Source organism: Microvirga soli (assembly GCF_016734765.1).
Lineage (GTDB): Bacteria > Pseudomonadota > Alphaproteobacteria > Rhizobiales > Beijerinckiaceae > Microvirga > Microvirga soli.
Genome location: NZ_JAERQE010000013.1, coordinates 57672 through 113734, shown reverse-complemented (window position 1 = coordinate 113734; position 56063 = coordinate 57672). Strand labels below are relative to the sequence as shown.

The following is a 56063-nucleotide window of genomic DNA, read 5'->3' as shown; positions in this document are numbered from 1 at the left end:
CATCGACCTTGCGCGTCACCTTCAGGTCCTCGCGCTTCTCCAGCGCGAAGGCATGGGTGCAGCCCGAGTCGAACCACACGTCGAGGATGTCGTTCACCTTGTCGAAATCGCTCAGCTCATAACCGAAGGGCTTGAGGAAGCGTGAACCGTCACCCGCATACCATGCATCCGCACCTTCCTTCTCGAAGGCCTCGGCAATGGCGTTGTTCACGCGCTCGTCCTTGAGGATCTCGTTGCTGTTCTTCTTCACGAACACGGCAATCGGCACGCCCCAGGCGCGCTGGCGCGACACCACCCAGTCAGGACGGTTCTCGATCATGCCGTTGATGCGGTTCGCGCCGGATTCCGGCACCCACTCGACGGTCTTGATGGCGTTGAGCGCGCGGGTGCGGAGCGTATCGCGGGCGGGCTCCTCCGGCTGAAGGACCAGAGGCGCAGCCTGGTGAACGCCGCCCTCGCCGCTGAGCGGCTTGTCCATGGAGATGAACCATTGCGGCGTGTTACGGAAGATCAGCGGACCCTTCGAGCGCCAGGAATGGGGATACTGGTGCTTGAGGCGCCCGCGCGCGATCAGCGCGCCGACCTCGACGAGCTTCTTGATCACCGCCTCATTGGCGCCCGCATCCTTGCCCTTGTCGTCGTAGATGCGCTCGCCCGCGAAGAACGGCACGTCGGGGAAGTAGGACGAATCCGGCGAGACCGTATGCGGCACCTCTTTCGTGCCGCAGGCGGCGAACACGTCGCGATGCTTTACGTAAGTATTGTAGTCATCCGCGCCGTGGCCGGGAGCCGTGTGCACGAAGCCCGTGCCCGCATCGTCGGTGACGTAATCGGCCGGCAGCACCGGCACGCCGAAATCCCAGTAGCCGTTCGCGCCTTCAAGACCACGGAACGGGTGCGCGCAGCGCTCGAGCATCACCGGCAGCACGTCCTTCACGCGCTCATATCCGGCAACACGCGCGGCGGCGAACACGTCGGCCGCGAGCTTGTCGGCGATGACGAGGCGGTCGCCCACCTTCGCCCAGTTGTCGTCCGCTGCTTCCGTGACCTCGTAGAGGCCGTAGGCGATGTTCTCGCCATAGGCGATGGCGCGGTTGGCCGGGATCGTCCAGGGCGTGGTCGTCCAGATCACCACGGACGCGCCGTCGAGATCGCCGTCGAGCGTGTTGGTGATCTTGAACTTCACCCAGATCGTCGTGGAGGTCTTCTCGTGATACTCGACCTCGGCCTCGGCCAGCGCCGTCTTCTCGACCGCGGACCACATCACCGGCTTCGAGCCGCGATAGAGCTGATCGCTCACCGCGAACTTGATGATCTCGCGGGCGATCTGCGCTTCCGCGTCGAAGCTCATGGTCTGGTACGGGTTCGTCCAGTCGCCCTCGACACCGAGGCGCTTGAACTCCTCGCGCTGCACGTCGATCCACTTCTCGGCGAAGGCGCGGCACTCGCGGCGGAATTCGACGATGTCCACATCGTCCTTGTTCTTGCCCTTGGCCCGGTACTCCTCCTCGATCTTCCACTCGATCGGCAGGCCGTGGCAGTCCCAGCCGGGCACGTAGTTGGAGTCGAAGCCCAGCATGCCCTGCGAGCGGACCACGAGATCCTTCAGGATCTTGTTGAGCGCGTGGCCGATATGGATGTTGCCGTTGGCATAGGGAGGGCCGTCATGCAGCACAAAGCGCGGACGGCCCTTCTGGACCTCGCGCAGACGCTCATAGAGCCGGTTCTCGTTCCAGCGCTGCAGGAGCAGCGGCTCCCGCTGCGGCAGACCGGCCCGCATGGGAAACTCGGTCTGGGGCAGGAACAGGGTTTCGGAATAGTCGCGGGCAGCGCGGTCTAGCTTATCGGTCATGACGATCAATCAGGTCTCGTGTGGCCCGGGTCAAGGCGGGCGCATCAGGCTTCTCTTTGAGGGCGAACGGCTAGGATCCCGGACCTTCGCAGGTCATGCGAAAGCCGGGCCGATAATTCGCGCCGCGCCTATCCGGGCCGCCGGCAGAACCTGAGAAACCATGGGCATGGGGAGCCTTTTAGCAGCGCCGGGGCGGATAATAAAGCGCGGACGCATGGGATTCCTGCAAGGGTTCCTTGATCCCGGCAGGCAGGAACCAATGCCACGGTTCCGACTTGCTCCCATCGGGCCGGACGGCCCTCTTCCCAAGGACGGAGCCCTCCCTTGCCGCGATCCAGCCTGACGCCCCCGCAGTCGCCCGTGCGCTACAGCCCTTCCGTCGAGACGCCCCATCCGGACGAGGCGGAGGTCGGAGCGAGCATTCTGGAATCGATGCAGAAGATCCGGGAGAAGACCCTGGAGGATTACGGCCGTCCCGTCCGCAGTGTGCACGCCAAGAGCCACGGCGTCCTCAAGGGCGAGCTGCATGTGCTCCCCGACCTGCCGCCGGTTCTTGCCCAAGGCCTGTTCGCCAAGGCCAGCACCTACCCGGTTGCCTTAAGGCTCTCGACCACCCCTGGGGACATTCTCGACGACAGCGTCTCCACCCCGCGCGGTCTTGCGATCAAGGTGGCTGAGGTCGAGGGTGAGCGACTGCCGGGATCGGAGGGCGGCACGACCCAGGATTTCGTTCTGGTGAATGGGCCGACCTTTCAGGCAAAGCCAAAACCGTTCGCCCAGAATCTCAAGCTTCTCGAAAAGACCACCGACCGGCTCGACCGCACCAAGAAGGTGGTGTCGGCGGTCTCGCGGGGCCTGGAAACCCTGATCGAGGCGTTCGGCGGCCAGAGCGTCGCGCTGAAGTCCCTCGGCGGGCATCCGGAGACGCATATCCTGGGCGAGACCTTCTTCTCGCAGGCGCCGATCCGCTACGGCGACTACATAGCCAAGGTCTCGGTTGCGCCGGTGAGCGCTGAGCTGACGGCGCTCAAGGACGCCCCGGTCGATCTCAACGGCAAGCCGGATGGCCTGCGCGAAGCCGTGGTGGATTTCTTCCGTCAGTATGGCGGCGAGTGGGAGATCCGGGTTCAGCTCTGCACCGATCTCGAAACCATGCCGGTTGAGGATGCCTCGATCTTGTGGCCGGAGGACCAGAGTCCCTATATTCCTGTCGGTCGCATTACGGTTGCGCCGCAGGAGGCTTGGAGCGACAACAAGGTGGCTGCCATCGACGAGGGTCTGTTCTTCAGTCCCTGGCATGGCCTTGCCGCGCATCAGCCCCTGGGCGTCATCATGCGTCTGCGCCGGAAGGCTTATGAAGCCTCTGCGGCGTTCAGAGCGGCCCATAACGGGCACGCCATCGAGGAGCCGAAGACGCTGGATGCAATTCCGGCGTAGAGGCTCTTCCAACCATTCAAGAGGAAGACCCATGGCCCACTCCCCTGTGGACGACAAGCAGCGCTCAACAGCCGGTTTCGACCTCACACCGCCCAGCCCCGAACAGTTCCGCACGCTCGTGAACAATCTCGACGATGAGGAGCGCCGCGTTCTCCTGGAGCACGGCACGGAGCGGCCCTTCTGCGGCGTCTTCAACGAGGCCAAGGACAAGGGCACCTATTGCTGCCGCCTCTGCGGGCTTCCGCTCTTCCACGCCGGCACCAAGTTCGAATCCGGCACCGGCTGGCCGAGCTTCTTCGATCCCATCGACCGCTCGCATGTCGCCTTCGTGCGCGACACCAGCTACGGCATGGTCCGCACCGAGATCCGCTGCGCCCGCTGCGAAGGCCATCTCGGCCACGTCTTCAATGACGGCCCGCCCCCGACCGGTGAGCGCTACTGCATGAACTCGGTCTCCATGCGCTTTGTGGCCGAGGGCGATCCGCTGCCGGACGAGCTGGGACGCGGCGCACCCGAAGGCGAGGTGGCGGGCTAAGGCCCCGCCATGGAGCCGAGCCGGCAGGAAACGGACGACAGGACGGGCGCAGATTTCTACGCCCGCCTGCCGGTCTTCGATCACTTCTCCGATCTGACCGATGCTCGGCGCTACATGCCCGTTCCGGACGATTGGGTGATCGGCCTGAGCGACATCGTCCGCTCCACCTCGGCCATCCAGGCGGGACGCTACAAGGAAGTCAACACGGCCGCCGCCGCCGTCATCGCGGCTTTGGCCAACAAGCTCGGCACAAGCGAATTCCCCTTCGTGTTTGGCGGCGACGGCGCGAGCTTCGCCCTGCCGGCTTCCGAGTATGACATCGCACGAGAGGTGTTGAGCGCTGTCGCGGCCTGGGTGCGGGACGCCTTCGATTTCGAGCTGCGCATCGCCCTCGTGCCGGTCTCGGAGATCAGGGCTCAGGGCCACGATGTCCGCATTGCCCGGTTCGCCGCCTCGCCGGACGTGTCCTATGCCATGTTCGCGGGAGGCGGCCTCGCCTATGCCGAGCGGCAGATGAAGAACGGCGCCTTCGCCATTCCTCCAGCCTCATCGGGCACTCTGCCCGACCTGACGGGCCTGAGCTGCCGCTTCGACGAGATCACGCCGGAGCGCGGTGTCATTCTCTCCCTGATCGTCCTGCCCACCCCGGAAGCCGACATGGAGGCTTTCAACACGCTCATTGGCGAGGTGCTTGCCCTGGCCGAGGGGCAGGAAGCCGGTCGCCCGCTCTCTGATAAAGGGCCTCCGCTCGCATCCCCGTTCAAGGGCTTCGGGGTTGAGGCCAAGACGGTCAGAACGGGCGGGTTTCGCCTCCTGCCCCTGGCGCGGCTCGCGGCTGGACGGCTCGCATCGTTCATGATCTTCCGAACGGGTCGGCCTTTCGGCGGCTTCGATCCTGCTCGCTACCGTCACCAGCTCGTCGAGAACACGGATTTTCGCAAGTTCGATGACGGCTTACGGATGACGCTCGACTGCACGCCTGCGTTGGCCGATCGGCTGGAGACGATGCTGTCGGAGGCCGAACAGCATGGCATCGCCCGCCACGGCCTGCACCGGCAGGAGGCGGCCCTCATGACGTGCTTCGTCCCCTCGCCCACCCGAGCCGATCACATCCATTTCGTCGACGGCGCCATGGGTGGCTACGCCATGGCCGCGCAGGCGATGAAGCCTGCGGTATGAAGCATCGTCATCCTGGACGGCGCAGCCGATCCGGGATCGCTTTCAGGACAAGCCGCGATTTCCCTCTCCCCTCTGCGGGAGAGGGTGGCGAACGGAGTGAGCCGGGAGAGGGGCAGTCATCGAACGAACTCGGCCCCTCTCCCCCCTGCTTCGCAGGGCACCCTCTCCCGCAAAGGGGAGAGGGTTGATCGCGCCACTCTCGTCCGGCGATCCCGGATCTGCGCTGCGCTTCGTCCGGGATGACGCCTCACAGCTTCAACCGACCATCGAAACCGTCTTATCCTCAGCAAGCATCCTCTTCGCCTCAACCGAATCCCGATCCATCTGGGCGATCAGCGCCTCGATGCCATCGAACCGCTCCTCGCCGCGGATCCAGCCTATGAACTCCACGTCCAGAACCTGCCCGTAGAGATCGCCGGCGAAATCGAAGAGATGCACTTCGAGCAGAGGTGCTCCGTTGTCGAAGGTCGGGCGGCGGCCGAAGCTGGCAACCCCATCGACCAGTGTACCGCCAACCGAGGCTCGCACCGCATAGATGCCGTGCCGCAGGCGGCAATCGTCGGGCAGACGCATATTGGCCGTCGGATAGCCGAGGACGCGCCCGCGCTTGTCGCCGTGGCGAACCTCGGAGCGGACGAACCAGCGATAGCCGAGAAGCCGGTTGGCCGTAGCAATATCGCCCGCTTCCAGGGCGGTCCGGATGGCGCTGGAGGAGACCGGCTCCGTGCCCTCGACAATGGCAGGCGCCACAAGGCAATCGAGCCCCCGCTCCCGGCACAGCTCCATCATGCGCTCCGGATTGCCCTCGCGCGCCCGGCCGAAATGGAAATCGTGGCCGATCACGACCCCCGACAGTTCCAAGTCTTTCGCCAGCAGGTCCACGAAGCCCGCGGCCGTGAGCGCGGCAAGCGATCCGTCGAAGCGCCTCTGGAACACGCCCGCGAGGCCAAGCCGCGCGAAGATCGCCAGCTTCACGGGCTCCGGCGTCAGGCGAAACAGCGGCTGGTCGGGCTGGAAGAAGCTGCGCGGATGCGGCTCGAAGGTGACGACCGCAGCGGGTCGTCCGGAGTTCAACGCTACAGTCAGCAGGTGCCGGTGCCCGCGATGCACCCCGTCGAAATTGCCGATAGCCGCCACGGCTCCCTTGAGGCTCTCGGGCACAGGCTCGCCATCGCGGCAGATCGCGAAGGGAATGGGCATCAGGGGAGAACCTCGGAACTCATCTGGAACTGGTCGGTGCCGCGCGACCCTGTCGAAAAGCACCCTGTGGGTCAAGCCCGTTCGCCTCGACGGCCTTCAAGAGAGATCCTATATTGTTGCATCTCCGCGACGAACCGCTCTGGAATGCTCATGCTCAAAGCTTTTGCGCTTGTCCTCATAACCTTTGGGCTCTGGTGGTTGGCCTTGTACATCTGGGACCAGACGGAGCACGGGAAGATCGACTACTGCTTGGATGCAGGCGGTGCTTGGGACTACGAGCTGAAGAAATGCAAGGGTGCCAGACCGGGCTACCATGGTCCGTAACTGGGCTTACCAGGACAGCATATCCGTAAACGCGATCGGCCGAACCGGCTGCCGGTCCACCCAATCCTGCACGTGATCCGAGACGAGATCGCCTTTGTGGAGGCCCAATTCCTCCGCGTGGATGCCGCGGGCGATCATCAGGGCGTCGATGCCGAAGCCCACGGCGCCTGCGATGTCGGTGCGGATCGCGTCGCCGACCGCCAGCACCCTCCCCTTCGGGATCGGATGACCGGCGAGATCGGACGCGACGGTGAGAGCTCGCTCATAGACCGGACGATGGGGCTTTCCCGCATAGAAGACCTCGCCGCCCATCTCCTCGTAGGCCAGCGCAATGGTGCCGGCGCAGGGCAGGATCATGTGGCCGCGCTCGACCACAAGATCGGGATTGGCGCAGACCATCAGCAGATTGCGCCGGCGCATGGCCTCGAGCTGCGGGCGGTAATCCTCGACCGTCTCCTCCTCGTCATTGTCGAAGCCGGAGCAGACCACGTAATCCGCCTCATCGATGGAGCCGAAGCGCACGTCGATTCCGTTGTAGATCGGCATGTCGCGGGGTGGGCCGATGTGGTGCACCACCTTGTCGATGCGCTCCTGGATGGCGAGCCGGGTCAGATCGCCCGAGGTCACGATGGCGTCGTAGGCCGAGCGGGGCACCTGGAAACCGTCGAGCTGCGTTCCCACCGAGGCGCCGGGGCGCGGGGCGTTGGAGACAAGCACCACCCGCCCGCCCTTGGCACGAAAGCGCGTGAGCGCGTTGCTCGCAGCCTCATAGGCTTTGACGCCGTTGTGCAGCACGCCCCAGACATCGCAAAGGATAAGGTCGTAATTCTCGGCGAGAGATTGGAGGCCCTCGACGTGAAGGGGACGGGATGAGGCGGTCATGAGGGCTCACTTGTTAGGAGCCCCGGCGGGTAGGACCTTGCGACCTTCAAGTCAACCGGCGCGCCGGAGGCGGGTTGGCGCATCCTCCAGGCCGAAGGGGCGCGGCAGCTCCTGCTCGCCGGCGATCTCCGGTTTCACCGGTCGCGGGGCCGCGAAGGCGAAGCCCTGTGCGAGCGGGACGCCGAGGTCGGCGAGAACCGGCACCATGTGATCCTGGTCCACCCGCTCGGCGATCAGACGGATGCCCTGGCGGCGCAGCGTGGAGGAGAAGTCCCGCACGTCGAGCTCCGGTCCCGCATAGCGTCCGTCCTGCTGCTCGGCGGCCTTGATCATCAGATCGGCCGGCAGCTTCATGAAGCGGATGCCCAGATCGGCCAGCGCTTTCGCATCGAACCGGAGATCGGCGGCGCGATCGAGGGAGAACGGCACGCCGCGCTCCCGCAGGCTCGCCAGCGCGGCCTTGAGGTCGCCATCGAGATGGCGCCAGCTGTGCTGGGGTAGTTCCAGGACGATCCTGCCGAGGATTTCGGGGGAGGAATCCAGCAGCCCGGCGAGCGACCACAGGAAGCCTGGCTCGACGATTGCATGGGCCGACAGGTTTACTCCCACGATGGCCTCGCTGCCGCGCGCCATGAGATGGCGGGCGACTGCCATGGCGCGGATCAGGATCCGCCGGTCGAAATCGGACGCGCGGCCGGCGCATTCCAGAATGGGCAGGAACTCGGCTGGGGCCAGCAGGGTCCCGTCCGCCAGGCGCAGCCGCGCCAGGACTTCATAGAAGCGGATCTTGGCTTGCGGCAGCGACACGATGGGCTGCAGGTGCAGCTCGATCCGGTCCGCCTCGAAAGCCTGGGTGACGAGCCTGATCCGGCTCGTCTCGTCGGCCGAAAGCCTGCGGATGGAAGGCAGCAGGGACGGCTCGGGAAAACGCTCGGAACCGGCGACCGACCCGCCCACGAGCGCAAGGGCGGGCCTGCCACGCAGCATGAGGTCAGCCTGGGCGCCGCTCTCCGGCGCATCGGCGGCTTTGGCGAGCTCCCGCAGAAGCCCGGCCGGTCCCTCTCCCGCTCTCCTGCCTGGGCTCCGCACAGATGCGGAATGCAGGCCCGCCCCGGCCTGCTGCCGCAGAATGAGAAGACCGGCGATCACCATCGTGATCAGAACGGCAAAGGCCGGCATGACGAGCCCCGCCTCCAACGGCACATAGGCCGCGGCGGATGCCGTCAGAAAGGCCGGCGTGAAGGCGAGCAAAGCCGCCTTCCGGCCCTTCAGGACCGGATTCATTTTCTTGGTAATGACCATGGGTGCCCCCGCTCCCCTGGCTCGGGTTCTATGCCCGAATCAGTGTCTTAACCGAAAGTGAATCAAGACGAATCGCGAGGCAAGTTTCGTATTCCCGCAATGGACATTTTTGCGCAACCGCGCGTTGCTCGCTCAGGACCGGTCAGTCAGTTTGGAAAGGGCGTATCGATGGAAGAGCCGCGCAAGGACCTGCTCATGCAGGTTGATGGAATGACCTGCCAGGGCTGCGTCACTTCGGTCACCAAGGCGATCCAGCGCCTGGATCCCGGCGCCAAGGTCGAGGTGGACCTCGATCATGGACGGGTGCACGTAGTCACCACGGCGCAGGCTCTTGAAGTGACCCAGGCCCTCAATGGAGCCGGCTATGAGGCGACCGGCATGACGATGTAGCTCAAGGGTTGCGCCCTGCTCATGGCTCGGGCCAAAGTTCCTTTTGCCGCGTCCGGAAACGGCTGCTAGGCTCCCGGCCAGTTATTTCCGGGGATTAGCCATGACCGCCCAGATTTCCAGAGCCGCCAACGACTCGCTTGCACCCAACGATCTCGAGGCCTGGTGGCTTCCGTTCACGGCAAACCGCTCCTTCAAGCAGCGGCCCCGGATGATCGCCCGCGCCAAGGACATGTACTACTACACGCCCGAGGGCCGTGAGGTGATCGACGGCGCTGCCGGTCTCTGGTGCTGCAATGCGGGCCACAACCGGGACGAGATCACCCAGGCCATCCAGGCCCAGGCGGCGGAACTCGACTACTCGCCGGCCTTCCAGTTCGGCCATGCGGGCGGCTTCGCCCTGGCCTCCCGCCTCGCCCAGCTCGCGCCCGGCGACCTGAACCATGTGTTCTTCTGCAACTCGGGCTCCGAGGCCGTGGATACGGCGCTCAAGGTTGCCCTCGCCTACTGGAACGCGAAGGGCCAGGGCAGCAAGACGCGCCTGATCGGCCGCGAGCGCGGCTATCACGGCGTCGGCTTCGGCGGCATCTCGGTGGGCGGCATCGTCAAGAACCGCCAGTTCTTCGGCTCGCTGCTGGCAGGCGTCGACCACCTGCCCCACACCTATAACCGCGAGCAGCAGGCCTTCTCCCGCGGCGAGCCCGAATGGGGCGCACATCTCGCGGACGAGCTCGAGCGCATCGTGGCGCTGCACGACGCCTCGACGATTGCGGCCGTGATCGTCGAGCCCATGGCCGGCTCCACCGGCGTGCTGGCCCCGCCCAAGGGCTATCTCAAGCGCCTGCGCGAGATCTGCGACAAGCACGGCATCCTGCTGATCTTCGACGAGGTCATCACCGGCTTCGGCCGCCTCGGCACGGCCTTCGCGGCCGAGCGCTACGGTGTCATCCCGGACATGATCACCTTCGCCAAGGGGGTGAATTCCGGCGCCGTGCCCATGGGCGGCGTGATGGTGCGCCAGGGGCTCTACGACACCTTCATGAAGGGTCCGGAGCACATGATCGAGCTGTTCCACGGCTACACCTATTCCGGCCATCCTCTCGCCTGTGCGGCAGCCCTTGCCGCCCAGGACATCTACCGGGACGAGAAGCTGTTCGAGCGGGCCAAGGCCCTTGAGCCGGTCTGGGCCGATGCGATCCACGGCCTCAAGAGCCTGCCGAACGTGCTCGACATCCGCACCATCGGCATCGTGGGCGCCATCGACCTCGCCTCGCGTCCCGACGCGGTCGGCGCCCGCGCCTTCGAGGCCATGGATCGCGGCTTCCAGGAGCACGGTATCATGATGCGCGTCACCGGCGACACCATCGCCCTCTCGCCGCCGCTCATCATCACCGAGGAGCAGATCGGCGAGATCGTCGACAAGCTCACCAAGGTGATTAGGGCGGTGGCGTAAGCCACCTCTCCATACTCTCCACGTCATGGCCGTCCCCGGACTTGATCCGGGATCAGTCCCGGCCATCCACGTTTTAAGAGCCTGAAAACGTGGATCCCCGAACCACGTCTAGGGAGGACGAAGAGGGTGTCATCTCGGACGGCGCAGCCGATCCGGGATCGTGTTCAGGATGGAGCGCTGGCTTCCCTCCCCCTTGTGGAGAGGGGTGGCCGCGGCAGCGGTCGGGGTGGGGGTGCCAGCGCCAACTTGGTTTCAGGAGGGCGCTCACACCCCCACCTCCAACTCCTCCCCACAAGGGGGAGGAGAGTTCTCGCGCCATTCTCGTCCAACGATCCCGGATCTGCGCTGCGCTTCGTCCGGGATGACCGGTGCTGTTGCGCTAATCGCAACAACCCTTGCCCCTCCCCGCCGCAGGGAGTAGGACCGCAGCACGTTTTCCCCCATTCCAACGGCTGCTGTAAAAACCCATGTCCAAGGCCGACACGATCAAGGCCCGCGCCCCGCGCGGCTTTGCCGACCGCAACCCCGCCGATCTTGCCGCTACCGAGCGCATGCTCGCGGCGATCCGTGAATCCTATGAGCTCTACGGCTTTGAGGGCGTCGAGACGCCCTTCGTCGAGTACACGGATTCCCTCGGCAAGTTCCTGCCCGATCAGGACCGCCCGAACGAGGGCGTGTTCTCGTTCCAGGACGATGACGATCAGTGGCTTTCGCTCCGCTACGACCTGACCGCGCCGCTCGCCCGCTACGTGGCCGAGAACTTCGATGCCCTGCCCAAGCCCTATCGCAGCTACCGGGCCGGCTGGGTGTTCCGCAACGAGAAGCCCGGCCCCGGCCGGTTCCGCCAGTTCATGCAGTTCGACGCCGACACGGTGGGTGCTGCTTCCGTCGCGGCCGATGCGGAAATCTGCATGATGGCCGCCGATACCATGGAGCGGCTTGGGCTCAAGCGCGGCGACTTCATCATCAAGATCAACAATCGCAAGGTTCTGGACGGTGTGCTCGAAGCCATCGGCCTTGGCGGCGAGGATAAGGCTGGCCAGCGCCTCACGGTGCTACGCGCCATCGACAAGCTCGATCGCCTCGGGCCTGAGGGCGTGAGCCAGCTCCTCGGCGCAGGCCGCAAGGACGAGAGCGGCGACTTCACGAAGGGTGCAGGCCTCGGATCCGATGCCATTGAACGCGTGCTGGCCTTCACGGCTGCAAAAGGCACGGACAATGCGGCCACGGTCGAGAACCTGCGCAAGGTGGTCGGCTCGTCGGCGCGCGGCCTTGAAGGCGCGGACGAACTCGCGGAGATCGCCTCGCTCGTCGCCTCCTCCGGCTACGGGGATCGCGTGACCATCGACCCCTCCGTGGTGCGCGGCCTCGAATACTACACCGGCCCGGTCTACGAAGCCGAGCTGACCTTCCAGGTTCAGGACGAGGACGGGCGCCCCGTCCGCTTCGGCTCGGTGGGCGGCGGCGGGCGCTATGACGGCCTTGTCGGCCGCTTCCGCTCCGAGCCCGTTCCGGCCACCGGCTTCTCCATCGGCGTGTCGCGCCTGCTCTCGGCCCTGCAGATGGTGAAGAGCCCCATCGTGTCGGGCGCGCAGACGCCCGGTCCGGTGGTGGTGCTCGTCATGGACAAGGACCAGATCGCTGCCTACCAGCGCATGGTCTCGACCTTGCGGCAGGCCGGCATCCGGGCCGAGCTCTATCTCGGCTCGTCGGGCATGAAGGCACAGATGAAATATGCCGACAAGCGGCAGAGCCCCTGCGTGATCATCCAGGGCTCGAACGAGCGCGAGCGTGGCGAGGTCGAAATCAAGGACCTGATCGAGGGCGCCAAGGCCGCCGGGGCCATCGCGTCCAACGAGGAATGGAAGGCCGCCCGCCCGGCGCAGTTCTCGGTCGCCGAGAGCAAGCTGGTCGAGGCTGTGCGCGAGGTTCTGAGCCGCCATTTCGGCTAAGCTTGACCGCTCGGGAACCCCCATGCTGACCTGGGGGTTGTCTGGGAAAGCTTGACCATCAGGAGATGAACATGGCGAAGGACAAGAAGAGCGGCAGCAAGGCGAAGAAAGACTCCGGCAAGAGCACCGGCACGAAGCTGGCGAAAACGGCCAAGAAGTCCGGTCTCATGGACCTGATCAACTCGGATCTCGGCCGCGAGATTCTGGCCGACGCCCTGATCGCTGCAGCCGGCGCGGCCGCGACCGTCCTCACCCGGACCCGCACGGCGAAGAAAGCCGGTGCGGCCGCCGCCAATGCGGGCTCGCAAACCGCCGACCTGACCCAGACGGCCGCAGGCGCCGTCGCCGGCGTCATGACGGAAGCCGCCCGCCACTTCCTGCCCCCGAGCCTCATGGGCGAAGAGGGTGGCGCGGAAAAGAAGGCGGAGCCCAAGAAGGTAAAATACGTGAACCGCTCGAGCGATCACAGCAAGCGGAAGACGACGAAGGCCAAGAGCGTGAAGAGCGCCACCGCCGACAAGCGCTAAGGTCCTCAGCCCTCAACCTAGTTCTATCGTCATGGCCGGGCCCGTCCCGGCCATTCACGTTTTACGCTTCAGACTTCCAAACAATTCCAAACCTCATCCCGCAGAGCCGCTATGGAGCCCCCTCCCGTCATGGCCGGGCTTGTTCCGGCCATCCCGCTCATGTGAAGCGCCACCGTTTCCTAATCGGGATCACCGGCACAGGGCCGGTGATGACGTGAATAAGTGTCATCCCCGGCAGCCGCAGGCCGGGAAAGGGACCCATGGCGCTGAGCGCGTGAGTGGCCTCCCTTCCCCTCCGCTGACGCTCCGGCCGGGAATGACGCTGCACGGATCCTTTCCCTCCCTCCTTTGCGGGGGAGGGTGGCGAACAAAGTGAGCTGGGAGAGGGTCAGTGCTCGACTTCTCACGGCCCCTCTCCCGACCTGCTGCGCCGGCCACCCTCTCCCGCAGAGGGGGGAGGAGCAGCAGTTTACGTGTTCTCATTTTGTTCTTGACAATTCTCCTAAGCTCGGCTATAGCTAAGGACATCCTCGTCCAATGAGGGGCGCGCTCGCGAGGCGTCGCAAGAGTGGGACGGGGAGCGGTCCTGCCGCAGGCCTCGCACGCCTGTGATCGCAGGGGGCCGATCTGGCATGCCTCCAGGTCCGCTAAAACAAACCGCGCGTGACGAGCAGCTTGGCTCTCACTTCTCACCATCACATCGAGCCGGGCTGCGCACCACGCCACCCTCGATTGACCTGACGGCTTGAGGCTTCCCGGCCTCAGGCCCGAAGGCGCTGGCTGTTTGACAATCCACCACCCGCGTCATCCCGGACGAAGCGCAGCGCAGATCCGGGATCGTCAGACCAGTCCAGCATTGTCATCCCGGGGCCGCGCCAGCGGAGCCCGGGATCCATAACCGCCGACGAGGCAGAACGAGGCGCAACACTTCCCGCCCTCCTTGAGGCGTCGGCGGCTCTGAATCCCCGCCTGCGCAAAGATGCCAGCGGCAAGGCTCCGCCCCCTCCGTTCACCCTTCCTGCCAAAAACAATCGCCTTCGCGCCCGGGCATTGCTAGAGAGCATGCCAGCATAAGGATCGAGCCAAGCCAGTGACGGAGACGGATGCCATTGTTGCGCTGATCGCGCTGTTCGAGCGCGAGGGCTATGCGCGTGTCGAGCCGCCGGTGCTCCAGCCTGCGGACGTGTTCATCGACCTGTCGGGCGAGGATATCCGGCGGCGCATGTTCGTGACGCAGGATGCGGCCGGCACGGAGCTGTGCCTGCGGCCGGAATACACCATTCCCGTCTGCCTTCAGCATCTCGCCCAGCGCGGCGCCGAGCCTCTGGGCTATTCCTATGGCGGCCCGGTCTTCCGCATGCGCCCCCATGAGAGCGGCGAGTTTCTGCAGGCGGGGCTGGAATCCATCGGCCGCACGGATGTGTCGGCGGTCGATGCGGAAATCCTGTCGCTGGCCCTGGAGGGCCTTGCCCAAATCGGCAGCTCCGACCCCGTGGTAAAGCTCGGCGACATGGGCCTCCTCCATGCCCTGATCGACGCCCTGGGGGTCGCGCCCGCCGCCAAGCGGCGCGTGATCCGCGCCATCGTGTCGGGCCAGGGGCTGGCGAGCCTTGCCGAGCCCGAAGGCTCGGGCACCCAAGAGCATGCCGGCCTTCTCGCCGCCATCGAGGGGCAGGCTCCCCAGGCGGCAAAAGCCTTCGTCGAGGACATCCTGTCGATTGCAGGCATCGCCAGCGTCGGCGGACGCAGCGCGGGCGAGATCGCCGAACGCTTCCTGGCCCGCGCGGCCAACCGCACCGGCCTCCCCGATGAGGCCCGGCAGGTGCTGGAACGCTACCTCTCCATCGCGGGCGATCCGGATCAGGCGGCTCACGCGGTCCGGGCCCTGGCCAGGGATGCGGGCCTCGATATCGGCCCGGCCCTGACCCTGTTCGAGGAGCGCACCGGCTTCATGGCCGCGCGCGGCCTCGATGTCCGCAGCTTCTCGTTTGCCGCCACCTTCGCGCGCAACCTCGACTACTACACGGGCTTCATCTTCGAGGTGCAGGACCCGCGCCGCAGCGACGGAAAGCCTGTCGTCGGCGGCGGGCGCTATGACCGCCTGCTGGAGCACCTGGGCGCCGAGGCGCCGATCCCGGCGGTCGGCTGCTCCTTCTGGCTCGACCGCATCGTGGGGAGGCCCTGATGACCGATACTCCCCTCATCCTGGCCGTTCCCTCCAAGGGGCGCCTGCAGGAGAACGCGGCCGCGTTCTTCGCCCGCGCCGGCCTGGTCTTCACCCAGTCGCGCGGGGCCCGCGATTATCGCGGCACGCTCAAGGGCGTTCCGGACGTGGAGGTCGCCTTTCTCTCGGCCTCCGAGATCGTGAGCCAGCTGGCCAGCGGCACGGCTCATCTCGGCATCACCGGCGAGGACCTGGTCCGCGAGCAGATCCCAGACGCGGATGCGGTCGTCGAGCTGCTGACGCCGCTCGGCTTCGGCCATGCCAACGTGGTCGTGGCCGTGCCGCAGGCCTGGATCGACGTGCGCAGCATGGCCGACCTCGACGAGGTGGCGGCCGACATCCGCGCTCGCCACGGCACCAAGATGCGGGTCGCGACGAAATACGTGAACCTCACCCGCCGCTTCTTCGCCGAGAAGGGCGTGTCCGACTACCGGATCGTCGAGAGCCTGGGCGCTACGGAAGGCGCGCCGGGCGCGGGCTCGGCGGAGCTGATCGTCGACATCACCACCACCGGGGCGACGCTTGCGGCCAACGCCCTGAAGATCCTCGACGACGGCGTGATGCTGCGCTCCGAGGCCAATCTCGTGGCCTCCACCCGGGCGCCCTGGACGGACCGGGCCAAGGCTGCCGCGACCGCCGTGCTGACGCGCATTGCCGCCGAAGAGGAGGCGCGCACCAGCCGTGAGGTTCGGGCCTGCCTCGACCCGGCGAAAGCCTCGGCCCTTCTGCCGCTGGCGAGGGAGCATGGCGCCACCCTGCCCTATGGCAACGCCCTGGGACGCGAGATCGTGCTCCATTGCCGCGCCGCGACCGTGTTCGACATCGTGTCGGCCCTGCAGAGCCTCGGGGCCCAGGACATCTCCGTCCGGGCCTTCGATTATCTGTTCCGCCCCACCAATGCCCTCACCGAGCGGCTGCTAGGGCGGATCGGTTAGGTGCGATTCCTCACGCGAGGATAGGACAACATTGCCGCTGGAGCGCCTTGGGCGTTGCCTCAACGCTCAAGGACCCTTATGGTCCGGGCGTTTTTCCGATGTAGAGGTTCCGATGAAAGCGCTTCGACTTGCGACATGCCTGATGGCTCTGGCCACCGCCTCGGGAGCTCATGCCCAGTCAGCCGCCGCAACCCTCGGCCGCCCGGTTGGCCCGACCCGCCAGGTGGACACCAAGGTTCCGCAGCCCGGCCAGACAGGCAAGGTCTTCCCGCTGAATTCATCCTGGGTGGCTGTCAGCCTGAACGGCAAGTCTTTCACCGGCGAGCGTCCGAGCTTCAGGCTCGACGACCAGATGCGCGCCACCGGCTTTGCCGGCTGCAACACCTATGCGACTGCGGCCTACCCGCTGCGCGAGCAAGCTCTGGCCGTCGGCCCCTTCGCCTTAACGAAGAAGAGCTGCGACAAGTCCGCCATGGCCATCGAGCAGTCCTTCCTCGTGGCGCTCCGCTCCTCGGGCAAGTGGGACATCCAGGGCCGCAACCTGATCATCAAGACCCAGAACGGCGGTCAGCTGGTCTTGGAGCGCGCGCTCTAAGACTTACCTGACTTGAACGGAAAAGGCCGGCTTTACGCCGGCCTTTTTGTCGTGCGTGGGATATGCGTCATCCCGGATCGGCTGCGCCGTCCGGGATGACGCATGAGGCTACTCCGCAAGCTCGGCCTGACGCAGGTCAACGGGAGTGGAAAGGCCGCTCTCCGTCTTCTTCATGTCGATGCGCCGGTCGTGATACGCCGCCAGAGTCGAGCGATGGCCGATGGAGACCACGGTCGTCTGCGGCAGCTTTTCCCGAATGATCCGGTAGATCTCCGCCTCGGTGGGTTCATCCAGGGCAGCCGTCGCCTCGTCCAGGAACAGCCAGTCGGGCTTGGTGAGAAGCGCACGGGCCACCGCAAGGCGCTGCTGCTCGCCAAGCGACAAGGTCTGGGCCCAGGCCCGCTCCTCATCGAGGCGCTCCGCGATTTGGGGCAGTTTGGCAGTCCGCAACGCCTCCGCCATCTCGGCGTCGGTGTAGGCGTCGACCTTGCCCGGATAGGTGACGGCATCACGAAGGGTGCCGATGGGAATGTAAGGCCGCTGCGGCAGGAGCATCATGGTCTGCCCCTCCGGCACCAGAACCTCGCCCTCGCCGAAGGGCCAAATGCCGGCGATGGCGCGGAACAGGGTCGACTTGCCCGAGCCCGACGGGCCGGTCATGAGCGTGCGTTCGCCCGGACGGAAGGTCAGCGCATCCGTGTGCAGCAGGGCGCTGCCGTCGGGCAGACGCACGTCCAGATTCTGCAGGCGCAGTTCGCGACCGGGCGCTTCCGTGATCGCAAGCTTGCTCTCGCCGCCGACCCGCTGCGCCGACGCGATGGCGCCCTCAAAGGTGGTGAGGCGGTCGAGCACGGCCTTGTAGTCAGCGAGCGTCGTATAGATCGTGATGAAATAGGTGAGAGCCGACTCCACCCGCGAGAAGGCGCCGACCACCTGCTGCATCTGGCCGAGCGAGATCTTGCCGATGAAGTAGTAGGGTGCCGTGAGGATATAGGGCACCACCACGTTGGCCTGGAAATAAGCGGACGTGAAGGTGTTCAGTTTGATGAGGCGGACGACGATCCGCATATAGTTGTCGACGATCTGGCCAAAGCGCCGGGCAATGCCTTCCCGCTCGGCCGGTTCGCCGGACAGAAGCGCCACCTGCTCGGTGTACTCGCGCAGACGCGCCAGGGAGAAGCGATAGTTCGCCTCCACCCGCTCCTGCTCGAAGTTGAGGCCGATGAGCGGGCGGCCGATCAAGTGGGTGATCCAGGTGCCGAGAATGGCGTAGCCGGCGCAGACCCAGACCAAAAGGCCCGGCACTTCCACGTTGGTGCCGGGGAAGGTGAAGCCCGCCGAGATGGTCCAGAGAATCGCCACGAAGGACACCAGGGTGGCAGCCTGGTTCATGAGACCGACGGAAAGCGAATACGTGCTCTCGACGAACTTGCGCAGGTCTTCCGAGATACGCTGGTCCGGATTGTCCGCACCGCGACCGAGAAGCTGCATACGGTAATGAGCGCCGTCGCCCAGCCACTCGCCGACATAATAAGTGTTGAGATAGGCGCGCCAGCGAATGGTGAGCACGTTCTGCAGAAGCACTTCGGTGAGCGCAATCGCCACGAAGACTGCGGCAAGCGGCGTGAAGATGACAAAGAGCTGATACCAGAAGGCCGCCGCATCCTTGGCCTCGAGCGCATTGAACATATCGCGCGAGAAGAAGCTGAGGCGGACATTGAGGGCGACCTGGGCAAGGTTGATCGCGATCAGGAAGCCGATCATCCATGTGCCGATGGTACCTTCCCGTGCCCGCACGAGGCCGATGAACGGGATGCGGATGATGCTGTCGGCCTGGGATTCAAGATAACGGTCTGCAATGCGGCAGATGGTGCGCACCACAGGGACATAGGCGAGCCCGTAGATAAGGGCACCGAACGCCGTCGCGCCGAGTGCAGCAGATGGCGGCGGAACGTAGCCCGTGTAATCGCCCGTGATGCCCCCCAGCGCAGCTCCGAGGATGAGAGCGAACAGCACGAGATGGGTGGCGCAGAGCATCACGAGGAAGATGCGCAGGAACTTCGGGATGTCGCGCCCGACGAACATCACCCCGGCCAAGGCCAGGGTGGAGAGGGGCAGGTAGAACGGAACCGAGACCGCTCCGGACATGGAACCCGCGAGAACGCCCAGTCCTATAAGTGCCAGCACGAGGCTCGCCTTGATCATACGTATCTCCTGCCAGGGTCCCTGCCCCGGCTCTTAGAAACTCAAGGCAGCCGGATCAATGGCGCTTGTGGCGAAAGAAAGGAGGAACTTCCTCTTGGGGCAAGCGATAGCAGCCTTGTGACAACAGCAACAGGCGCTTAAATCACCCAAACGTTCTTCAAAACAGATTGTCCTATTTAAAGAACGAAACAGTTGACATAGAGAACGCAATGGCTCATGTGTCAGATCCACCCAAGATGAAAGTGTCCGAAGGCGAATTGATGAACGCCCCCCTTGGCTATATCGGCGACACGCCGGCGCACCGCCTGATTCCGGCCCAGCCCGTCGTGCGCCTGGAAAAGGTCTCGAAGACCTTCCCCGGCCGCGACGGCCAGGCCGTGACGGCTTTGCGCGAGACCGACCTCGCGGTGCCGCAAGGCTCCATCCTCGGCGTGATCGGCCGCTCCGGCGCCGGCAAGTCGACCCTGATCCGCCTCGTCAACGGCCTGGAGAAGCCCAGTTCCGGCAAGGTGATCGTGGACGGCGCCGACATCGCGGCCTTGCCCGAAGCGGCCCTGCGCCATGCCCGCCGCTCCATCGGCATGATCTTCCAGCACTTCAACCTGCTCTCATCGCGCACGGCCGCCCAGAACATCGCCCTCCCCCTTGAGGTGGCGGGCTTCGACAAGGCGGAAATCAGGACGCGGGTCGAGGAGTTGCTCGCTCTCGTCGGCCTCTCGGACAAGCGCAACCGTTATCCGTCCGAACTCTCCGGCGGCCAGAAGCAGCGCGTCGGCATCGCCCGCGCGCTCGCCACCAAGCCCAAGGTTCTGCTCTCCGACGAAGCGACCTCGGCTCTCGACCCGGAGACCACCCGGTCGATCCTTGATCTGCTTGCGCGCATCAATGACGAACTCGGCCTCACCATCCTGCTCATCACCCACGAGATGGCGGTGATCCGCAACATCGCCCGCGAGGTCGCGGTGATCGAGGGCGGCCACATCGTCGAGCAGGGCGACGTGTTCGAGGTCTTCACCCGGCCGCAGCACGAGGTAACCCGCTCGTTCCTGGCCGACGAATCCGGTCGCGCTCTGCCGCCCTATGTGTCGAGCCGCCTTCGTCCTGACGCGACAAGCCGAAGCCAGGCTGTGATCCGCATCGGCTTCCGTGGGCCTCATGCCACCGACCCGGTTCTCGCGCGGCTTGCGCGCGATCTCAACATCGAAGCCAACATCCTGTCCGGCTCGGTCGACGAGATTGCTGGACGCCCCTTCGGCACCCTGGTCGTGGGCGTACCGGAAACATCGGTTTCCACCACCCTCGACTTTCTGAAAAAGCACGGTCTCGACACGGAGGTCCTCGGCTATGTCGCCTGAGATGATCAACCTCATCGCCGCCTCCACGGGCGAAACCCTCTACATGGTTGCGGTCTCGGCTCTGATCGCAACCCTCTTCGGGCTGCCGCTCGGCGTCTTTCTCGCCACGTCCGGAAAGGGCGAGCTGTTCGCCGCTCCCTGGGTCAATCGCGTGCTCGGCGTTGTGGTCAACGCCACGCGTTCGACACCCTTCATCATCCTCGTGGTCGCGATCATTCCCTTCACGCGCCTGATCGCCGGCACCTCCATCGGCACCAATGCGGCCATCGTGCCGCTGACCATTGCCGCAACGCCGTTCATCGCGCGTCTTATCGAGGGTGCGATCCGCGAGGTGGATCAAGGCTTGATCGAAGCAGCACGCGCTTTCGGTGCGACCCCGCTTCAGATCGTGCTGAAAGTGCTTATCCCGGAGGCCCTGCCCGGCATCGTGCTCGGCCTGACGCTCGCCATCGTGTCGCTGCTCGGCTTCTCGGCCATGGTGGGTGCGGTCGGCGGCGGAGGCCTGGGCGATCTCGGCATCCGCTACGGCTACCAGCGCTTCATGCCCGAGATGATGCTTGCGGTCGTGGTCGTGCTCATCGTCCTCGTCCAGGCGGTGCAGAGCATCGGCGACCGCCTCGCCCGCCGGCTCAACAAGCGCATCCGCCACGCCTGATCATTTAAAAAAGTTCGCATAAGGAGTACCAAGAATGTCTCTGAAGAAACTCGGCCTCGCGACCATCCTGTCTCTCTCCGCTCTGCCGGCTCTCGCGCAGACGCAGACCGTCCGCATCGCTGCGACGCCCGGCCCGCATGCGCAGATCCTCGAAGCCGTGAAGCCCATTGCGGCCAAGAAGGGCCTCGATCTCAAGATCGTCGAGTTCTCCGATTACGTGGTGCCGAACACGGCGCTCGCCGGCGGCGACATCGAGGCGAACTCGTTCCAGAACCAGCCCTATCTCGACAACCAGGTGGCCGACCGCGGCTACAAGATCGAGAGCGTGGCGCTTACCGTGAACTTCCCGATCGGGATCTACTCCAAGAAGCACAAGAGCCTCGACGCGCTCCCGAGCGGCGCGACGATCTCGATCCCCAACGATCCGACCAATGGCGGCCGCGCCCTCATCCTCCTGCAGGACAAGGGCCTCATCAAGCTCAAGGAAGGCACAGGCTACAAGCCGACGCCCCTCGACGTGACCGACAACCCGAAGAAGATCAAGTTCGTCGAGATCGAAGCAGCCCAGGGACCGCGCGTACTCGCCGACGTGGACGCTGCCGTCATCAACACCAACTACGCGACCTCCGGCGGTCTCGACCCGGTGAAGGATCCCATCGCCCGCGAGAACCCCAAGGGCCCTTACGTAAACATCATCGCCGTGCGCAGCGAAGACAAGAACAAGCCCTGGGTGAAGGCTCTCGTCGAGTCCTACCACACCCCCGAGGTGAAGGCGTTCATCGAGGAGAAGTTCAAGGGCTCGGTCCTGACCTCCTGGTAAGGGCCACACGCCTCATACCATTTCAGAAGGCCGGGCCCTGCGCTCGGCCTTTCCCGTTCTGCCGCTGGTCTGCTGCAACGGCCTTGACAAAGGAGCCGGCTAACCTTCCCATCGCATGGTCTTCAAAAAAGTCGGCCCGGGAAAGGCCGATGCTCCGGGAGGAATTGCATGCGACTTTCATTGATGGGCATGGCTCTTACCACGGCCCTGTGCGCCGCTCCGCTTGCCGCGCAGGCTCAGGCCCCTATCACCATCTACTGCTCGATCCTGGAGGAACAGTGCCGCATCGGCGTTGCCGCTTTCGAAAAGGCAACCGGCGCCAAGGCCACGATGGTACGCAAGAGCACCGGCGAGACTCTCGCTCAGATCAGGGCCGAGGCCTCCAACCCGCGCGCCGACGTGTGGTGGGGCGGGCCCGGCGATTCCCACATCCAGGCTGCCGAGGAAGGTCTGACGGTCGAGTACAAGTCACCGAAGATTTCCGAACTTCACGACTGGGCGCAGCGCTTCGCCGAGCAGGCGAAGTACCGCGCGACGGGCACCTATCTCGGGGCTCTCGGCATCGGATACAACACGAAGGTCATCCAGAGCCGCGGCCTGCCGGAGCCGAAATGCTGGGCTGATCTGCTCGATCCGAAATACCGCGACGAGGTGCAGGTCTCCGATCCGAACTCCTCGGGCACGGCCTATGTGTTCCTCGCATCCCTCGTGCAGCTCATGGGCGAGGACAAGGCCTTTGACTACATGAAGGGCCTGCACAAGAACATCAATCAATACACCAAGTCGGGCGCGGCTCCCGTGAAGGCCGTGGCGCTGGGCGAGACCGGCATCGCCATCGCGTTCATGCACGACATGGTGACGATGATTGCCGACGGCGCACCCGTGAAAACCCTCGCGCCCTGTGAAGGCACAGGTTACGAGATCGGCTCCATCTCGCTCGTGAAGGGCGGCCGCAACCTGGAGACGGCGCAGAAGTTCGTGGACTGGGCGCTCTCTTCCGAAGCGCAGAAGCTCGTCGGCGCCGACATGAAGATCTACTCCATCGCGTCGAACAAGAGCGCGCCAGTCTCGCCGGATGCGCCGAAGCTCTCCGATATGAAGCTGATCAACTACGACACGGCCAAATACGGCTCAGTGGCCGAGCGCACGCGCCTGCTCAAGAAGTGGGACGCCGAGGTCAAGTCGGCGCCGAGATAAACTCAAAGCCATGCGTCTCAAAACAAGGCCGGATGAAGAGCCCGGCCTTTTCTTTGCAATGTCACTTCTGCCGCGGCTCCTTCAGGTTCTCTCCGGCCGTCACGAGGCGCCCCGCCCTCTTGGCCTTCACGGCTTCGAGAAGCGTCCAGGCGGCGTTGCGCACCTCATCCTGCACGGCCACGTCTTGGTCGAGCTCCTCGTGGCTCGTGGCGTAGGGCTTCCAGTAGCCGATATAGCGATCGAGCTCTGCGGCACTGCCTGCCGGGATGAGGTCCATGGCGCGCAGCCAGTCGGAAAGGCTGCGCCGGACATCGCCCGCGCCCTCCGCGTCACCATGGACGATGACGGAGAACAGACGGCCTTCGAGGTGCTTGGGATAATCCCAGCCCTTGAGCTCCATAGCCTTCGCGATGTCGGTCTTCTTGCCCTGGGTCGAGGTCGGGTCCGGGTTGCCGCCATCGGCGCAGACGAGCCGGTCCATCATCAGCTTCAAGGGCGAGGACACCTGATACCAGTTGACCGGCGTGACGACCATCACCCCGTGAGCCTCAACCCATTTCGGGTAGATGTCGTTCATCCAGTCGTGCGTCTGCCCGAGCGAGTAATTGGGATAGCAGGAGCACGGCCAGTGGCACAAAGCCGCCGCCGTGGAGAAGCAGGCCTTGCAGGGATGGATGTGGCGTCCGTATTCCGAGGTGAGGCGGCTGAGTTCCAGCACCTCGACCTCGGCGTTCTCCGCGCTCGCGAGAACCTGATGGGCGATCTCCACGAGACGATAGCTCTTGGACATTTCGCCCGGGCATGTGTGCTCGCTGCGGGACGAGGCCGAAATCAGAAGAAAACGCGCCGGCCCGTTCGGGTCCTCATGCCGCTGCTGCGCCACGTCGATGGCGTCCTTCGCGGCGATCCAGTCGACCGCAAGATCGTAATCGGGGTCGGCAAAGCCCGGTCCGGCCTTGCGGGTTTTGGGACTTTTACGGTGATGGCTGTAGGCGTCCCAAGCTGCGTCGGCAATCCGCTGCAGCTCGCTCCCGAGCGGCTCGTAGGCCGGGTCCTGAAACTGCTCGAGAAATCGCTTCCGGAACTCGCTTTCATTGAGGGTCGGATCGGGCGTGCCCTTCCGTGCTTCTGGAGTGGACAAGGCGCAGCTCCTGCGTCGCGGCATGGTTGCCAAGCTTGGAACGCAGGGTATCCATGCCGGTTCCGGCCTGTCGCTTGAGTTGAACCATCACTATTTGCTTATCGCCTCCAAAGCCCTACCTCCCTGCCGCACGACCAACGGAGCCGCCGATGCCGACCATACCCATGATCCGCCTGAACGATGGAAACACGATGCCGCAAGTGGGCTTCGGCGTCTGGCGGGTTTCCAATGAGGAGGCCAAGAGCGCTGTTGCCGGGGCCATCGAGGCGGGCTACCGCTCGATTGATACCGCTTCCATCTACGGTAACGAGGAGGGCGTGGGAGAGGCCATTCGCTCGACACCCATCGCGCGCGAAGAGCTGTTCATCACCACCAAGGTATGGAACGACCGTCAGGGCTACGACAGCACCCTGCGTGCCTTCGACGAAAGCCTGGCGCGTTTGAGGCTCGAACATGTTGACCTCTACCTCATCCACTGGCCAATGGTGGACAGCGAGGCCTATCGCGACACCTGGCGGGCGCTGATCAAGCTGCAGCAGGATGGACGCGCGAAATCCATCGGCGTCTCGAATTTCATGGTGCCGCACATGCAGCGCGTGATGGACGAGACCGGCGTGACGCCGGCCGTCAACCAGATCGAGCTGCATCCGCGTTTCCAGCAGAAGGAGCTGAGCGCCTTCCACAAGGCGAACGGCATCGTGACGGAATGCTGGGGGCCGCTCGGCCAGGGCAAGATTTTGTCGGAAGACACCTTCGCGGCCATCGGCCGGAAATACGGCAAGAGTTCCGCTCAGGTCATCCTGCGCTGGCACCTCGACAACGGCTTCGTGGTCATTCCGAAATCCGTGACGCCGTCGCGCATCCGCGAGAACATCGACGTCTTCGATTTCAAGCTCGATGCGGACGACATGAGGGGCATTGAGCGCCTGGACAGCGCCTCGGGCCGCGTCGGTCCTGACCCGGCGGTGTTCGCCTGATTGTCGGGAATGCGTGCTACAGGTGGCCTTTCGCCGGGCCGCCTGTTGCCTCGAACTGCCTGTAGATGGTCTCCGCGATGGGGAGCAGCTGCGCGCGCTCCACTTTTGCAGTGACCACGTAGGACAGCCCGTTATCGATCCAGGAGAAGGCTGATACGTCGTCGCGAGACTCGAAGCGGAACGACGTCTGCTCTTCGGTTCCGCCGGACCGCGCATAGAGCGTGAGACGGTTGCCGCCTGTATTCTCATACATGAAGAAAGCGGCCGCCTCGCCGCTGTCCGGGAGAAGCCGCCCGCCGATGAGCCTGTAGCCCTGCGCCGTCAGGTTCGGAGCCGTCAGCGGCTTGCCGACACGACGCGACAGCCATTGTACGAGATGCGCCTCCTGCTCGGCCGGCACTTCGACCGGATGCAAGCGCTCGCTCACATAGATCCGATGCGCCGCGATGGCATTGCCCGCGACGCTCGCCTCTGCCACATGATCTGTGCCGGACCACCAGACCCCGCCGGCCGCCCCCGCGACACCGCCGATGAGAAGCCCCACCACAGCAGCAACGGCCGCAGCGCGCCTGTGCGCCGGACGGCGCCGCGCAGCCATGAGGTTGGAGATCCGAAGGCGTGAGGGAACAGGCTCCGCGGCTTTGAAGGCCAGCCGGGCACGCAACGCCTCGCGCAGATCGACTTCCTGCTTCACCTGATCGGCCAGGGCGGGATGGTCGTCCAGATAAGACCTCACCGCCTCGCGCCGCGACGAGCCAAGCCTGCCGTCCACATAGGCCTGCAGATCGTCTTCTCCGATGGGTCGCTCGCCCGTCACTTTACTCTCCTCAAGACGGTGCCACGCCCATTCTCCACAAATTCCCGCAGCCGCGCCCTGGCCCGGCTCAGGCGCGACATGACCGTGCCGAGGGGAATTCCCAAAACCTTCGCGGCCTGTTCGTAGGACAGATCCTCGACGCCGACCAGCAGCAGAAGCGAGCGCTGCTCCTCGGGCAGAGCATCCAGGCCTGTGAGAACATCGCGCAGGCCGACATGGCTCTCAGGATCCGTCCCAGGAGCCTGAACGTCGTTCAGAGCCTCCTCGCCCACTTGGGCTCCGCGTGCCTTACGCTGCCTCAAGCCGTTGAGGAACAGGTTACGCTGAATGGTGAAGAGCCAGGCTCGGAGGTCTCCCTCCAGGCGGCGCTGGCCCCACCGGCTGATCGCCCGCTCGAGGGTGTCCTGGACGAGATCGTCCGCTGCCTCACGGTCGCGCAGTAAGGCCCAGGCGTAACGCCTGAGGGCCGGAATCTGCGGTTCGAGCAGGGAGGCGATCTCGTCCAAGGTCAGCTCTCAAATCGGGCCATTATTCAAGAATGAACCGCCGGTCCCGGCAAGCCTTACGGCATCGCCACATGCCAGACATTGTTGACGCCATCGCCCGTGACCTCGCCGGGCTTCGTGTCCTTCACCCAAAGATAGAGCGGCTTGCCCTTGTAAGCCCACTGCTTGGAGCCGTCGTCACGGGTCACCACGCTCCAATCGCCGGACGCGGAGGCGCTCGCTGCAGCCATCAGCGGCGGCCAGTTCTGGGCGCATTGACCGTTGCAGGCAGACTTACCGGCCGCGTCGCGATCAAAGGTGTAGAGCGTCATGCCCTTGGCATCGACGAGGGCCTTGCCTTTGCTCGTGTCCGCAACCTTCGCGGGGGCGGCAGTCTGAGCAAGAGCGGCGGATGCAGCGATGAGGGCTGCGGCCAGGATGGCGGGGCGCAGGATCTGTTTCATGGGTGTCCTCCGGGTCAGATGTGACCACAACCCCTAAGACACCGGCCGGAACCTCTTATTCCCGCAAGCTTGACAACATTCTGTGCGTCTCACCGCCCCATGGGGTGAAACCGCGACGGATCGTCGAGGGGCTCGCGAAGCTCGATCCGGTGGCGACCATTGTCGCGGATCTGCGCCGTCCGGTAGGTACCATCCAGATCGTCCTGCGGCGGCTGGAGAATGTCGACACCAGCCTTCTCAAGGCGCCTCACCTCACGGTCGACATCAGGCACGAGCAGACTGACCACGGGAACCGGAGTTACCTGGACGGAGGCCGTCGCTTCAGGCTCTTGGGGCAGGATGTGATCGGCCTCGGAAACCTCCAGCAGGAAGCCGCTTCGCTCCAGCACAGCCTTGCGCCCCTGCACGAGGTTCTCGCTGTCAAGCAATCGGAAGCCCAGCGTGTCTCGATACCACCGGACGCTCTCATCGAAATCGGGCGTGCGGATCGAGGCCGAGCTCGGACGGGGCTCGGTGTCGGCAGCCGCCGGCGACAAGGCTGCGAGCCCGAAGCAGGCGATGATCAGCTGCGCCGCGAGGAGGACCCGCCGGCCTTTCGAAAGAATGGATTGTCCTGCGCTCACGTGTCGATCCTCGCTTAGCCAGCTATCGCTTAGCCGTATACACATGAACGCGCAGAGAGGCAGATCGTTTGGCAACGGGCTAGCTATGCAGTCAGGTCATTCCTGAACGAGCTTGAGCAGCAGGGCCGACAATTGCCCTGCTTCCTTGTCGGTGAGCTTCGCGCTGATGAAGCGGTTGATCGCCGCGCCATAGACGCTCCACATCCGCCATTGAAGGGCCTTGCCCTCCTCGGTGATCTCGATCAGCTGGCGCCGTTTGTCGCCCGGAAAGGGAACGCGGCGCACCAGCCCCTCCTTCTCCATGCGGTCGAGCAGCCTTGAGAGGTTGTACTGCTCGAAGAGCACGGCCTCCTCGATTTCGCGCGGCGTGAGCCGCCCTTCAGGCCCGCGCTTCAGTTCGAGCAGCACGTCGTACCAGTGCAGGGACGGGAAGCCGGCGCTCTTCAGCTCCGCCTCGATCCGCCCGACCACTGTGCGTTCCGCCCGGATCAGGCGACCCCAGGCCCTGATGACGGAGGCGGATGGTTCCGGACGTGGTTCTTGCATTGCAGCAAAGCTTCCCTGTTTTTAATGCAATTGCATTAACATTGACAGATCCATGCATCTGCATCAAGTCATATGCACTTGCATGGAGATTTGCAATGTCACACGCTCAACCGACCAATTCCGACTATGCCGCCCTGCTCCTTCGGGTTTCGCTGGGCGTCATGTTCATCGCCCACAGCCTCATCCTGAAATGGATGACCTTCACGCTTGCCGGCACGGCGCAGTACTTCGAGTCCCTCGGCCTTCCTGGATTCCTTGCTTATGCCACCTTCTGGGCCGAACTCATCGGCGGCATCCTGCTCGTGCTCGGCGTTCAGAGCCGCTGGGTCGCGCTCGGCCTGCTGCCGGTTCTGTTCGGGGCCGCCTGGGTTCACATCGGTAACGGCTGGGTCTTTTCCGCTCAGGGCGGCGGCTGGGAATATCCGGTTTACCTGATCATCCTGTCCCTCGCGCAGGCCCTGCTGGGTGATGGCGCCTATGCCCTGAAGCCCTCCCGCTCGCTCTCCCTTTCCCCTGCCCCGGCGCTCAAGGCCGCGGCCTAACTCAACCTCAGAGGATTATCATGAAGCTCTATTATTATCCCGGCGCCTGCTCGCTCGCTCCCCACATTGTGGCCCGTGAGGCCGGCATTGCCGTCACCCTCGAGAAGGTGGATCTCGCCAACCGCACCACCGAGACCGGCGCGAATTTCGCCAGCATCAACCCGAAGGGCTATGTTCCGGCCCTCGGCCTGCAGGACGGCTCCGTGCTCACGGAGGCCAGCGCCATCATCCAGTACCTGGCAGACAACCAGGCCAACACGGACCTCGCGCCCGCTCACGGCACGATGGAGCGCTACCGCCTGCTGGAATGGCTCGGCTTCATCAGCACGGAAATCCACAAGGGCTTTGGCCCCCTCTGGAACCCGAGCACCCCGGATGCCGTGAAGGCCGCCACCAAGGAGCGCCTCGCGACCCGCTTCGCCCTCCTCGACGAAGCACTCGGCAAGCAGCCCTTCCTCACAGGCGACAAGTTCACCATTGCGGACGCCTACCTCTTCACGGTGGTGAACTGGACGAACTTCCACGGGATCGACATCTCATCCTTCCCGAACCTGCAGGCCTTCCAGGCCCGGGTCGCATCGCGACCGGCAGTGCAGCAGGCGCTGGAAGCCGAAGGGCTGACGAAGAAGGCTGCCTGAAGCTGATCCAAAAGATCCAGACAACAAAAAAGCCTCGGAAAAATCCGGGGCTTCTTATTTTCAGGCTGTGGTGGCTGGACTTCTTAGAAGTCCATGCCGCCCATACCACCCATGCCGCCGCCGCCCGGCATTGCCGGACCGTTGTCGCGCTTGGGAGCCTCGGCAACCATGGCCTCGGTCGTCACGAGCAGGCCGGCAACCGAAGCTGCGTCCTGCAGAGCCGTACGGACCACCTTCGCCGGATCGACGATACCGGCCTGGAGCATGTCCACGAACTCTTCCGTCTGAGCGTTGAAGCCGAAGGTGTCGGAGCCTGTGTTGTCGTTGATCTTGCCGACAACGATGGAGCCTTCGACACCGGCGTTCTCAGCGATCTGACGGATCGGAGCCTCAAGAGCGCGCAGCACGATCTTGATGCCGGCCTGGACGTCCGGGTTGTCGGTCGTGAGCTTCGCAACAGCGCCCTTGGCGCGCAGTAGAGCCGTGCCGCCGCCGGGGACGATGCCTTCTTCCACCGCAGCGCGGGTGGCGTTCAGAGCGTCGTCAACGCGGTCCTTCTTCTCCTTCACCTCGACCTCGGTCGCGCCGCCGACGCGGATCACCGCGACGCCGCCTGCGAGCTTGGCAAGACGCTCCTGGAGCTTCTCACGGTCGTAGTCCGAGGTGGTCTCCTCGATCTGCGCCTTGATCTGGCTGACACGAGCTTCGATGTCGGCCTTCTGGCCGGCGCCGTCGATGATCGTGGTGTTCTCCTTCTCGATGCGAACGCGCTTGGCGCGGCCGAGCATCGGGAGCTGCACGGTCTCGAGCTTGATGCCGAGGTCTTCCGAGATCGTCTGGCCGGCGGTCAGGACGGCGATGTCCTCGAGCATGGCCTTGCGGCGATCGCCGAAGCCCGGAGCCTTGACGGCAGCAATCTTGAGGCCGCCACGGAGCTTGTTGACCACGAGGGTCGCAAGAGCCTCGCCCTCAACGTCCTCAGCGATGATCAGCAGCGGCTTGCCGGTCTGAACGACAGCCTCAAGGATCGGCAGCATGGGCTGCAGCGAGGAGAGCTTCTTCTCGTGGATCAGGATGTAGGGATCCTCGAGCTCGGCCACCATCTTCTCGGCATTGGTGATGAAGTATGGCGAGAGGTAGCCGCGGTCGAACTGCATGCCTTCCACGACGTCGAGTTCGGTCTCGGCGGTCTTGGCTTCCTCAACCGTGATGACGCCCTCGTTGCCGACCTTCTGCATGGCATGGGCGATCATCTCGCCGATGTCCTTGTCGCCGTTGGCCGAAATCGTACCGACCTGGGCAACCTCGTCGGAGGACTTCACCTTCTTGGCACGGGACTGGATGTCCTTCACGGCCTCGGCGGTGGCCATATCGATGCCGCGCTTGAGATCCATCGGGTTCATGCCGGCAGCCACAGCCTTGGCGCCCTCGCGGACGATGGACTGAGCCAGAACCGTCGCGGTGGTGGTGCCGTCACCGGCGATGTCGTTGGTCTTCGAGGCCACTTCGCGCACCATCTGGGCGCCCATGTTCTCGAACTTGTCGGCGAGCTCGATCTCCTTGGCGACGGTGACGCCGTCCTTGGTGATGCGGGGAGCGCCGAAGGACTTCTCGATCACCACGTTGCGGCCCTTGGGGCCGAGGGTCACCTTCACCGCGTCGGCGAGAATGTCGACGCCGCGCAGCATCTTGTCGCGAGCATCGGAAGAAAACTTAACGTCTTTGGCAGCCATGGGCTTAGCCTCCAGTTAAATTGGAAAATCTGTGATGGGCTCGTGGCTCGATTAGCCGACGATGCCCATGATGTCGGATTCCTTCATGATCAGGAGATCCTGACCGTCGACACGCACCTCGGTGCCGGACCACTTGCCGAACAGGACGCGGTCGCCGGCCTTCACGTCGAGGGCGACAACCTTGCCGCTCTCATCGCGGGCGCCGGGGCCGACGGCGACGATCTCGCCCTCTTGCGGCTTCTCCTTGGCGGTGTCCGGGATGATGATGCCGCCAGCCGTCTTCTCTTCGGCTTCGATGCGGCGGACGACAACACGGTCGTGCAGCGGACGGAACTTCATGGAACTTCCCCTTTGACTGTTGGCGCAGCCCCTTTGGCCGCACCCTGGTCTTACGGCTGTTAGCACTGTTCGTTGACGAGTGCTAACGCTGGCCGCGAGATAGGCATAAGCCTGTCGGGAGTCAAGACATCTGCCTCAAGGTCAGGCTCAGAAAGAAGCCTTGACGGCCTATAGAGGCGGGTCATGATCGTTTCATGACCGATCTGGAAGCCATTGGCAAAACCTGCTTTGCCCTCCACGCCCGCATGACGGCGCGGATCCTGAGCCGGACCTATGAGGCGGCTCTGCGCCCTCTGGGCCTCAAGCTTCCCCAATTCGGCATTCTGGGCGCCATCGGGCACGGAACGACAGCGTCCGAGACCGTTCTGGCCGAGCGCCTGGGGCTGGAGCGCACCACCCTCGTGCGCAACCTGAAGCTTCTGATCCAGAACGGCTGGGTTGAACCCATTCCCGGTGAGGGTCGCGGCTTGCGGCACAGGCTGACCCCTGAGGGCCAAGCCCTGCTGGAGGCTGCCATCCCTCTCTGGCATCAGGCTCAGTCCCAAGTGGAGACTCGGCTCAAGGACGTTGAAGGAGACGAAGCCCGCAAGGCGATGCGCGCCCTGAGAAAAGCCTCTCACCCTGCTTAAAAGCCGTTGCAGGATCTTGCCCCATCCGGTACCGTGTATATGCACAGACAGGAGAGAGCGATGGCAGAGCGGGTCCATGGAATCGTATCGCGGGATGTGCTGACGGCCGAGTCGGGCCTCGCCTTCCTGCGCGGCATGCTGGAGGGCCGCTATCCGGCCCCTCCCTTCTCACGCTCGACCAACGTCTACATGATTCAGGCCGAGGAAGGTCGGGTGGTCTTCGAGGGAGAGCCGACAGAAAGCTTCTTCAACCCGCTCGGCACCATCCATGGCGGCTGGACCTCGGCCATCCTGGACAGCGCCATGGCCTGCGCCGTCCACACCACCCTTGCCGCAGGCCAGGGCTATACGACCGTGGAGATGAAACTCAATTTCGTCCGCCCGATCCTGCCGAACATAGGCAAGGTCACCTGCGAGGGCGTTCTGATCCATCGCGGAGGGACGCTCGCCACCTCCGAGGGCAAGCTCTTCGACGCCAAGGGGCGTCTTCTCGCCCATGGCACCGAGACCTGCATGATCTTCGGTGCAGCAGCGCAGAAAGCTGCCTAGGGCATTGGACCCAAAAGTGGACTTGCACTTTTGGGATCCATCCGATGCTCAGCCCCTAAGCTAGCGCTTCGACGTCATCGCAGCCGCGGCCACGATGAGAAGGCCGCCGCCGAGGGTCGCCCAGGTGGGGATCTCGCTGAACACCCCGTAGCCGATCAGCACCGCCCAGATCAGGGCCGTGTATTCGAGCGGAGCCAGACGCGCCGCCTCGGCCTTGGCATAGGCGGTCACCATGAGCATGTGACCCATGAACCCCAACACGCCCATGAGCATGAACCAGCCCATGTGCATGAGATCGAGCGGCTGCCAGAAAAAGAGCGCAAAGGGCGCCACCAGAACCGCAGGCCCGATATTCTGGAAGACCACGATGTGCAGGAACTTGTCGCGCTGGGCTCGCTGGCGCAGCAGCACGAGGCTGAGCGCATAGGTGACGGCCGATGTGAGCGCTGCGGCGACACCGGTCCAGGACCGCGTCGCGTCTGCTTCTCCAGTCTGACCTAGAACGACGACAAGCGTCCCGGCGAAACCGATGGCGATGGCCCCGATGATCCGGACATCCACCCGCTCCTTCAGCATCAGGAGCCCGAAAAGGGCGATGAACATGGGCGAGAGGAAGGACAGGACGAGGGTCTCGGCCAGGGGCAGCTGGCCCAGCGCATAGAAGAAGCTGACGGCCGTGACGACGGCGATGAGCGAGCGCAGGGAATTGGCCAGCACCGTCTCGCGGTTCGGCCAACCGGGCCGCATGACGGAGACGACGGCAGCCACGATGAGAGAGCCGCAGGCGAAGCGCAGGAAGGCCACCTGGAAGATCGGGTAAAAGGCGGCCATTCCCTTGATGACCGCATCCATGATGGACAGAACCGCGATGCCCGAGGCTGCCCGCAGGGCGGGACCGAATTTCATGATGTCACGACGATGTGAAGAGCAGCGTCCGGGGTGGGCACCGCCAAAGCGAAGGCTCTTACAGCACTTTTATCGCAGCTTCACGCTTCTTTTCACAGGATCGACAGGAAAGCGGTCCTGGGCATCGCGCTTAAATTCATGCGAGCTTGGCGGAAACAAAAGCCGCGCTTGCCGTTATTTCAGCAAAACACAGCCACAGGATACATCAATGCGCGTTTGGATCCCTTGCTCTGCAATGCTTTTAGCCGCCCTTCTGCCCGCCGCAGCCTCGGCCCAGCCGATGGGCCGCGCCGGACAGTTTTACGGCAACACCTACGTCTCGTCGCAGTACGATTACTACCCCTATGCACAGACCCAGGATGGCTATGCGGAAGATTATCCGCGCGTCACGCGCCCTTCATCCCGGACCCAGGCTTACCGCACCGAGCGCACCACCGGTTATCCGTATGACGTGCGTTCCACCGGCAGCACGGTTGCGTCCCTGCCGCAGGATTACGGCAACGGCACGGGCTACGACAACAGCATCGATTATGCGATATCGCCGGAATTCCAGCGCCAGATCGTGTCCTACCGGGGCAATGAACGTCCCGGCACGATCGTGGTCGATACCAACAACAAGTTTCTCTACCTCGTGCAGGATGGCGGCCGCGCCCTCCGCTATGGCATCGGCGTCGGCCGCGAAGGTTTCGAGTGGAGCGGGCGCCAGACTGTTTCCATGAAGCGTGAATGGCCGTCTTGGCGTCCGCCGGCCGACATGCTGCGCCGCCGGCCCGACCTTCCTCGCTTCATGGAGGGCGGCCCCGACAATCCGCTCGGCGCGCGCGCCCTGTATCTCGGCTCCTCGCTGTACCGCATTCACGGCACCAACGAGCCGCACACCATCGGGCAGGCCGTCTCCTCGGGCTGCATCCGCATGCTCAACGACGACGTGGTCGACCTCTACAGCCGCGTGAAGGTCGGCACGAGCGTGATCGTGCTCTGACCGCACGAAGGCAGAAGCACAATTTAACGATGGCCGGGCTCAAGCCCGGCCATTTTCTTTAGTGAGCTGTGTGCTCGCCCTGCAGCGCGCAGTACCGTCGCAGATAGGGTCTTTTAAGCCCAATCGCCCTCGTCTCCGCCATCACCGCCGAAGTCGGAGAAATCCTGACCGGCATCCTGGTTGCCCTGATAGAGGGAGTCCGTGATGCCCGCATTGCCCGCGTCGGCAGCCTGATCGGCGCCTCCGAGGCCGGCTGCAGACGCCACATCGCCGAGCGGATTGTTGTCGCCGCTGAAGGCATTCGTCAGGGCATTGGCGATCATCATGCCGCCGGCAACGCCGGCCGCCGTGGTGAGCGCCGTCCCCAGGAACGAGCCTCCGCCGCCGCGCTGCATCATGCCGCCGCCCCATGGGCCGGGCGCACCACCCATCATGCCACCCTGAGGGCGGCCATGATGCTGTTGCGAATGGTGCTGCGGCTGGCCCCAGGGGGAAGCCTGGCGCGCCGGCGGGGTGTTGTAGGCTGGCTCAGGCGGGCGCGAGCCGCCGCCGAAGATGCTGGAGAGGAAGCCGCCCTGTTGCGGCCGACGGCTTGCCTGATCGAGCTCGGCGCGCAGATGCTCGTTCTCCGCCTGGAGATTGGCGAGCGCCTGCTCCTGCACGTAGACCGCCTGGGCCATCGCATAAGGCGCATAGGGCTGCTCGCGCAGCTTCTCCGCAATGAAGCGCTCGGCCTCAGGATCGCGCGGCTGGTTCGCCACCTGCTCGAGCCGTCGGAAGATGTCGCTGATGACCTGGCGTTCCTGATCGTTCATGGCAAGCCTCCTTACAGTGAACGTTGGAGACAGATGTAAGCATGGCCATCGGGTTTGTTAGGGGTGCGCGAGACCCACCTTGCGCATATTGCGCAAGGCCTGCGGTGCGATGGCTTCCAACTCCTGAAGGTCACGCCACGCGGCCCCATGCACCTCCCGCAGGTCGGGGCGGATAGTGCTCCCCTCCTCCGCCCTCACCACATAGCGGATATCGTGATGCCAATGCTCGGGCTCGCCGCGTTCGGGACGGGCGGGAATGCGGTGGCTGTCGATGTCGATGGGCAGACCGGATGTGCGATGCCAGGAATCGATCACGAGCCCCTCCATGCCGGTCTCCTCCACGGCTTCGCGTAGGGCCGAACCAGCCAGATCCTCCGGTGCCTCGTAATGCCCGCCGGGCTGCAGCCAGCGGTCGAGGGAGCGGTGATGGATCAGCAGGATTTTTCCGCCGGTTGCGTCGAGGATGAACGCCGATGTGGTGACATGGCCGGGAAAGGTGCGGCGGGAATGAATGTCATCCCCATTGGCGATCTGCCCCCGCAGGAGAGTATGGCGTTCCTCAGGCTCATCGAACGCACTCGCATGCCGGTCCAGGATCGTCTTTATGTGCTCCCGGAAGGCCGCAGCGTCGAAGCTCACAGATGAGGCGTTCACCACCGCTTAGCCTTTCATCACCTGGGCGAAGGCGTCCTTATAGTCCGGATGCCATCGCGACAGGGGCGGACGGTTCTCGATGATGTCCTCGGCGGCCCAGCGAATGCGCTTCTCGTCCATCTCCCGTGTGGTCTCGTTGTCCGGGCACAGCACATAGAAGTCGCCCCGCTCCAGCGCCGGCAGCAGGAAGTCGATGACCTGTTCCGGAGCCCAGGCGCCGGCAGGTTTCTCGGAGATGCCTCTGGCCTTGGTGAAGCCCGTATAGACGAACCCTGGAATGAGCAGATGCGCCGTCACTCGGGCCTCGGGCGTGTTGCGCAATTCGTGGGCCAGCGCCTCGGTCAAAACCTTCACCCCGGCCTTCGATATATTATAGGCCGTATCGCCGGGCGGCGTGGTGATGCCCTGCTTCGAGCCGGTGTTGATGATAGCGCATGGGCTTTTCTGCTCGATCATGGTAGGGGCGAAAGCCTGCACGCCATTGATCAGGCCCCAGAGGTTCGTTTCCAGAATGGCGCGCCAGCGCTCCGGATCGCCGAAGATCTGCCCTCCACCCTCCGTGCCGGCATTGTTCATCAGCACGGCGACCTCGCCGAAAGCCTTATAGACCGTATCCTTCAGGCGCTCGACCTCCTCGCGCCGGCTCACGTCGGTTGCGACGGCCAGAACGTTCTCCGCTGATCCGGAAACACCTGCCACCTCGTCAGCGCTGCGCTGGAGAGCCTCGCCTGCGAGATCCGCAAGGCAGACCTTCATCCCTAAACTCGCAAAGCGCTTTGCAGCCGCAAGCCCGATGCCGCTGGCAGCTCCGGTGATGACGGCGACGCGGTTAGGGGTGATTGCTGGATGGTCGGCCATCGTTGCGATCCTTGGTTTCGGCCTCGAAGCCGATGAGATTTCGTAAGGACCCAAACTGGCGCACCTTGGATCATTCGCCAAGGCGCACAACCGCATGGACCGCATGCGGCTGCGACCAGACGCTCGCTGGAAAAAAGAAGGCCCCGCATCACTGCGGGGCCTTGGAGGTAACTTGATTATTCCGCGTCCGGGGATTTCAGAGGCCGGACATTGGTCTCGATCTCTTCCTCGTCGAAGAGGGACGGATCGTCCTCCTGCGTGTCGAGGCGGGTCTTCTTGCGCAGGGCCACGTATTTCTTCTGGATCTTGGTGCGGCTCTCGCGGGCGATTTCGAGTGCGCCCTGAATGAGGGAGCGCTCGGCCTTCTCGTTCTGCAGCTCCTCCGTGAGGCGCCGGTTGGCGGCCTCGAGCGTGCTGCGATCCTGCTCGAAGCGCTTGGTGAGCTGATCGATGCGCTCGGAGAGGCTTGCCACCTTGTTGTCGGAGCTTTCGATCTGGAAGTCCTTGGCCGCGATGGCCTTGCCGAGCATCTCGACGCGCTCTTGCAGCTCGATGCGCGAACGCTGCAGCTCGTTGACCATGGCCACCTGGCGCTCGACCTCCTGCTGGGTTGCCTCCAGGCGACGGTCGACGGTGTTCTTCTCGATGGTAGTCTCTTTCAGATTGCGTTCGACGCCGCGCAGCGCCTCGTTCTTGTCGCGGAGCTGGTCGCGGGTATGGGCCAGGATCTTGTCGGTGGCCGACAGGCGCGAGGTCAGGCCCTCGATCTTCATGTCGAGCGAGGAGAGATCGGTCTGGTGGGCCGAGCGCTCGGAATCGATCTGCGTTTCGAGGCGCTGGCGCAGCACCTGCTCGGCCATGAGCTTGGTCTCGAGCTCGGAGGCGCGCTGGCGGGTGGATTCGAGCTGCGTCTCAAGCTCGCCGTAGCGGTTGGTCAGGCTGGAGAGCCGGTAATTCTGCTCCTCGGCCACCTTCTGCAGCCGCTTCACTTCGTGATCGAGCAGCCCGTTGCGCTCGCGGGTCTCGATGAGCTCCCGCTCGGCGCGGGCCACGGTCTGGTCGGCCTCCTGGGCTTCGAGGCGCAGGGCCTGGTTCTCTTCCGTGATGTTGCGGGCGCGCTCGGTCTCGATGGCGAGCTGGTTCTCAAGGTCGGCGACAATCGCCTCCTTGTCCTTCACGTTCAGGCGCAGGTCCTCGACGAAGCTGTCCTGCTCGCGGATCTTGGACTCGGCCTTGCGCAGCTGCGAAACCGCGGCGTTGAGATCATCCACCGTCCGGGCATGGACGCTGCCGATATCCCCCAACTCCCGGCGCAGGGCCTGAGCGTTCTCGGTTTCCTGCTTAAGCACCGCCTCGGTCTCGAGCAGCCGCGACTGAAGCTGCGGATAGCTGCGAATGAGCTCGGTCACCGGCTCGTTCAGGAGGGCGAAGTCCTCCTTGAGGCTGCGAAGCTCCTCCAGCCGGTCGATCATGTTGGCGAAGCGGACACGGATCAGCTCGTTCTTCTGGCCGACCGAATCGAGCATGCCGTTGGGCCGGACGAGAACCGGCTCGGCCTTTTCCTGCGCCGCCGGAGCCGGAAGCGCCGGGGCCGCGGCCGCTCCACCACCCTGTTGCGGCGGCGGCAAAAGGGCAGGCTCGGCCTCATCCGGCCTTTTGCCAAAACGGTTCCTGAAAGACGTCCATCCCGAAGACATGATGCCGGCCCTTACGCCCTGAAATTCACACTTTCGTAACTTTTACCCCAGGAGGGCGCAGTTTGGAAATAAAATTTCGTTGCGTAATAGTGTAGCAGCCTTACTCTGCCGCGATGGTTAACGGCTGGCCGGAGCGCTTGCCGAATCCTGCCTCCTCCAGGGTTTCCGGCATGGGGCCACCGGTCGCCCAGTCGAGAAGCTCGACCGTATGGACGATGGGGATCTCGGTGCCCTTCCCGATCTGGGTCATGCAGCCGATATTGCCGGTGGCGATAAGGTCGGGCTTGGTGCGCTCGATATTGGCGACCTTGCGGGCCCGGAGCTGGGTGGCGATCTCCGGCTGGAGCAGGTTGTAGGTGCCGGCAGAGCCACAGCAGATATGCCCCTCCGGCACGTCCTTCACGGTGAAGCCAGCCTTCTTCAGCAGGGTCTTCGGCTCGGTGCGGATGGCCTGACCGTGCTGCATGGAGCAGGCCGAATGATAGGCCACCACGAGATCCGTCTCGCGCACCGGCTCCATGAGCGTCAGGGACGTGACGTATTCCGTGATGTCCTTGGCAATAGTGGACACGCGGGCGGCCTTCTCGGCATAGTTCGGGTCCTCCCGGAACATGAAGCCGTAATCCTTGATCGTGGTGCCGCAGCCGGACGCCGTGATGACGATGGCATCCAGCCCCTCCCCGTCCATCTCGGCGATCCAGGCGTCGATGTTGCGCTTGGCGAAGGCGTGGCTGTGCTCGTCCCGGCCCATGTGGTGGACAAGCGCGCCGCAGCACCCCTCCCCCTTCGGCTGGACCACGTCGATGCCGTGGCGGTTGAGGAGCCGGACGGCGGCCTCGTTGAAGCCCGGCTTGAGCACCGGTTGGGCGCAGCCGGACAGGATGGCGACGCGGCCCCGCCGCTCCCCATGGGCCTTGTAGATACCAGGGTGATCGAAGGGCGTGCGGGCCGGCAGCCGCACGGGCGCCAGCTCGATCATGGCCTGGAGGCGGTTGCCGAGCAGCGGCAGCGCGCCGATCAATCCCTTGAGGGGCTTGGCCAGCATCGCCGCGCCAAGGGCGAAGCGGAAACGGTTTGGATAGGGCAGCACGGTGGCGAGCACCCACCGCAGGAGCCGGTCGTGCCAGGGCCGCGTGTAAGTGGCCTCGATATAAGCGCGGGCATGGTCGACCAGATGCATGTAATGCACGCCGGACGGACAGGTGGTCATGCAGGACAGGCAGGAGAGGCAGCGGTCGATATGCTTGACCACCTCGGGAGACGCGGGCTTGCCGCTCTCCAGCATGTCCTTCATCAGGTAGATGCGCCCGCGCGGAGAATCGAGTTCGTCCCCGAGCAGCAGGTAGGTCGGACAGGTGGCCGTGCAGAAGCCGCAATGAACGCAGGTGCGGAGAATCTTCTCCGACGACGCCATGGCGGGATCTTTCAATTGATCGGGCGTGAAATTGGTTTGCATGGTTTTATCTCAGATCGCCCCTTGCCACCGGTTGATGGCGTCAATGGGGTGGATCAGCATGATGATGTTGAGAATGAGATTGTCGCGGATCCAGAAGCCGACGAAGGCTTCCATGATCAACGCCACGAGAACCGTCAGCCAGACGGGCCAGAGTCGCGCCAGCACGAACCCGGCGATCATGGCGGCAATGTCCGAAACCGAGTTGATGACGCTGTCGCCATAGTAGTCGAGCGCGATGGTCGTTGCACGATAGCGGTCGATGATCGTGCTGGTGTTCTCGGCGATCTCCCACGCGGCCTCCAGCCCGATGGCGAGCAGAAGCGCGATGCCGAAGGGAAGCGCCCTGCCCCTCAGGACGCCGAAAAGCCAGGCGCCGCAGTAGAACAGAAAACCGTGAATGACATGGGATGGCGTGTACCAGTCGGTCAGGTGCTGCGAGTTGCCGGAATCCTTCACGGTCCCATGCCACAGCTCGATCGTGCCGCACGTACAGATCGGCGTGCGGCCCATCATCAGAAGGATGGCGGCGGTGAGTGCGATGAGCGCAAGGGCGAGCCCGATCACCACCGGGGGCCGGATGCCTTGCGATGACTTAGATCGAAGAGCCAGAGAAGCAGTGCCTGCCATTTCATACCCCCGCGTACATCCGACCTGGATTGAGAATCCCGGCCGGATCGAGGGAAGCCTTGATGCCGCGGGTCAGCGTCATCAGCGCGTCGGATTGCGGCTCGAACACGTCGAGGGTCGAGCGCACTTCAGCCGGACCGCGCACGAGGGTGGCGTGGCCGCCATAGGTTCCGGTGGCTTCCCGCAGGACCGAAGCGCCGGCGTCGCCGTCGACAGGGGTCGAAATCCACACGAGGCCGCCGCCCCAGTCGTAGAACCATTGCGCGTCGAGAGCCTGTGCCACATGCGCCACGAGATCGGGACCCTTGGTCGGCGCGGTGGAGACGCGCCAGATCGCGCGTTGGCCCTGATCGGTCAGGATCGTTGCATCTCGTACAGACTGCCAGAGCGCCTCGGCTCCGACGCCTTCGAGAATGTCCATGAACCGGAATCGCTTGAACAGGCGCTTGAGCTCGTTCATGCGGTAATCCACGGAGACCCGGAAGCCTTCGAGCCGGATCAGCGTGCTGCCGCCGCGCCGGTCCCGGTCGGGAAGATGCGCAGCACCCGTCACGTCGAAGGGCGAGCCGAGCGCCATGGACAGGGCCTCGATGGCCTGGCTGTCGTCGAGGCCGCGGATGACCAGGGTCGCCATGCGCTCCGGTTTGGGGAGCACCTTGAAGGTGACCTCCGTGAGAAAGCCGAGCGTCCCCCAGGAGCCTGCCATCAGCTTCACGAGGTCGAGCCCCGTGACGTTCTTCATCACGCGCCCGCCCGACTTCACCACCTCGCCGCGCCCGTTGACGAAGCGCACGCCGATGAGGCTGTCACGCGCTGCCCCCGCCATGATCCGGCGCGGGCCGGAAATGTTCATGGCCGCCACGGCCCCGATGGTTGGCTCGCCCTTCGTGCCGAGGAGCCAGCGGTAATCCATGGGCTCGAAGGGCAGTTCCTGCCCCTTCGCGGCCAGAACGCGCATGACCTCCAGCACCGGCGTGCCGCTGCGGGCGGAGATCACCAACTCGGCCGGCTCGTAGAGCGTGATGCCCGTCATGGCACTCGACGAGATCGACGCATCGGTCTGGTTCGGGCGCCCCATCGGCGCCTTGGTGCCGTTGCCGGCAACGTTCAGCAGCGTGCCGGTCTCGGCAGCGTCGCGGATGATGATAGAGGCGTCCTGCTCGTCGCGGGGAGTGTGAGTGGTCACGCGGCGAACCTTCCTTCGAGCGGAAACACTTTTGCCGGGTTGAGGAGCCAGCCGGGATCGAACACGCCGCGCACGCGCATCTGCTGTTCCAGATCGACGGGGTTGAACTGGTGGGTCATCAGATCGCGCTTCTCGATGCCGACGCCGTGCTCGCCGGTGAGGCAGCCGCCGACCTCGACACACAGCCTGAGAATGTCCTCACCCGCCTTCTCGGCCTTCTCCATCTCGCCCGGCACGTTGGTGTTGAACATCACCAGCGGATGCAGGTTGCCGTCGCCCGCATGGAACACGTTGGCGACGCCGAGCCCGTAGGACTTCACGATCTCGTCGATGCGCTTGAGCACGTAAGGCAGCTGCCCGGTCGGGATCGTGCCGTCCATGCAGATGTAGTCGGCCACGCGCCCCGTGGCACCGAAGGCCGATTTGCGGCCCTTCCAGATTGCCGCGCTCTCGGCTTCCGATTGCGAGACCTTCATGGTCTTCGGGCGGAACGGTTCCGCGATGGTGACGATGCGGCGCAGCATGTCGTCGATTTCCTGGTCGGAGCCCTCGACCTCGACGATCAGCATCGCCTCCACGTCGAGCGGATAGCCCGCATGGGCAAAAGCCTCGCAGATCTGGATCGCGGGCTTGTCCATGTATTCGAGCGCCACCGGAATGATGCCCGCGCCGATGATCGCCGCCACGCAGGCGCCCGCATCCTCGGCCTTCTCGAAGCCGAAGAGCGCGGGCCGCGCACCTTCCGCCGCGCGCAGGATGCGCACGACTGCTTCCGTGACCACGCCGAGCTGCCCTTCCGAGCCGCAGACGAGGCCGAGAATATCGTAGCCTGCGGCATCCAGATGTTCGCCGCCGATCTCCACCACGGTGCCGTCGAGCATCACCAGGGTGACGCCCAAGAGGTTGTTGGTGGTCACACCGTATTTCAGGCAATGGGCGCCGCCGGAATTCATCGCGATGTTGCCGGCAATCGTGCAGGCAAGCTGGCTCGACGGATCGGGCGCGTAGAAGAAGCCCTCATGGGCCACCGCCTGGCTGATGCCGAGATTGGTGATGCCGGCCTGCACCCGGGCCGTGCGGCCCTCGAAGCTGACGTCGAGCACCCGGTTCATCTTGGCCACGCCGAGCACGATGGCGTCTTCCTGCGGGATGGCTCCGCCGCAGAGCGAGGTCCCCGCCCCGCGCGGCACCACCTTGACCCCATGGTCGTTGCAGAAACGCATGACCGCCGCGACCTCCTCTGTCGTGGATGGCAGCACCACCGCGAGCGGCATCTGGCGATAGGCAGTCAGCCCGTCGGTCTCGAAGGCCCGGCGCTCATCCTCGGAGACGATCAGGGCCTCCGACGCGACAAGGCGCCCCAGCCCCTCGATGATCTCCCTCCGGCGCGCCAGAACAGCCTGGTCAGGTTTGGGAAATGCAATGGTCATGGAAACCTCCTTTGAGGATCGTCGCCTGCGCCCGGGGAATGGCTACCCTAACAATAAGGCGGCTTTCCCCGTGATCCTTTTCCAATAATGTAGAACCTCTCTAAGATGGGACAGGTGTCCAGCAAAGGAGTTTTTGATGCGTGCCTTCGTTCTATCCGCTGCCTTGCTTCTCACCGGGCTTGGGTCCGCACAGGCCCAGGATGCCGCCGCCGGCGAGAAGACCTTCGCCCAGTGCCGCGCCTGCCATCAGGTGGGCGAGAACGCCAAGAACGCCGTGGGCCCAGTGCTGAACGGGCTCTTCGGCCGTCACTCGGGATCGGTTGAGGGCTACAACTATTCCCCGGCCAACAAGAATTCCGGCATCACCTGGGATGAGGCGACCTTCCGCGAGTACATCCAGAACCCGCGCGCCAAGATCCCCGGCACCAAGATGATCTATGCCGGCCTGAAGGACGAGCAGAAGATCAACGATCTCGTTGCCTATCTCAAGCAATTCAATGCTCAGGGCCAGAAGGCCGGCCAATGAGCGCTACGCCGTCTCCAGCCCGCCCGGAACGCCCCCGGGTGGGCCTGTTCGTTACCTGCCTCGTCGATCTGATGCGCCCCTCCGTGGGTTTTGCCGCCGTGAAGCTCCTGGAGGATGCCGGCTGCATCGTCGACGCACCGGTCCAGACCTGCTGCGGCCAGCCGGCCTACAACTCGGGCGACCGGGGCACCACGCGGGATCTGGCCATGCAGGTGATCGAGGCCTTCCAGGGCTACGACTACGTGGTCGCGCCGTCCGGCTCCTGCGCCGGCATGATCAAGGCCCATTATCCGGAACTCTTCGAGGAGGATCCGAACTGGCGCGCCAAGGCCGATGCCCTGGCGGCAAAAACTCATGAGCTCACGAGCTTCCTGGTCGATGTGCTCGGCGTCACCAAGGTCGACGCCTCCTTCAATGGTGCGGTGACCTATCACGATTCCTGCTCGGGGCTTCGCGAACTCGGCGTGAAGCGCCAGCCGCGCAAGCTGCTCGCCAGTATCGAAGGCCTCACCCTGGTCGAGATGCAGGACAGCGACGTGTGCTGCGGCTTCGGCGGCACCTTCGCGGTGAAGTACAGCGATATCTCCGGCGCCATCGTGGAGGCCAAGGCCAAGAACATCGAGGAGTCGCATGCTCCGACCGTGCTCGCGGGAGATCTCGGCTGCCTCATGAACATGGCCGGCAAGCTGAGCCGCGACGGCAGGCCGATTCAGGTGCGTCATGTGGCCGAGGTTCTGGCCGGCATGACCGACGAGCCACCGATCGGAGCAGCGAAAGAACCGCGCCGGGCATGACGGATTACGGCCACATGACCGCCAAGCTCTTCCAGATGGACGAAGGGACGTGGCAGCGGCACGCGAGCCCCTGGAGCGTCTGGACGCGAGTTGCATCCCTGCCTCTTCTGCTTGCGGCAATCTGGAGCTATGCCTGGCTGGGCCTTTGGGCGCTCGTGCCCGTCGCGCTCGTCATTCTGTGGCTGTGGCTGAATCCACGCCTGTTTCCCGCCCCCGCTTGCACCGATACCTGGAGCGCGAAAGCGACTTTCGGAGAGCGGGTCTGGCTGAATCGGAAGACAGTTCCCATTCCTGCACATCACGCTCGCATGGCTCATCTGCTGACGGTTGTTTCAGCTTTGGGCTTTGCCGTCGCACTCGTCGGAGCCCTCCTGAACGATTGGCTCCCGACCGTGGCCGGCGGCCTCACTGCATGGTTTGCCAAGATGTGGTTTTGCGACCGCATGGTCTGGCTCTACGATGAGATGAAGTACAAGCATCCGCCCTATGCCGAATGGCTGCGGGTCGGACAGAAAGAGGTCCGATGACCGTTCACTCCACTTCCCCTCAGTTCAAGCAGAATGCCGCGCGGGCGCTGAACGACGATCAGCTGCAGAAGGCGCTCGGCAACGTGAAGCAGGGCTTCATCGACAAGCGCCAGATGGCCGCCGACAAGCTGCCGGAATTCGAGGCATTGCGGGATTCGGCGCGCGACATCAAGAACCACACCCTGGAGCATCTCGACCTCTACCTCGAGGCCTATGAGGGCAAGGTGAAGGCATCCGGCGGGCATGTGCATTTCGCCCGCGATGCGACAGAAGCCCGCGACATCATCTTAAGCATCTGCCGCGAGACCAACGCCAAGACGGTGACGAAGGGCAAGTCCATGATCTCGGAGGAGATCGGGATCAACCATCATCTCGAAGCGAACGGCCTCACGCCCGTCGAGACGGATCTCGGCGAATACATCATTCAGCTGCGCAACGAGCTGCCGAGCCACATCATCGCGCCCGCCGTGCATCTGAATGCCACGCAGGTGGAAGCGGATTTCCGGCGCGTTCACACCCACCTCGATGCCAAGCGCGATCTTTCCGAGCCCGTGCAGTTGCTGACCGAAGCGCGCGCCGTGCTGCGCGAGCGCTTTCTCGCGGCCGATGTGGGCATCACCGGGGCGAACTTTTTGGTGGCCGAAACCGGCACCTCGATTATCGTCACCAACGAGGGCAACGGCGATCTGACCCAGATCCTGCCGAAGACCCACATCGTGCTCGCATCCATCGAGAAACTCGTGCCGACGCTGGAGGATGTGAGCCAGCTGCTGCGCGTGCTCGCCCGCTCGGCCACCGGTCAGGAACTATCGGTCTACACCACCTTCTCCACCGGCCCCCGCCGCAGCACGGATGCGGACGGGCCGGAGAACTACCACGTGGTCATCCTCGACAACGGCCGCTCCTCCATGCTCGGCACGGCGTTCGAGGAGATGCTGCGCTGCATCCGCTGCGGCGCCTGCATGAATCATTGTCCGGTCTATCACGCGGTCGGCGGGCACGCTTACGGCTGGGTCTATCCCGGCCCCATGGGCGCGGTGTTGACGCCATCGCTCATCGGCGTCGACAAGGCCGGCCACCTGCCCAACGCCTCCACCTTCTGCGGCCGCTGCGAAAGCGTGTGCCCGGTGCGCATTCCCTTGCCCAAACTCATGCGCCACTGGCGCGAGCGCGAGTTCGAGCGGCACCTGACGCCCGCCACCGTACGCTCCGGCCTCCAGCTCTGGGGCTTCTTCGCCAAGCGCCCTGCCCTCTATCGCTTCGCGACCCGCGCGGCGATGGGAGCTCTTGCTTTAGCAGGCCGCCAGCGCGGCCGCTTCGCCTGGCTGCCGATGGCGAAGGGCTGGACCAAGTATCGCGACTTCCCGGCCCCACAAGGCGAGACGTTCCAGCAGCGCTGGAAGCGCGAGCGCAAGGGAGCCCGCGCATGAGCGCCCGCGACGACATTTTTGGCAATATCCGCCGCTCGCTTGGGGTCAACGGCACCGAAACGATCCGGCAGCAGATCGTGACCGATCGCCTGGAGCGCTCACCCAAGGGCGTGATCCCGAAGCGCGGACAAGTCTCGGGCGAGGAGCGGATCGCCCTGTTCAAGACCATGGTCGAGACTTCGCTGGCGACGGTCACCGAAGTCGCCTCCTCGGCGGAGGTGCCGCAATCCATCGCGCTCTTCCTGCGCAACCATAACCTGCCAGCCTCCTTACGGATGGGCGACGATCCGCGCCTGAAGGCCATGCCCTGGTCGGACACTACGCTTGAGATCGCCCATGGCCCGAGCGAAGGCCGCGACCTCAACGCGGTGAGCCACGCCTTCGGGGGCATCGCCGAATCCGGCACGCTCGCCATGGTGTCGAGCGCGGACAATCCGTCCACCCTCAACTTCCTGCCCGACAACCACATCATCGTGGTCTCGGCCAAGGACATCGCCAGCGACTACGAATCCGTCTGGAACCGGGTGCGCTTCGCCTATGGCAAAGGCTCGATGCCGCGCACGGTGAACTGGATCACCGGCCCGTCGCGCTCGGGCGATATCGAGCAGACGCTTCTGCTCGGCGCTCACGGGCCACGGCGGCTGCATGTAATTGTCGTGTGCGACTGAGCACGGAAGTATTTGAAACGTTGATACATAACTCTCCTCGGGGATGGAGGAGAGTTCGATGATTTATCTATACTGGCTGGGGGCATTCATCGTCGTCACGCCCGTTATCCTCGGTCTCCCGCTCCTAAGCCGGAACAGGACTTATCGTATAGCAACCTTGTTTGCTGGCATGCATGTCGGGATCGTTATACTTTACTTCTTCATCTATGCGCTGAAGTGGGACAGAGGCTCCACATACCTGGATGAGCTTCATATCTTTTTTACAACAACTATTCCGCTCTTCTACATAGCCTCTCTCATCATAGGCTCGACGATCATCGCCAGATACTACCTGACAGCTTCGACGCGCGCCGGATCGGTTTTTGCCGGAATTGGAAGTCTGATCGGGGTTTATGTCTTGTCTATTGTCGTAGGAGCGACCGTAGAGATCATGTCGTTGACACTAAAGGAAGGGCTCCCATCCAGCGAAACTCTATGGACCTTTATCGATAATACGATACTGAAATTGAGATACCCTAATCTATCTATTATGGGGATCATTTTCCTCTCTGCGTTCCTTGCCATGAACGGAACAGACGCAGCGATGCGGATCTCCGATAAAAGCGGCTCCTCCAAGACTGAGGAGGCGGAATAGCCCATATCCTGGCTCGAGCCTCGCCCATGCATTATGCTCTCGCTTGTTGCGATGACTTGGAACCCCGCATGTCCATTCCGACACTGATCTTCCGCACGATCCGCTGGGCGGCCTGGGACGGCTGCGAGGCGGGGTTGGAGCATGTGGACATCCGCCCGGCCGATGGCGGGCTCGACATTTCCGGTGTGGTGATCGCCCAGGAGGACGAGAGCCAGTTCGGCCTTTCATATCGCCTCAAGCTGGATGCCTTGTGGCACACGAGGAATGTTCTCGTGAAAACCACCTCGGGTCATGTGCTGCACCTGGAAAGCGATGGCCATGGGCACTGGCGCGAGAACAGTAAGGACCGGCCCGATCTCCAGGGCTGCATCGACGTCGACATCCAGGCAACCCCGATCACGAACACCCTTCCCATCCGGCGCCTCGATCTCGCGACCGGCAAGGGCATGGAGATCCGCCTGTGCTACATCACCGTACCGGATCTGACCGTCTTTGCCTCGAGCCAGCGCTATACGGCGCTTGAGGCAGGCTCGCTTTATCGCTTCGAGAGCCTGGAGGACGGCTTCACAGCCGATCTGCCTGTGGACCAGGATGGCTTCGTCATCGACTACCCCGGCTTGTTCAGGCGCCTGGGCTGACCCGGTTGTCCCAGCCGTGACATCTGGGCACAGGCAATAGCGCTGGCGCCCGCCCGTCCTTTCAGCTAAGTATTTGATATCGCATGTAGTTTTTAGTCATTCTAAACTAGAACAACAAATGATCGTCTGCTCCTGCAACATCCTCTCCGACGGTGATGTCAAAGCCTGCCTGAAGCCGGGACCTGAGTGTCCCCGCACCCCGGCGCAGGTCTATCGCTGTCTCGGCTGCAGCCCGAATTGCGGGCGCTGCGCCCGGACCATCCGCGCCATCATGGACCAAGCCCTCGCGGCCGCGGGCGTGGAGTCTATTGCCGCCTGCAACCGCGGCTGCTGCCCGACCACCCTCGAAAAAGCCGCCGCCGAACCCACCCTTTGAACAAAGGGGCTTCCACCCTAGTTCACAAATCCTCTAAGGAATGGTCCGGCGCATCGGCGCCGTTTGGACGAGAGGGTTAGATGAAGGGTGATCCCAAGGTAATCGAGTATCTCAATCGCGGCCTGCGCAGCGAGCTGACGGCGGTCAACCAGTACTGGCTGCACTACCGGCTCCTGGACGATTGGGGCTACAAGGAACTTGCGAAGACCTGGCGCAAGGAATCCATCGAGGAGATGCACCACGCGGATCGCTTCATCGAGCGCATCATCTTCCTTGAGGGCTTTGCCAACCTGCAGGTGCTCGACCCCCTGCGCATCGGCCAGAACATCCAGGAAATCCTCGAATCCGACCTTGCGGCGGAATATGAGGCCCGCAACCTCTACGGCGAGGCGGCCGCCTATTGCGACAGCATCGGCGACCGGGTGTCGAAGAACCTGTTCGAAGAGCTGATGGCCGACGAGGAAGGCCATATCGACTTCCTGGAAACCCAGATCAATCTCGTCGAGCAGATCGGCGTCGAACTCTACGCCCAGAAGCATATCGGCGGGCTCGACGACGATCACTGACGATTTCGCATCCTACCGATGCCGATGAGGCCCGCCCCATGGCGGGCCTTTTGCTTTCAAGTCGACTTGGCGAGCTTGCCGGGCTCCGCGATGGAGGCGATCGGCAGGGTCACGAGGCGCAGCTCCGGGTCGTCCGGATCGATGCGGATCGAGAAGCCGAGGCTGCGGCACATGTCGAGCATGGTGGAGTTCTCACGCAGCACCTGGCCCTCGACCTCGCGCAGGCCGTCGACCTTCGCCCACTCGATCATCAGTCGCATCAGCTCCCAGCCGAGACCGAGTCCCTTCAGGTCCGAGCGGAGCAGGATGCCGTATTCCCCGGTCTCGTGGTTCGCATCCGCATGGAGGCGGACCGCCCCCATCATCTCGCCCGTCTCCGCGTCGAAGGCCACGAAGGCGATGGCGCGGGCGTAATCGAGCTGGGTCAGGCGTGCCAGGAAGGTGTGGCTGAAGTCCCGCACCGGCGCGAAGAAGCGCAGGCGCAGATCCTCCGGGGTGATCTTCTCGAAGAAGCGCCGGAACTCGTCCTCGTCCTCCGGGCGCACGGGCCGCACGAAAGCATTTTTGCCGTTGCGCAGCCCGATATTGCGCTCCCACTCCTTCGGGTAAGGCCGCACCGCAAAGCGCGGATGTCCGCTGCCCTTGCGGGTTTCGGGCGCAACCGCCACGCGGGCATCGACCGCGATCACGCCGGTCTCATCGGCCAGCAGCGGGTTGATGTCGAGCTCGCGGATTTCCGGCAAGTCAGCGGCCATCTGGGCGAGCTTCACGAGCGTCAGGGCAATCGCCCCCTCGTCGGCCGCCGGAACGTCGCGATAGGCCTTGAGGCGGCGCGACACGCGGGTTCGCGCGACGAGATCGTGGGCAAGCTTCAGGTCGAGGGGCGGCAGGGCCAGAGCCTTGTCGTTGATCACCTCCACGGCCGTGCCGCCGCGCCCGAAGAGCACCACGGGGCCGAAGGACGGATCGTCGGCGATGCCCATGATCAGTTCGCGGGCTTTGGTTCTGCGCACCATCGGCTGCACCGTGACACCGGCGACGTGCGCGCCCGGCTTCAGGCGCGCCGCGCGCTCGAAGATGTCGGCGGTGGCCCTGCTCACCGCCTCCTCGGTGGTGAGATCGAGCTTCACGCCGCCGATGTCGGACTTGTGCACGATGTCCGGCGAGAGAACTTTGACCGCCACCGTTCCGCCCTCGGCCAGGATCGGTCGTGCGGCCTCCGCGGCCTCGTCAGGCGTCGTCGCAAGCACGACCGGGGCGGTGGGAATATCGTAGGCCCTGAGCAGCGCGTTGACCTCGAGCGGATCGAGCCAGCGGCGGTTCTGCGAAACCACATGATCCACGATGGCGCGGGCGGCTTCCGTATCCGGCTCGAAGTCATGAGGAAGGTCGTCCGGCGTTTCCATCAACTGGTTCTGGGCCTCGCGGTAGCGCACGAGCTGCATGAACCCGCGCACTGCGTCGGCCTCCGTGGCGAAATGCGGGATCCGCGCCTCCTCGAACACGCGGGCCGAGTCCGGATCCTCGCCGATCCAGGCGGCGAACACGGGCTTCTGGCGATAGCCCCTCGCCCGGTCCTTCTTGACCACGCTCACGATGGATGAGGCCACCTCCGAGGCACCGGCCACCGCCGTCGGCACGTTGAGGATGAGAACGGCATCGTTCTCCGGGTCAGTTAGCAGCGCTTCCAAGGCTCCCGCATAACGCTCCGGGTTGGCATCACCGATGATGTCGATGGGGTTCGCCTTCGACCAGGTGGGAGGCAGAATGGCATCGAGCGAATTGCGGGTCGTTTCCGAGATGGTGGCCAGCGTTCCGCCGAGATCTACCAGTCGGTCGACGGCGAGAACCCCGATGCCACCTCCATTGGTAAGAACCGCCAATCGATTGCCAGGAAAAGGCTTCTGCCGTCCCAGGGTTTCCGCCGCGGCGAAGAGCTGGTCGAGATCGAGCACGCGCAACAGCCCGGCCCGGCGGAAGGCCGCGTCATAGACCGCATCGGACCCCGCCAGCGCACCTGTATGCGTGGCTGCGGCCTTCGCCCCCTGCGCATGCCGTCCGGCCTTGATCACCACCACGGGCTTTACGCGGGCCGCAGCACGGGCGGCCGACATGAACTTCTTCGCGTTGTCGATGGATTCGATGTAGAGCAGAATCGCCCGCGTCCCGCTGTCGGCGGAGAAGAAATCGAGGCAGTCGCTGAAGTCGACATCGATCTTGTCGCCAAGCGACACAATGGCCGAGAAGCCCACATTCCGCTGGGCGGCCCATTCCACGAGGCCCGCCGCGACGGCACCCGATTGGGAAACGAGCGCCAGATCGCCGGGCTTGGCGCTGTGAGCCGCAAAGCTCGCATTCATCTTGGCCCGGGGGCTAAGCACGCCGATGCAGTTCGGTCCAACGACGCGCAGCCCGTGGGCGCGCGCCGAGAGCCTGACCTGTTCGCTCAAGGACCCCTCGCCGTAGCCCATACCGGCCGTTGCCACGATGGCAACGCTCACGCCTGCACGCCCGGCCTCCTCGATCACGCCCGGCACCCTCTCTGGAGGCACTGCGACAACGATAATGTCGGGAACCTCCGGCAACTCGGCCAAGGACGGGAAGCATGGCCTCCCTTCGATCTCCACATGATGCGGATTGACCGACACGATGTCCCCCTCGAACCCGCCGGCAATGAGATTGCGCAGGAAGGTCAGGCCAAGGGAGCCTGGGCGCGGGCTCGCGCCGACGACCGCAATGGAGCGCGGGGCGAGCAGCTTGTCGAGGCGATAGGTGGACATGAAGATCCTTCGTCTCGTGGACATTTTGGGGCGGAGCAGCCCACCAGAACCTATTGCGGCTGACAATAAGCGCAAGTCAGCCCGGCGGCTTTGATCGATCGCACAGGATCACGGGCAGGTGTCGGTCTCATGAATGCGGTGGATCACCGCCCTCCCCGGCCTGGGTTCGTGTCCAGCGGTAACGCGCATCCGGGGTGCGCTCCTCGTTGCCGGAGCCATCTGTCATCTCAACCAGCCTGAAGCCGTGGCGTTCATAGAACCGGCGCGCCTGCAGGTTGGCCTGGAAGGTCCAGAGATTCAGCTCCTGTGCATCTTCCCAGACAGCTCTCAGAAGGGCTTTTCCCACGCCGCGGCCATGCCAACCCGGATCGACATAGAGATGATCGAGCCAGTCCTGCTTCGAGACTGCAAAACCGATCAGTCGGCCCTCATCCTCGGCCAACCAGATCGTGGAGGATGGAAAGACGTGTTCCTCGAAAAACGCCAGATCCTGCTCCGGCGTGTGAAGCTCAGGCAGATACGGGAGGCAGGTCTTGCGCACGTGGCGGTGCAACCGAGCGACCGCCTCCATGTCGGCCTGGGCAGCGCGGCGCAGAACGAAGCTCTTCACTATTCCGCCCAGACCCGCGTCGGCGGGAAGATCACCTCGACGAGGGTTCCCTCGCTGGGTCGGCTGGAGATCTGCAGCGCACCGCAATTGGCTTCGACGAGCGCCTTGGTGAGAGGCAGACCGAGACCCGTGCCGCCGCGCTTGCGCGAGGTCGCGAGCTGGCGGAAAGGTTCGAGGGCAGCCTCGACCTCCTCGGGCGTCATGCCGATGCCGGTGTCGCGCACCCGGAAGGCCACTTCGCCCCGGTCCGTCATGGCCGTGGAGACGATCACCTGCCCGCCCGCATCGGTGAACTTGATGGCGTTTGACACGAGGTTAAGCACGATCTGGCGCATGGAACGCTCGTCGGCCACCACAGGCGGCAGCTTCGGCGCAAAGCTCATGCGCATGACGATGCGGTCGCGGGCGGCCTGCGGCTGAAGCAGGGCGACGCAGCTGGACACGAGATCGTTCAAGCCGACCCCGGTAAACGAGAGCTCCAGACGCCCCGCTTCGATTTTCGCAAGATCCAGGAGATCGTTCACGAGGCTGATCACATGCGCGCCGGAGGCGTGAACGTCCTTGAGGTATTCCTTGTAACGATCGTTCTCAATTGGGCCGAAGCGCTCCTCGAGCATGACTTCAGCAAAGCCGAGGATGGCATTCAAAGGCGTGCGGATCTCATGGCTGATCTTGGCCAGGAGATCGGATTTCTGGGCGCTCGCTTCCTCAGCCGCATGCTTGGCACCGATCAGCTCGCCTTCGGTCTTCTTGAAAGCCGTGATGTCGCGCAGAACCGCGCAGAACCGCCGCTCCGGACCATCGCCCAGGCGGCCCATGGTCATGAAGAGCGGGATGGATCCGCCCTGGCGCTCCCGGCCGAGCACCTCGCGCCCGTCGTTGAGCAGGCTGCCGACCCCTGGCGAGCGCAGGCGTTCAAGATAATCGAGGGCAACGATGTGGCTCTCAGGTGCCAGCAGCACCGTGATGGCATCGCCCGCCACCGCCCGCTCGTCATAGCCGAAGAGCGCCTCGGCCGAGCGGTTGAGGGAGAGGATGCGCCCCGTCTCGTTGAGCACGATCACGCCGTCGGTGGCCGTATCGAGGATCGCCTCCAGCTCATGGACGCGGCTGTCCTGGGGCGAAGGCGGGGGAACATCGGCATTGGAAGCCCTGCGGATCACCAGAAGGGCCGCCTCCCCGCCGTCCCACGCGGCAGACGAAGCACGTAATGTGACGGCGATGTTCTCGCCGCCGCGTGTGGTCAGCGCGAGGGCCGTGTCCTCCTCGCCCGAACCTCCAAGGGCGGGAGAGCCGCGAAACAGATGCACGAGTCCGCCATCGGCCCGGATCTGCTCGATCGTCTCATAGCCGGTGAGATCGAGCAGGAAGCGGTTGGCGAAAAGGATGCGTTCGCCGCGATGGATCAGGATGCCGATCGGCAGCCGATCGAGGATGGGGTCGCCGCTGGCCGGAGGGGCCGCTGGCTCGGAGGGAGCATCTCTCTCGGCAGCCTGTGCGGGCTCTTCGGGGCCGCCGGGTTGATCCGGAGCCTTGTCCTGAGATGACCCATCCTCCAGGCGCGCGCCGAGCGCCCGCGCAATTTCCCGAAACGCATTTCGCTCGGCATCCGAAAGGGTCGATCCGGGAGGCTGCTTATCCGCAAGCTTCCGTTGCGGCGCAGGCTCCGGTGGCGCGGTGCTGGAGAGCGCTTCTGCTACCTGCTCCCGAAGATTGGTGAACCAGTTGTCCTCATCGGGCGCATCGCTCCCGTCCTCTGGCTCCTGCGAGGGCATTTCCTCCGGCGGACGGAACGGAAAGGTGTCGTCAGGGACGAGGCTCTGGGCGATCAGATCGGCCCGACTGCTCCCCTCATCCTCCATCGAGGTCTCGATGACTTCCCGCTCACGCGTCGCGTCCATGCGCAGAAGGCCGAAACCCCGAAAGCCGATGAGCTTCCGGTCCGCGCTTAGGACGGGCATGCCGGCCCAATCGACGGGTACCTGCAATGGCGCGTTGTCGATATTCCAGAAAACGGTGCGTCCGCTCCAGGTAGCCCGGTGGGCAAAAAGGTCAGCGACGGCGCCGTCCGGATCCTCGACGACCGAACAAGACACCTCGTCCCAGGTCCGCCCGACGATATCGGCCGCAACAGGTCCGACCGCTCGGGCAAGCTCCGGCGAGATTTCGATGAAGCGGGTCTGCGAATCCGTCTGCCAGACGAACCGGATTGGGCCGCGGGGCTGGTCCGCTTGCCGAGCAGGATCGCCCGAGATTTCAGGAATTTGCTTCTGAGACGGTGAATTCTCGTCGGCAGCTTGACGAGCGCGAGGGCGCCTGGCCCTGTTTGCCGATCCACTGAAGGCGGTCACCAGTACGGCTTCGCCGTTGTCCAAGGTCGCCAAACGGCAGGCGCAGGCAACCGGAAGCCAAGGGCGAGTTGGGTCGAGCCTCAGACGCTCCACCCGGACACCCGCGTGGGGGGCAAGGCCGCCGGCGAGAGCCTTGATCCGTTCACGGGTGCGAACATCGCGGGTTACCCTCTCGAAGCCCTCCGCAAAGGCATCCCTCACCCCGTCAGAGCCAAGTGATGTCCAGAGCAGCCCCTCCCCTGTCCGATCCCAGATGAACACGACCGCGCCCGGCCCGGCAAGCAGGCCCAAGTCCGGCTCGGCGGCAAGCCGCACGATCAGCATCTCAAAGGGATCGGGACCACCCGTCATCAACGGTCCTTGCAGGGAATGTCACAGAAAGTCTTCTGTTGAGCTTCTAGAATAATATGTGCGGTCAAGCATGCAAGGCGGGACCCTTGAATCCATTTACTTTCAGGTAACCTTAATAACGCGAGGCACAAAGCAGTTGATTTTGCAGCGCACAATGTGATATTGCACTGCACAAATGCCTTATTTAGCAAGGAGCACGTCATGGCAGCGAACCAGCCCCAAGGTTATGAGATCCCCCCGGAGATGCGCGATTTCGCCGAGAAGAGCGTCGATCAGGCCCGCAAGGCTATCGACGGCTTCATGAGCGCGGCTCAGAAGACGGCCGACACCTTCGAAGGCTCGGCCGCTACGGTCCAGACCAGCGCCCGCGATGCAGCGCGCAAGACCTTCGCCTATACCGAGCAGAACCTGAACGCGGCCTTCGACCTCGCTCAGAGGATGGTTCGCGCCAAGGACATGCAGGAAGCGATGCAGATCCAGGCTGAGTTCGTGCGCAGCCAGTTCGAGGCGATGCAGGCCCAGATGAAGGAATTCGGTTCCATGGCACAGTCGGCCATGAAGCAGCCGGGCTCCAAGAAGTAAGCCACTCTCCAACAGCCCTGCGAGGACCTCACGATGGCGGAAGCGAAGAAGCCAAGAGCCAAGAGAGCAACGAAGGCCACCAGCCTCGAGCCGAGAGCCGATCTCATCGAGCTGGCGGCT

The 56063-nt window shown here is 64.2% G+C and carries 56 protein-coding genes (2 of these 56 cut by a window edge); 31 read left to right on the top strand and 25 right to left on the bottom strand.

Going from position 1 to position 56063, the window contains the following annotated elements; translation table 11 throughout:
* Positions 1-1852: the 5' portion of an isoleucine--tRNA ligase gene (gene ileS, locus JKL45_RS13615; protein WP_201861683.1), read on the bottom strand. 1148 nt of this gene lie to the left of the window's left edge; only the first 1852 of its 3000 coding nucleotides appear in the window; its start codon is at positions 1850-1852; its stop codon lies off the left edge, out of view.
* A gap of 324 nt (positions 1853-2176) precedes the next feature.
* Here ileS and JKL45_RS13610 point away from each other — a divergent pair, with 324 nt between their 5' ends.
* Genes JKL45_RS13610 through JKL45_RS13600 form a run of 3 tightly spaced genes read left to right on the top strand, consistent with a single transcriptional unit; the run spans position 2177 to position 5003 of the window.
* Positions 2177-3289 carry a catalase family protein gene (locus tag JKL45_RS13610; RefSeq protein ID WP_246498529.1) on the top strand — a complete coding sequence of 371 codons (1113 nt, stop codon included), beginning with the start codon at positions 2177-2179 and terminating at the stop codon, positions 3287-3289.
* A 31-nt stretch (positions 3290-3320) separates the two neighbouring features.
* Positions 3321-3824, top strand: coding sequence for a peptide-methionine (R)-S-oxide reductase MsrB (gene msrB / locus JKL45_RS13605; RefSeq protein ID WP_201861676.1), 504 nt, complete (start codon positions 3321-3323; stop codon positions 3822-3824).
* Between the two features lie 9 nt (positions 3825-3833).
* Positions 3834-5003 (top strand): DUF3095 domain-containing protein, encoded by a 1170-nt coding sequence (locus tag JKL45_RS13600; RefSeq protein WP_201861675.1) that lies wholly within the window; start codon positions 3834-3836, stop codon positions 5001-5003.
* A gap of 255 nt (positions 5004-5258) precedes the next feature.
* Here JKL45_RS13600 and JKL45_RS13595 read toward each other — a convergent pair whose 3' ends face one another.
* The 3 genes from JKL45_RS13595 to JKL45_RS13585 all read right to left on the bottom strand — a co-directional run bounded on the left by JKL45_RS13595 (position 5259) and on the right by JKL45_RS13585 (position 8711).
* Positions 5259-6203, bottom strand: a complete 945-nt coding sequence (locus JKL45_RS13595) for a bifunctional riboflavin kinase/FAD synthetase (protein ID WP_201861672.1) — start codon at positions 6201-6203, stop codon at positions 5259-5261.
* Between the two features lie 330 nt (positions 6204-6533).
* Positions 6534-7409: a TIGR01459 family HAD-type hydrolase gene (locus tag JKL45_RS13590; RefSeq protein ID WP_201861670.1), complete on the bottom strand. Its 876-nt coding sequence runs from the start codon at positions 7407-7409 to the stop codon at positions 6534-6536.
* Positions 7410-7460: 51 nt separating this feature from the next.
* Positions 7461-8711, bottom strand: a complete 1251-nt coding sequence (locus JKL45_RS13585; RefSeq protein ID WP_201861668.1) for an EAL domain-containing protein — start codon at positions 8709-8711, stop codon at positions 7461-7463.
* Between the two features lie 168 nt (positions 8712-8879).
* Here JKL45_RS13585 and JKL45_RS13580 point away from each other — a divergent pair, with 168 nt between their 5' ends.
* From JKL45_RS13580 to JKL45_RS13550, 7 genes are all read left to right on the top strand, one after another.
* The gene (locus JKL45_RS13580; RefSeq protein WP_201861666.1) at positions 8880-9101 is read left to right on the top strand and encodes a heavy-metal-associated domain-containing protein; all 222 of its coding nucleotides are present in this window, start codon (positions 8880-8882) and stop codon (positions 9099-9101) included.
* Between the two features lie 100 nt (positions 9102-9201).
* The gene (gene aptA, locus JKL45_RS13575; RefSeq protein WP_201861664.1) at positions 9202-10551 is read left to right on the top strand and encodes an omega-aminotransferase AptA; all 1350 of its coding nucleotides are present in this window, start codon (positions 9202-9204) and stop codon (positions 10549-10551) included.
* Between the two features lie 467 nt (positions 10552-11018).
* Positions 11019-12503, top strand: a complete 1485-nt coding sequence (hisS, locus tag JKL45_RS13570; protein ID WP_201861662.1) for a histidine--tRNA ligase — start codon at positions 11019-11021, stop codon at positions 12501-12503.
* A 71-nt stretch (positions 12504-12574) separates the two neighbouring features.
* Positions 12575-13030, top strand: a complete 456-nt coding sequence (locus tag JKL45_RS13565) for a hypothetical protein (protein WP_201861660.1) — start codon at positions 12575-12577, stop codon at positions 13028-13030.
* A 1090-nt stretch (positions 13031-14120) separates the two neighbouring features.
* Positions 14121-15215: an ATP phosphoribosyltransferase regulatory subunit gene (locus tag JKL45_RS13560; protein ID WP_201861658.1), complete on the top strand. Its 1095-nt coding sequence runs from the start codon at positions 14121-14123 to the stop codon at positions 15213-15215.
* Entirely contained in the window at positions 15215-16189 is a 975-nt protein-coding gene (gene hisG / locus JKL45_RS13555) for an ATP phosphoribosyltransferase (RefSeq protein WP_201861657.1), read from the top strand. Before JKL45_RS13560 ends, hisG begins: the two co-directional genes overlap by 1 nt.
* A 112-nt stretch (positions 16190-16301) precedes the next feature.
* Positions 16302-16784 carry an META domain-containing protein gene (locus tag JKL45_RS13550; RefSeq protein WP_201861654.1) on the top strand — a complete coding sequence of 161 codons (483 nt, stop codon included), beginning with the start codon at positions 16302-16304 and terminating at the stop codon, positions 16782-16784.
* Positions 16785-16892: 108 nt separating this feature from the next.
* On the opposite strand, the gene JKL45_RS13545 is transcribed toward JKL45_RS13550, so the two are convergent.
* On the bottom strand, positions 16893-18989 hold the full coding sequence (locus JKL45_RS13545; RefSeq protein ID WP_201861652.1) for an ABC transporter ATP-binding protein/permease: 2097 nt from the start codon (positions 18987-18989) through the stop codon (positions 16893-16895).
* Between the two features lie 260 nt (positions 18990-19249).
* Between JKL45_RS13545 and JKL45_RS13540 the strand changes: the two genes are divergently transcribed.
* The 4 genes from JKL45_RS13540 to JKL45_RS13525 all read left to right on the top strand — a co-directional run bounded on the left by JKL45_RS13540 (position 19250) and on the right by JKL45_RS13525 (position 23016).
* A complete protein-coding gene (locus tag JKL45_RS13540; RefSeq protein WP_246498528.1) occupies positions 19250-20344 on the top strand; it encodes a methionine ABC transporter ATP-binding protein in 1095 nt (364 codons plus the stop codon).
* Positions 20334-20999 (top strand): methionine ABC transporter permease, encoded by a 666-nt coding sequence (locus JKL45_RS13535; RefSeq protein WP_183449793.1) that lies wholly within the window; start codon positions 20334-20336, stop codon positions 20997-20999. Before JKL45_RS13540 ends, JKL45_RS13535 begins: the two co-directional genes overlap by 11 nt.
* Before the next feature lie 34 nt (positions 21000-21033).
* Positions 21034-21819 carry a MetQ/NlpA family ABC transporter substrate-binding protein gene (locus tag JKL45_RS13530; RefSeq protein ID WP_201861651.1) on the top strand — a complete coding sequence of 262 codons (786 nt, stop codon included), beginning with the start codon at positions 21034-21036 and terminating at the stop codon, positions 21817-21819.
* Positions 21820-21987: 168 nt separating this feature from the next.
* Positions 21988-23016: an ABC transporter substrate-binding protein gene (locus tag JKL45_RS13525; protein WP_201861650.1), complete on the top strand. Its 1029-nt coding sequence runs from the start codon at positions 21988-21990 to the stop codon at positions 23014-23016.
* A gap of 61 nt (positions 23017-23077) precedes the next feature.
* On the opposite strand, the gene JKL45_RS13520 is transcribed toward JKL45_RS13525, so the two are convergent.
* A complete protein-coding gene (locus JKL45_RS13520) occupies positions 23078-24181 on the bottom strand; it encodes a flavodoxin family protein (RefSeq protein ID WP_201861646.1) in 1104 nt (367 codons plus the stop codon).
* A 125-nt stretch (positions 24182-24306) separates the two neighbouring features.
* Here JKL45_RS13520 and JKL45_RS13515 point away from each other — a divergent pair, with 125 nt between their 5' ends.
* On the top strand, positions 24307-25134 hold the full coding sequence (locus JKL45_RS13515) for an aldo/keto reductase (RefSeq protein ID WP_201861645.1): 828 nt from the start codon (positions 24307-24309) through the stop codon (positions 25132-25134).
* Positions 25135-25150: 16 nt separating this feature from the next.
* On the opposite strand, the gene JKL45_RS13510 is transcribed toward JKL45_RS13515, so the two are convergent.
* From JKL45_RS13510 to JKL45_RS13490, 5 genes are all read right to left on the bottom strand, one after another.
* Entirely contained in the window at positions 25151-25951 is an 801-nt protein-coding gene (locus JKL45_RS13510; protein ID WP_201861644.1) for an anti-sigma factor family protein, read from the bottom strand.
* Positions 25948-26457, bottom strand: coding sequence for a sigma-70 family RNA polymerase sigma factor (locus tag JKL45_RS13505; RefSeq protein ID WP_201861643.1), 510 nt, complete (start codon positions 26455-26457; stop codon positions 25948-25950). The genes JKL45_RS13510 and JKL45_RS13505 overlap by 4 nt, the downstream gene beginning before the upstream one ends.
* Before the next feature lie 56 nt (positions 26458-26513).
* Positions 26514-26900: a COG4315 family predicted lipoprotein gene (locus JKL45_RS13500; RefSeq protein ID WP_201861642.1), complete on the bottom strand. Its 387-nt coding sequence runs from the start codon at positions 26898-26900 to the stop codon at positions 26514-26516.
* A gap of 89 nt (positions 26901-26989) precedes the next feature.
* Entirely contained in the window at positions 26990-27523 is a 534-nt protein-coding gene (locus tag JKL45_RS13495; protein WP_201861641.1) for a VOC family protein, read from the bottom strand.
* Between the two features lie 96 nt (positions 27524-27619).
* Positions 27620-28069 carry a MarR family winged helix-turn-helix transcriptional regulator gene (locus tag JKL45_RS13490; RefSeq protein WP_201861639.1) on the bottom strand — a complete coding sequence of 150 codons (450 nt, stop codon included), beginning with the start codon at positions 28067-28069 and terminating at the stop codon, positions 27620-27622.
* Positions 28070-28164: 95 nt separating this feature from the next.
* Between JKL45_RS13490 and JKL45_RS13485 the strand changes: the two genes are divergently transcribed.
* Positions 28165-28611 (top strand): DoxX family protein, encoded by a 447-nt coding sequence (locus JKL45_RS13485; RefSeq protein ID WP_201861637.1) that lies wholly within the window; start codon positions 28165-28167, stop codon positions 28609-28611.
* A gap of 20 nt (positions 28612-28631) precedes the next feature.
* The gene (gene gstA / locus JKL45_RS13480; RefSeq protein WP_201861635.1) at positions 28632-29249 is read left to right on the top strand and encodes a glutathione transferase GstA; all 618 of its coding nucleotides are present in this window, start codon (positions 28632-28634) and stop codon (positions 29247-29249) included.
* An 83-nt stretch (positions 29250-29332) separates the two neighbouring features.
* On the opposite strand, the gene groL is transcribed toward gstA, so the two are convergent.
* Positions 29333-30982 (bottom strand): chaperonin GroEL, encoded by a 1650-nt coding sequence (groL, locus tag JKL45_RS13475; RefSeq protein ID WP_201861634.1) that lies wholly within the window; start codon positions 30980-30982, stop codon positions 29333-29335.
* Positions 30983-31033: 51 nt separating this feature from the next.
* Entirely contained in the window at positions 31034-31321 is a 288-nt protein-coding gene (gene groES / locus JKL45_RS13470; RefSeq protein ID WP_196263029.1) for a co-chaperone GroES, read from the bottom strand.
* Positions 31322-31515: 194 nt separating this feature from the next.
* On the opposite strand from groES, the gene JKL45_RS13465 reads away from it, so the two are divergent.
* Positions 31516-31950: a MarR family winged helix-turn-helix transcriptional regulator gene (locus tag JKL45_RS13465; protein ID WP_201861633.1), complete on the top strand. Its 435-nt coding sequence runs from the start codon at positions 31516-31518 to the stop codon at positions 31948-31950.
* A 60-nt stretch (positions 31951-32010) separates the two neighbouring features.
* Positions 32011-32499, top strand: coding sequence for a PaaI family thioesterase (locus tag JKL45_RS13460; RefSeq protein WP_246498526.1), 489 nt, complete (start codon positions 32011-32013; stop codon positions 32497-32499).
* A 60-nt stretch (positions 32500-32559) separates the two neighbouring features.
* Here the strand turns inward: JKL45_RS13460 and JKL45_RS13455 are convergent, their stop codons facing one another.
* Positions 32560-33405, bottom strand: coding sequence for a DMT family transporter (locus JKL45_RS13455; protein WP_201861631.1), 846 nt, complete (start codon positions 33403-33405; stop codon positions 32560-32562).
* A gap of 235 nt (positions 33406-33640) precedes the next feature.
* Here JKL45_RS13455 and JKL45_RS13450 point away from each other — a divergent pair, with 235 nt between their 5' ends.
* The gene (locus tag JKL45_RS13450) at positions 33641-34387 is read left to right on the top strand and encodes a L,D-transpeptidase (protein WP_246498525.1); all 747 of its coding nucleotides are present in this window, start codon (positions 33641-33643) and stop codon (positions 34385-34387) included.
* Between the two features lie 113 nt (positions 34388-34500).
* Here the strand turns inward: JKL45_RS13450 and JKL45_RS13445 are convergent, their stop codons facing one another.
* The 8 genes from JKL45_RS13445 to JKL45_RS13410 all read right to left on the bottom strand — a co-directional run bounded on the left by JKL45_RS13445 (position 34501) and on the right by JKL45_RS13410 (position 43110).
* On the bottom strand, positions 34501-35202 hold the full coding sequence (locus tag JKL45_RS13445) for a DUF2076 domain-containing protein (RefSeq protein ID WP_201861629.1): 702 nt from the start codon (positions 35200-35202) through the stop codon (positions 34501-34503).
* Positions 35203-35259: 57 nt separating this feature from the next.
* Positions 35260-35856 carry an NUDIX hydrolase gene (locus JKL45_RS29940; protein ID WP_201861627.1) on the bottom strand — a complete coding sequence of 199 codons (597 nt, stop codon included), beginning with the start codon at positions 35854-35856 and terminating at the stop codon, positions 35260-35262.
* Positions 35857-35862: 6 nt separating this feature from the next.
* A complete protein-coding gene (locus JKL45_RS13435; protein ID WP_201861626.1) occupies positions 35863-36714 on the bottom strand; it encodes an SDR family NAD(P)-dependent oxidoreductase in 852 nt (283 codons plus the stop codon).
* Between the two features lie 176 nt (positions 36715-36890).
* Entirely contained in the window at positions 36891-38342 is a 1452-nt protein-coding gene (locus JKL45_RS13430) for a chromosome partitioning protein ParA (protein WP_201861623.1), read from the bottom strand.
* Positions 38343-38511: 169 nt separating this feature from the next.
* The gene (gene glcF, locus JKL45_RS13425) at positions 38512-39867 is read right to left on the bottom strand and encodes a glycolate oxidase subunit GlcF (protein WP_201861622.1); all 1356 of its coding nucleotides are present in this window, start codon (positions 39865-39867) and stop codon (positions 38512-38514) included.
* Positions 39868-39876: 9 nt separating this feature from the next.
* Positions 39877-40494 (bottom strand): DUF2585 family protein, encoded by a 618-nt coding sequence (locus JKL45_RS13420; protein WP_201861621.1) that lies wholly within the window; start codon positions 40492-40494, stop codon positions 39877-39879.
* 1 nt (position 40495) lies between these two features.
* Positions 40496-41680 carry a glycolate oxidase subunit GlcE gene (gene glcE, locus JKL45_RS13415; protein ID WP_201861620.1) on the bottom strand — a complete coding sequence of 395 codons (1185 nt, stop codon included), beginning with the start codon at positions 41678-41680 and terminating at the stop codon, positions 40496-40498.
* Entirely contained in the window at positions 41677-43110 is a 1434-nt protein-coding gene (locus JKL45_RS13410; RefSeq protein ID WP_201861619.1) for an FAD-linked oxidase C-terminal domain-containing protein, read from the bottom strand. The genes glcE and JKL45_RS13410 overlap by 4 nt, the downstream gene beginning before the upstream one ends.
* Before the next feature lie 136 nt (positions 43111-43246).
* Here JKL45_RS13410 and JKL45_RS13405 point away from each other — a divergent pair, with 136 nt between their 5' ends.
* The 9 genes from JKL45_RS13405 to bfr all read left to right on the top strand — a co-directional run bounded on the left by JKL45_RS13405 (position 43247) and on the right by bfr (position 49269).
* Positions 43247-43636, top strand: a complete 390-nt coding sequence (locus JKL45_RS13405; RefSeq protein WP_201861614.1) for a c-type cytochrome — start codon at positions 43247-43249, stop codon at positions 43634-43636.
* Complete coding sequence (locus JKL45_RS13400) at positions 43633-44430, top strand: (Fe-S)-binding protein (RefSeq protein WP_201861613.1); 798 nt, start codon at positions 43633-43635, stop codon at positions 44428-44430. Before JKL45_RS13405 ends, JKL45_RS13400 begins: the two co-directional genes overlap by 4 nt.
* Entirely contained in the window at positions 44427-44957 is a 531-nt protein-coding gene (locus JKL45_RS13395) for a DUF6653 family protein (protein WP_246498524.1), read from the top strand. Before JKL45_RS13400 ends, JKL45_RS13395 begins: the two co-directional genes overlap by 4 nt.
* Positions 44954-46387: a LutB/LldF family L-lactate oxidation iron-sulfur protein gene (locus JKL45_RS13390; protein WP_201861612.1), complete on the top strand. Its 1434-nt coding sequence runs from the start codon at positions 44954-44956 to the stop codon at positions 46385-46387. Before JKL45_RS13395 ends, JKL45_RS13390 begins: the two co-directional genes overlap by 4 nt.
* Positions 46384-47055, top strand: coding sequence for a LutC/YkgG family protein (locus JKL45_RS13385; protein WP_201861611.1), 672 nt, complete (start codon positions 46384-46386; stop codon positions 47053-47055). The genes JKL45_RS13390 and JKL45_RS13385 overlap by 4 nt, the downstream gene beginning before the upstream one ends.
* Before the next feature lie 58 nt (positions 47056-47113).
* The gene (locus tag JKL45_RS13380; protein WP_201861610.1) at positions 47114-47689 is read left to right on the top strand and encodes a hypothetical protein; all 576 of its coding nucleotides are present in this window, start codon (positions 47114-47116) and stop codon (positions 47687-47689) included.
* 68 nt (positions 47690-47757) lie between these two features.
* Positions 47758-48327 carry a putative glycolipid-binding domain-containing protein gene (locus JKL45_RS13375; RefSeq protein ID WP_201861609.1) on the top strand — a complete coding sequence of 190 codons (570 nt, stop codon included), beginning with the start codon at positions 47758-47760 and terminating at the stop codon, positions 48325-48327.
* Between the two features lie 118 nt (positions 48328-48445).
* Positions 48446-48703 carry a (2Fe-2S)-binding protein gene (locus JKL45_RS13370; RefSeq protein ID WP_201861608.1) on the top strand — a complete coding sequence of 86 codons (258 nt, stop codon included), beginning with the start codon at positions 48446-48448 and terminating at the stop codon, positions 48701-48703.
* 80 nt (positions 48704-48783) lie between these two features.
* Positions 48784-49269: a bacterioferritin gene (bfr, locus tag JKL45_RS13365; RefSeq protein WP_201861607.1), complete on the top strand. Its 486-nt coding sequence runs from the start codon at positions 48784-48786 to the stop codon at positions 49267-49269.
* A gap of 56 nt (positions 49270-49325) precedes the next feature.
* On the opposite strand, the gene JKL45_RS13360 is transcribed toward bfr, so the two are convergent.
* The 3 genes from JKL45_RS13360 to JKL45_RS13350 form a co-directional block, all read right to left on the bottom strand.
* A complete protein-coding gene (locus JKL45_RS13360; RefSeq protein WP_201861606.1) occupies positions 49326-52049 on the bottom strand; it encodes a bifunctional acetate--CoA ligase family protein/GNAT family N-acetyltransferase in 2724 nt (907 codons plus the stop codon).
* A gap of 127 nt (positions 52050-52176) precedes the next feature.
* A complete protein-coding gene (locus JKL45_RS13355; protein WP_312896959.1) occupies positions 52177-52659 on the bottom strand; it encodes a GNAT family N-acetyltransferase in 483 nt (160 codons plus the stop codon).
* Complete coding sequence (locus JKL45_RS13350; protein WP_201861605.1) at positions 52659-55361, bottom strand: PAS domain-containing sensor histidine kinase; 2703 nt, start codon at positions 55359-55361, stop codon at positions 52659-52661. The genes JKL45_RS13355 and JKL45_RS13350 overlap by 1 nt, the downstream gene beginning before the upstream one ends.
* Positions 55362-55562: 201 nt before the next feature.
* Between JKL45_RS13350 and JKL45_RS13345 the strand changes: the two genes are divergently transcribed.
* Positions 55563-55943: a phasin gene (locus JKL45_RS13345; protein WP_201861604.1), complete on the top strand. Its 381-nt coding sequence runs from the start codon at positions 55563-55565 to the stop codon at positions 55941-55943.
* A 33-nt stretch (positions 55944-55976) separates the two neighbouring features.
* A protein-coding gene (locus tag JKL45_RS13340; RefSeq protein ID WP_201861603.1) for a hypothetical protein crosses the window boundary here: on the top strand, positions 55977-56063 show its start. The gene runs 417 nt beyond the window's last position; only the first 87 of its 504 coding nucleotides appear in the window; the start codon lies at positions 55977-55979; its stop codon lies off the right edge, out of view.

Bases quoted from the DNA above. Each gene is read 5' to 3' on its own strand.
- msrB (WP_201861676.1), top strand. From the start codon at position 3,321: ATGGCCCACTCCCCTGTGGACGACAAGCAGCGCTCAACAGCCGGTTTC.
- JKL45_RS13600 (WP_201861675.1), top strand. From the start codon at position 3,834: ATGGAGCCGAGCCGGCAGGAAACGGACGACAGGACGGGCGCAGATTTC.
- JKL45_RS13595 (WP_201861672.1), bottom strand. From the start codon at position 6,203: ATGCCCATTCCCTTCGCGATCTGCCGCGATGGCGAGCCTGTGCCCGAG.
- JKL45_RS13590 (WP_201861670.1), bottom strand. From the start codon at position 7,409: ATGACCGCCTCATCCCGTCCCCTTCACGTCGAGGGCCTCCAATCTCTC.
- JKL45_RS13585 (WP_201861668.1), bottom strand. From the start codon at position 8,711: ATGGTCATTACCAAGAAAATGAATCCGGTCCTGAAGGGCCGGAAGGCG.
- JKL45_RS13580 (WP_201861666.1), top strand. From the start codon at position 8,880: ATGGAAGAGCCGCGCAAGGACCTGCTCATGCAGGTTGATGGAATGACC.
- aptA (WP_201861664.1), top strand. From the start codon at position 9,202: ATGACCGCCCAGATTTCCAGAGCCGCCAACGACTCGCTTGCACCCAAC.
- hisS (WP_201861662.1), top strand. From the start codon at position 11,019: ATGTCCAAGGCCGACACGATCAAGGCCCGCGCCCCGCGCGGCTTTGCC.
- JKL45_RS13565 (WP_201861660.1), top strand. From the start codon at position 12,575: ATGGCGAAGGACAAGAAGAGCGGCAGCAAGGCGAAGAAAGACTCCGGC.
- hisG (WP_201861657.1), top strand. From the start codon at position 15,215: ATGACCGATACTCCCCTCATCCTGGCCGTTCCCTCCAAGGGGCGCCTG.
- JKL45_RS13550 (WP_201861654.1), top strand. From the start codon at position 16,302: ATGAAAGCGCTTCGACTTGCGACATGCCTGATGGCTCTGGCCACCGCC.
- JKL45_RS13545 (WP_201861652.1), bottom strand. From the start codon at position 18,989: ATGATCAAGGCGAGCCTCGTGCTGGCACTTATAGGACTGGGCGTTCTC.
- JKL45_RS13540 (WP_246498528.1), top strand. From the start codon at position 19,250: ATGAACGCCCCCCTTGGCTATATCGGCGACACGCCGGCGCACCGCCTG.
- JKL45_RS13535 (WP_183449793.1), top strand. From the start codon at position 20,334: ATGTCGCCTGAGATGATCAACCTCATCGCCGCCTCCACGGGCGAAACC.
- JKL45_RS13530 (WP_201861651.1), top strand. From the start codon at position 21,034: ATGTCTCTGAAGAAACTCGGCCTCGCGACCATCCTGTCTCTCTCCGCT.
- JKL45_RS13525 (WP_201861650.1), top strand. From the start codon at position 21,988: ATGCGACTTTCATTGATGGGCATGGCTCTTACCACGGCCCTGTGCGCC.
- JKL45_RS13520 (WP_201861646.1), bottom strand. From the start codon at position 24,181: ATGCCGCGACGCAGGAGCTGCGCCTTGTCCACTCCAGAAGCACGGAAG.
- JKL45_RS13515 (WP_201861645.1), top strand. From the start codon at position 24,307: ATGCCGACCATACCCATGATCCGCCTGAACGATGGAAACACGATGCCG.
- JKL45_RS13500 (WP_201861642.1), bottom strand. From the start codon at position 26,900: ATGAAACAGATCCTGCGCCCCGCCATCCTGGCCGCAGCCCTCATCGCT.
- JKL45_RS13490 (WP_201861639.1), bottom strand. From the start codon at position 28,069: ATGCAAGAACCACGTCCGGAACCATCCGCCTCCGTCATCAGGGCCTGG.
- JKL45_RS13485 (WP_201861637.1), top strand. From the start codon at position 28,165: ATGTCACACGCTCAACCGACCAATTCCGACTATGCCGCCCTGCTCCTT.
- gstA (WP_201861635.1), top strand. From the start codon at position 28,632: ATGAAGCTCTATTATTATCCCGGCGCCTGCTCGCTCGCTCCCCACATT.
- groL (WP_201861634.1), bottom strand. From the start codon at position 30,982: ATGGCTGCCAAAGACGTTAAGTTTTCTTCCGATGCTCGCGACAAGATG.
- groES (WP_196263029.1), bottom strand. From the start codon at position 31,321: ATGAAGTTCCGTCCGCTGCACGACCGTGTTGTCGTCCGCCGCATCGAA.
- JKL45_RS13465 (WP_201861633.1), top strand. From the start codon at position 31,516: ATGACCGATCTGGAAGCCATTGGCAAAACCTGCTTTGCCCTCCACGCC.
- JKL45_RS13460 (WP_246498526.1), top strand. From the start codon at position 32,011: ATGGCAGAGCGGGTCCATGGAATCGTATCGCGGGATGTGCTGACGGCC.
- JKL45_RS13455 (WP_201861631.1), bottom strand. From the start codon at position 33,405: ATGAAATTCGGTCCCGCCCTGCGGGCAGCCTCGGGCATCGCGGTTCTG.
- JKL45_RS13450 (WP_246498525.1), top strand. From the start codon at position 33,641: ATGCTTTTAGCCGCCCTTCTGCCCGCCGCAGCCTCGGCCCAGCCGATG.
- JKL45_RS13445 (WP_201861629.1), bottom strand. From the start codon at position 35,202: ATGAACGATCAGGAACGCCAGGTCATCAGCGACATCTTCCGACGGCTC.
- JKL45_RS13435 (WP_201861626.1), bottom strand. From the start codon at position 36,714: ATGGCCGACCATCCAGCAATCACCCCTAACCGCGTCGCCGTCATCACC.
- glcF (WP_201861622.1), bottom strand. From the start codon at position 39,867: ATGCAAACCAATTTCACGCCCGATCAATTGAAAGATCCCGCCATGGCG.
- JKL45_RS13420 (WP_201861621.1), bottom strand. From the start codon at position 40,494: ATGGCAGGCACTGCTTCTCTGGCTCTTCGATCTAAGTCATCGCAAGGC.
- JKL45_RS13410 (WP_201861619.1), bottom strand. From the start codon at position 43,110: ATGACCATTGCATTTCCCAAACCTGACCAGGCTGTTCTGGCGCGCCGG.
- JKL45_RS13405 (WP_201861614.1), top strand. From the start codon at position 43,247: ATGCGTGCCTTCGTTCTATCCGCTGCCTTGCTTCTCACCGGGCTTGGG.
- JKL45_RS13400 (WP_201861613.1), top strand. From the start codon at position 43,633: ATGAGCGCTACGCCGTCTCCAGCCCGCCCGGAACGCCCCCGGGTGGGC.
- JKL45_RS13395 (WP_246498524.1), top strand. From the start codon at position 44,427: ATGACGGATTACGGCCACATGACCGCCAAGCTCTTCCAGATGGACGAA.
- JKL45_RS13390 (WP_201861612.1), top strand. From the start codon at position 44,954: ATGACCGTTCACTCCACTTCCCCTCAGTTCAAGCAGAATGCCGCGCGG.
- JKL45_RS13385 (WP_201861611.1), top strand. From the start codon at position 46,384: ATGAGCGCCCGCGACGACATTTTTGGCAATATCCGCCGCTCGCTTGGG.
- JKL45_RS13380 (WP_201861610.1), top strand. From the start codon at position 47,114: ATGATTTATCTATACTGGCTGGGGGCATTCATCGTCGTCACGCCCGTT.
- JKL45_RS13375 (WP_201861609.1), top strand. From the start codon at position 47,758: ATGTCCATTCCGACACTGATCTTCCGCACGATCCGCTGGGCGGCCTGG.
- JKL45_RS13370 (WP_201861608.1), top strand. From the start codon at position 48,446: ATGATCGTCTGCTCCTGCAACATCCTCTCCGACGGTGATGTCAAAGCC.
- bfr (WP_201861607.1), top strand. From the start codon at position 48,784: ATGAAGGGTGATCCCAAGGTAATCGAGTATCTCAATCGCGGCCTGCGC.
- JKL45_RS13360 (WP_201861606.1), bottom strand. From the start codon at position 52,049: ATGTCCACCTATCGCCTCGACAAGCTGCTCGCCCCGCGCTCCATTGCG.
- JKL45_RS13350 (WP_201861605.1), bottom strand. From the start codon at position 55,361: ATGACGGGTGGTCCCGATCCCTTTGAGATGCTGATCGTGCGGCTTGCC.
- JKL45_RS13345 (WP_201861604.1), top strand. From the start codon at position 55,563: ATGGCAGCGAACCAGCCCCAAGGTTATGAGATCCCCCCGGAGATGCGC.